General features: G+C 66.4%; 51 protein-coding genes, 1 tRNA gene and 1 pseudogene (1 of these 53 running past the window's edge). 38 read left to right on the top strand and 15 right to left on the bottom strand.

Features of this window, described 5'->3' with window-relative positions:
• Both clpA and Q0316_RS17660 read right to left on the bottom strand, forming a co-directional pair.
• Window positions 1-2,097 carry the 5' portion of an ATP-dependent Clp protease ATP-binding subunit ClpA gene (clpA, locus tag Q0316_RS17665; protein ID WP_298674715.1) on the bottom strand. 228 nt of this gene lie to the left of the window's left edge, so only the first 2,097 of its 2,325 coding nucleotides appear in the window; the start codon lies at window positions 2,095-2,097; its stop codon lies off the left edge, out of view.
• A gap of 127 nt (window positions 2,098-2,224) precedes the next feature.
• Complete coding sequence (locus tag Q0316_RS17660; protein WP_298674712.1) at window positions 2,225-2,422, bottom strand: DUF1192 domain-containing protein; 198 nt, start codon at window positions 2,420-2,422, stop codon at window positions 2,225-2,227.
• 88 nt (window positions 2,423-2,510) lie between these two features.
• On the opposite strand from Q0316_RS17660, the gene Q0316_RS17655 reads away from it, so the two are divergent.
• Entirely contained in the window at window positions 2,511-3,512 is a 1,002-nt protein-coding gene (locus tag Q0316_RS17655) for an NAD(P)H-quinone oxidoreductase (RefSeq protein ID WP_298674709.1), read from the top strand.
• Between the two features lie 9 nt (window positions 3,513-3,521).
• On the opposite strand, the gene Q0316_RS17650 is transcribed toward Q0316_RS17655, so the two are convergent.
• Window positions 3,522-5,138 (bottom strand): DUF6311 domain-containing protein, encoded by a 1,617-nt coding sequence (locus Q0316_RS17650; RefSeq protein ID WP_298674707.1) that lies wholly within the window; start codon window positions 5,136-5,138, stop codon window positions 3,522-3,524.
• Between the two features lie 85 nt (window positions 5,139-5,223).
• On the opposite strand from Q0316_RS17650, the gene Q0316_RS17645 reads away from it, so the two are divergent.
• From Q0316_RS17645 to Q0316_RS17615, 7 genes are all read left to right on the top strand, one after another.
• Window positions 5,224-5,841 carry a glutathione S-transferase family protein gene (locus tag Q0316_RS17645; protein WP_298674704.1) on the top strand — a complete coding sequence of 206 codons (618 nt, stop codon included), beginning with the start codon at window positions 5,224-5,226 and terminating at the stop codon, window positions 5,839-5,841.
• Window positions 5,842-5,988: 147 nt separating this feature from the next.
• Window positions 5,989-6,663, top strand: a complete 675-nt coding sequence (locus tag Q0316_RS17640) for a DUF1013 domain-containing protein (protein WP_298674701.1) — start codon at window positions 5,989-5,991, stop codon at window positions 6,661-6,663.
• Window positions 6,664-6,836: 173 nt separating this feature from the next.
• Window positions 6,837-7,928, top strand: a complete 1,092-nt coding sequence (locus tag Q0316_RS17635) for an MBL fold metallo-hydrolase (RefSeq protein WP_298674699.1) — start codon at window positions 6,837-6,839, stop codon at window positions 7,926-7,928.
• A 69-nt stretch (window positions 7,929-7,997) separates the two neighbouring features.
• Complete coding sequence (locus tag Q0316_RS17630) at window positions 7,998-8,879, top strand: dienelactone hydrolase family protein (protein WP_298674696.1); 882 nt, start codon at window positions 7,998-8,000, stop codon at window positions 8,877-8,879.
• Window positions 8,880-8,929: 50 nt separating this feature from the next.
• Window positions 8,930-9,559, top strand: a complete 630-nt coding sequence (locus Q0316_RS17625; RefSeq protein ID WP_298674693.1) for a glutathione S-transferase family protein — start codon at window positions 8,930-8,932, stop codon at window positions 9,557-9,559.
• Between the two features lie 319 nt (window positions 9,560-9,878).
• Complete coding sequence (locus Q0316_RS17620) at window positions 9,879-11,003, top strand: DUF47 family protein (RefSeq protein WP_298674758.1); 1,125 nt, start codon at window positions 9,879-9,881, stop codon at window positions 11,001-11,003.
• 8 nt (window positions 11,004-11,011) lie between these two features.
• Window positions 11,012-12,025, top strand: coding sequence for an inorganic phosphate transporter (locus Q0316_RS17615; protein WP_298674690.1), 1,014 nt, complete (start codon window positions 11,012-11,014; stop codon window positions 12,023-12,025).
• Between the two features lie 157 nt (window positions 12,026-12,182).
• Here Q0316_RS17615 and Q0316_RS17610 read toward each other — a convergent pair whose 3' ends face one another.
• On the bottom strand, window positions 12,183-14,819 hold the full coding sequence (locus Q0316_RS17610; RefSeq protein ID WP_298674687.1) for a TonB-dependent receptor: 2,637 nt from the start codon (window positions 14,817-14,819) through the stop codon (window positions 12,183-12,185).
• 315 nt (window positions 14,820-15,134) lie between these two features.
• On the opposite strand from Q0316_RS17610, the gene Q0316_RS17605 reads away from it, so the two are divergent.
• Window positions 15,135-16,166 carry a quinone-dependent dihydroorotate dehydrogenase gene (locus Q0316_RS17605; RefSeq protein ID WP_298674684.1) on the top strand — a complete coding sequence of 344 codons (1,032 nt, stop codon included), beginning with the start codon at window positions 15,135-15,137 and terminating at the stop codon, window positions 16,164-16,166.
• Window positions 16,167-16,206: 40 nt separating this feature from the next.
• On the opposite strand, the gene Q0316_RS17600 is transcribed toward Q0316_RS17605, so the two are convergent.
• Both Q0316_RS17600 and Q0316_RS17595 read right to left on the bottom strand, forming a co-directional pair.
• The gene (locus Q0316_RS17600; protein ID WP_298674681.1) at window positions 16,207-16,605 is read right to left on the bottom strand and encodes a hypothetical protein; all 399 of its coding nucleotides are present in this window, start codon (window positions 16,603-16,605) and stop codon (window positions 16,207-16,209) included.
• A 200-nt stretch (window positions 16,606-16,805) separates the two neighbouring features.
• Entirely contained in the window at window positions 16,806-17,915 is a 1,110-nt protein-coding gene (locus Q0316_RS17595) for a CaiB/BaiF CoA-transferase family protein (protein WP_298674678.1), read from the bottom strand.
• 129 nt (window positions 17,916-18,044) lie between these two features.
• Here Q0316_RS17595 and Q0316_RS17590 point away from each other — a divergent pair, with 129 nt between their 5' ends.
• A complete protein-coding gene (locus Q0316_RS17590; RefSeq protein ID WP_298674675.1) occupies window positions 18,045-18,770 on the top strand; it encodes a DUF4163 domain-containing protein in 726 nt (241 codons plus the stop codon).
• Between the two features lie 45 nt (window positions 18,771-18,815).
• Entirely contained in the window at window positions 18,816-20,207 is a 1,392-nt protein-coding gene (locus tag Q0316_RS17585) for a hypothetical protein (protein WP_298674672.1), read from the top strand.
• Window positions 20,208-20,342: 135 nt separating this feature from the next.
• Here Q0316_RS17585 and nusG read toward each other — a convergent pair whose 3' ends face one another.
• On the bottom strand, window positions 20,343-20,879 hold the full coding sequence (gene nusG / locus Q0316_RS17580; protein WP_298674670.1) for a transcription termination/antitermination protein NusG: 537 nt from the start codon (window positions 20,877-20,879) through the stop codon (window positions 20,343-20,345).
• Window positions 20,880-20,898: 19 nt separating this feature from the next.
• The gene (secE, locus tag Q0316_RS17575; protein ID WP_298674755.1) at window positions 20,899-21,096 is read right to left on the bottom strand and encodes a preprotein translocase subunit SecE; all 198 of its coding nucleotides are present in this window, start codon (window positions 21,094-21,096) and stop codon (window positions 20,899-20,901) included.
• Between the two features lie 208 nt (window positions 21,097-21,304).
• On the opposite strand from secE, the gene Q0316_RS17570 reads away from it, so the two are divergent.
• Complete coding sequence (locus Q0316_RS17570) at window positions 21,305-22,894, top strand: tetratricopeptide repeat-containing sulfotransferase family protein (protein ID WP_298674667.1); 1,590 nt, start codon at window positions 21,305-21,307, stop codon at window positions 22,892-22,894.
• Window positions 22,895-23,183: 289 nt separating this feature from the next.
• Window positions 23,184-25,670 carry a TonB-dependent receptor gene (locus Q0316_RS17565; protein WP_298674664.1) on the top strand — a complete coding sequence of 829 codons (2,487 nt, stop codon included), beginning with the start codon at window positions 23,184-23,186 and terminating at the stop codon, window positions 25,668-25,670.
• Between the two features lie 273 nt (window positions 25,671-25,943).
• On the opposite strand, the gene Q0316_RS17560 is transcribed toward Q0316_RS17565, so the two are convergent.
• The 4 genes from Q0316_RS17560 to Q0316_RS17545 form a co-directional block, all read right to left on the bottom strand.
• Window positions 25,944-26,417, bottom strand: a complete 474-nt coding sequence (locus tag Q0316_RS17560) for a PEPxxWA-CTERM sorting domain-containing protein (RefSeq protein WP_298674661.1) — start codon at window positions 26,415-26,417, stop codon at window positions 25,944-25,946.
• Window positions 26,418-26,717: 300 nt separating this feature from the next.
• Window positions 26,718-26,794, bottom strand: a tRNA-Trp gene (locus tag Q0316_RS17555).
• A gap of 105 nt (window positions 26,795-26,899) precedes the next feature.
• The gene (locus Q0316_RS17550) at window positions 26,900-29,266 is read right to left on the bottom strand and encodes an EAL domain-containing protein (protein WP_298674659.1); all 2,367 of its coding nucleotides are present in this window, start codon (window positions 29,264-29,266) and stop codon (window positions 26,900-26,902) included.
• A gap of 87 nt (window positions 29,267-29,353) precedes the next feature.
• A complete protein-coding gene (locus tag Q0316_RS17545) occupies window positions 29,354-31,081 on the bottom strand; it encodes a fatty acyl-AMP ligase (RefSeq protein WP_298674657.1) in 1,728 nt (575 codons plus the stop codon).
• A 105-nt stretch (window positions 31,082-31,186) separates the two neighbouring features.
• Here Q0316_RS17545 and Q0316_RS17540 point away from each other — a divergent pair, with 105 nt between their 5' ends.
• From Q0316_RS17540 to Q0316_RS19765, 5 genes and pseudogenes are all read left to right on the top strand, one after another.
• Window positions 31,187-31,717, top strand: coding sequence for a RecX family transcriptional regulator (locus Q0316_RS17540; RefSeq protein ID WP_298674655.1), 531 nt, complete (start codon window positions 31,187-31,189; stop codon window positions 31,715-31,717).
• A gap of 123 nt (window positions 31,718-31,840) precedes the next feature.
• Window positions 31,841-32,371, top strand: a complete 531-nt coding sequence (locus tag Q0316_RS17535; protein WP_298674653.1) for a cold shock protein — start codon at window positions 31,841-31,843, stop codon at window positions 32,369-32,371.
• Between the two features lies 1 nt (window position 32,372).
• Complete coding sequence (locus Q0316_RS17530; RefSeq protein WP_298674651.1) at window positions 32,373-32,870, top strand: DUF192 domain-containing protein; 498 nt, start codon at window positions 32,373-32,375, stop codon at window positions 32,868-32,870.
• Window positions 32,871-32,912: 42 nt separating this feature from the next.
• Entirely contained in the window at window positions 32,913-33,305 is a 393-nt protein-coding gene (locus tag Q0316_RS17525) for an NADH:ubiquinone oxidoreductase subunit NDUFA12 (RefSeq protein ID WP_298674649.1), read from the top strand.
• 209 nt (window positions 33,306-33,514) lie between these two features.
• Window positions 33,515-33,748, top strand: a pseudogene (locus Q0316_RS19765) (DUF2155 domain-containing protein); the annotation flags it as partial.
• A gap of 35 nt (window positions 33,749-33,783) precedes the next feature.
• Here Q0316_RS19765 and aat read toward each other — a convergent pair.
• The 3 genes from aat to Q0316_RS17505 all read right to left on the bottom strand — a co-directional run bounded on the left by aat (window position 33,784) and on the right by Q0316_RS17505 (window position 35,718).
• Window positions 33,784-34,491 (bottom strand): leucyl/phenylalanyl-tRNA--protein transferase, encoded by a 708-nt coding sequence (gene aat, locus Q0316_RS17515; protein WP_298674647.1) that lies wholly within the window; start codon window positions 34,489-34,491, stop codon window positions 33,784-33,786.
• A 23-nt stretch (window positions 34,492-34,514) separates the two neighbouring features.
• Window positions 34,515-35,225: a ParA family protein gene (locus tag Q0316_RS17510; protein ID WP_298674645.1), complete on the bottom strand. Its 711-nt coding sequence runs from the start codon at window positions 35,223-35,225 to the stop codon at window positions 34,515-34,517.
• 106 nt (window positions 35,226-35,331) lie between these two features.
• On the bottom strand, window positions 35,332-35,718 hold the full coding sequence (locus Q0316_RS17505) for a hypothetical protein (RefSeq protein WP_298674643.1): 387 nt from the start codon (window positions 35,716-35,718) through the stop codon (window positions 35,332-35,334).
• Between the two features lie 202 nt (window positions 35,719-35,920).
• Between Q0316_RS17505 and Q0316_RS17500 the strand changes: the two genes are divergently transcribed.
• The 20 genes from Q0316_RS17500 to Q0316_RS17405 all read left to right on the top strand — a co-directional run.
• The gene (locus tag Q0316_RS17500) at window positions 35,921-36,895 is read left to right on the top strand and encodes a cysteine synthase A (protein WP_298674641.1); all 975 of its coding nucleotides are present in this window, start codon (window positions 35,921-35,923) and stop codon (window positions 36,893-36,895) included.
• A 99-nt stretch (window positions 36,896-36,994) separates the two neighbouring features.
• Entirely contained in the window at window positions 36,995-37,234 is a 240-nt protein-coding gene (locus Q0316_RS17495; protein WP_298674639.1) for a hypothetical protein, read from the top strand.
• 276 nt (window positions 37,235-37,510) lie between these two features.
• Window positions 37,511-38,062 carry a division/cell wall cluster transcriptional repressor MraZ gene (locus Q0316_RS17490; RefSeq protein WP_298674637.1) on the top strand — a complete coding sequence of 184 codons (552 nt, stop codon included), beginning with the start codon at window positions 37,511-37,513 and terminating at the stop codon, window positions 38,060-38,062.
• Window positions 38,059-39,015, top strand: coding sequence for a 16S rRNA (cytosine(1402)-N(4))-methyltransferase RsmH (gene rsmH / locus Q0316_RS17485; RefSeq protein WP_298674636.1), 957 nt, complete (start codon window positions 38,059-38,061; stop codon window positions 39,013-39,015). Before Q0316_RS17490 ends, rsmH begins: the two co-directional genes overlap by 4 nt.
• 1 nt (window position 39,016) lies before the next feature.
• A complete protein-coding gene (locus Q0316_RS17480) occupies window positions 39,017-39,652 on the top strand; it encodes a hypothetical protein (RefSeq protein ID WP_298674634.1) in 636 nt (211 codons plus the stop codon).
• Window positions 39,649-41,370, top strand: a complete 1,722-nt coding sequence (locus Q0316_RS17475; RefSeq protein ID WP_298674632.1) for a penicillin-binding protein 2 — start codon at window positions 39,649-39,651, stop codon at window positions 41,368-41,370. Before Q0316_RS17480 ends, Q0316_RS17475 begins: the two co-directional genes overlap by 4 nt.
• Window positions 41,367-42,779 (top strand): UDP-N-acetylmuramoyl-L-alanyl-D-glutamate--2,6-diaminopimelate ligase, encoded by a 1,413-nt coding sequence (locus Q0316_RS17470; protein ID WP_298674630.1) that lies wholly within the window; start codon window positions 41,367-41,369, stop codon window positions 42,777-42,779. The genes Q0316_RS17475 and Q0316_RS17470 overlap by 4 nt, the downstream gene beginning before the upstream one ends.
• Window positions 42,776-42,907 carry a hypothetical protein gene (locus tag Q0316_RS17465; RefSeq protein ID WP_298674629.1) on the top strand — a complete coding sequence of 44 codons (132 nt, stop codon included), beginning with the start codon at window positions 42,776-42,778 and terminating at the stop codon, window positions 42,905-42,907. Before Q0316_RS17470 ends, Q0316_RS17465 begins: the two co-directional genes overlap by 4 nt.
• A gap of 39 nt (window positions 42,908-42,946) precedes the next feature.
• A complete protein-coding gene (murF, locus tag Q0316_RS17460; protein WP_298674627.1) occupies window positions 42,947-44,314 on the top strand; it encodes a UDP-N-acetylmuramoyl-tripeptide--D-alanyl-D-alanine ligase in 1,368 nt (455 codons plus the stop codon).
• Window positions 44,314-45,384: a phospho-N-acetylmuramoyl-pentapeptide-transferase gene (mraY, locus tag Q0316_RS17455; RefSeq protein ID WP_298674625.1), complete on the top strand. Its 1,071-nt coding sequence runs from the start codon at window positions 44,314-44,316 to the stop codon at window positions 45,382-45,384. Before murF ends, mraY begins: the two co-directional genes overlap by 1 nt.
• Entirely contained in the window at window positions 45,381-46,670 is a 1,290-nt protein-coding gene (gene murD / locus Q0316_RS17450) for a UDP-N-acetylmuramoyl-L-alanine--D-glutamate ligase (RefSeq protein ID WP_298674623.1), read from the top strand. The genes mraY and murD overlap by 4 nt, the downstream gene beginning before the upstream one ends.
• Window positions 46,667-47,899: a putative peptidoglycan glycosyltransferase FtsW gene (locus tag Q0316_RS17445; RefSeq protein ID WP_298674621.1), complete on the top strand. Its 1,233-nt coding sequence runs from the start codon at window positions 46,667-46,669 to the stop codon at window positions 47,897-47,899. Before murD ends, Q0316_RS17445 begins: the two co-directional genes overlap by 4 nt.
• Complete coding sequence (murG, locus tag Q0316_RS17440) at window positions 47,896-49,041, top strand: undecaprenyldiphospho-muramoylpentapeptide beta-N-acetylglucosaminyltransferase (protein ID WP_298674619.1); 1,146 nt, start codon at window positions 47,896-47,898, stop codon at window positions 49,039-49,041. Before Q0316_RS17445 ends, murG begins: the two co-directional genes overlap by 4 nt.
• Complete coding sequence (gene murC, locus Q0316_RS17435; protein WP_298674617.1) at window positions 49,038-50,453, top strand: UDP-N-acetylmuramate--L-alanine ligase; 1,416 nt, start codon at window positions 49,038-49,040, stop codon at window positions 50,451-50,453. The genes murG and murC overlap by 4 nt, the downstream gene beginning before the upstream one ends.
• 298 nt (window positions 50,454-50,751) lie before the next feature.
• Window positions 50,752-51,651, top strand: a complete 900-nt coding sequence (gene murB / locus Q0316_RS17430; RefSeq protein WP_298674616.1) for a UDP-N-acetylmuramate dehydrogenase — start codon at window positions 50,752-50,754, stop codon at window positions 51,649-51,651.
• Between the two features lie 162 nt (window positions 51,652-51,813).
• Complete coding sequence (locus tag Q0316_RS17425; protein ID WP_298674614.1) at window positions 51,814-52,782, top strand: D-alanine--D-alanine ligase; 969 nt, start codon at window positions 51,814-51,816, stop codon at window positions 52,780-52,782.
• Window positions 52,779-53,705, top strand: a complete 927-nt coding sequence (locus tag Q0316_RS17420; RefSeq protein ID WP_298674612.1) for a cell division protein FtsQ/DivIB — start codon at window positions 52,779-52,781, stop codon at window positions 53,703-53,705. Before Q0316_RS17425 ends, Q0316_RS17420 begins: the two co-directional genes overlap by 4 nt.
• An 18-nt stretch (window positions 53,706-53,723) precedes the next feature.
• The gene (gene ftsA / locus Q0316_RS17415; RefSeq protein WP_298674609.1) at window positions 53,724-54,986 is read left to right on the top strand and encodes a cell division protein FtsA; all 1,263 of its coding nucleotides are present in this window, start codon (window positions 53,724-53,726) and stop codon (window positions 54,984-54,986) included.
• Window positions 54,987-55,091: 105 nt separating this feature from the next.
• Window positions 55,092-56,555, top strand: coding sequence for a cell division protein FtsZ (gene ftsZ / locus Q0316_RS17410; RefSeq protein ID WP_298674607.1), 1,464 nt, complete (start codon window positions 55,092-55,094; stop codon window positions 56,553-56,555).
• Between the two features lie 351 nt (window positions 56,556-56,906).
• The coding region (locus Q0316_RS17405; RefSeq protein WP_298674605.1) for a tetratricopeptide repeat protein at window positions 56,907-57,671 on the top strand (765 nt) is incomplete at its 3' end.

The raw sequence follows: 57,671 nt of genomic DNA, 5'->3' as shown, positions 1-57,671 counted from the left end.
CAGCCACTGGCGCGCCGGATCATCAAGCTTGATGTGCACGTCGCGATCGGCAAGCTGGAGTTCGAGCTGGAGGATGAACTTGTCCACCACCCGCGCGACCACCTCCGGCGGGAGATAGCTGAACGGCACGATCGCATCGAGGCGATTGCGGAATTCCGGCGTGAACATCTTCTGCACCGCCTGCTCGTCCTCGCCCTCGCGGGTGAGGTTGCCGAAGCCCAGCGTCTCGCGCGCCATGTCGCTCGCGCCCGCGTTCGTCGTCATGATGAGGATGACGTTGCGGAAATCCACCGTCTTGCCGTGGTGATCGGTCAGCTTCCCGTTATCCATCACCTGCAGCAGGATGTTGAACAGATCGGGGTGCGCCTTTTCGATCTCGTCGAGCAGCAGCACGCTGTGCGGATTTTGATCGACCGCGTCGGTCAGCAGGCCGCCCTGATCGTAGCCGACATAGCCCGGAGGCGCGCCGATCAGCCGGCTGACCGAATGGCGCTCCATATATTCCGACATGTCGAACCGCTGGAGCGGGATGCCCATGATCGAGGCGAGTTGCTTGGCCACCTCGGTCTTGCCCACGCCCGTCGGGCCGGTGAACAGATAGCAGCCGATCGGCTTTTCGGGATCGCGAAGCCCTGCGCGGGAAAGCTTGATCGCCGATGACAGATTCTCGATCGCCCTGTTCTGGCCGAACACGACGCGCTTCAAATCGGTGTCGAGCGTTTCCAGCACCTTCTTGTCGTCGCTGCTCACCGTTTTCGGCGGGATGCGCGCCATCGTCGCGATCACCGCCTCGATCTCCTTGGGGGTGATCGTCTTCTTGCGCTTGGAGGGCGGCACCAGCATCTGCATCGCGCCCACCTCGTCGATCACGTCGATCGCCTTGTCGGGCAGCTTGCGATCATTGATGTATCGCGCCGACAATTCCACCGCCGACTTGATCGCGTCGGGGGTGTATTTCACATTGTGGTGGCTCTCGAATGCCGTGCGAAGGCCCGCGAGGATCTTGATCGTATCCTCCACCGAAGGCTCGTTGACGTCGATCTTCTGGAAGCGGCGCAGCAGCGCGCGATCCTTCTCGAAATGGTTGCGGAATTCCTTGTACGTCGTGGAGCCGATGCAGCGGATCGTGCCGCCCGACAGCGCGGGCTTGAGCAGGTTGGAGGCGTCCATCGCGCCGCCGCTGGTCGCGCCCGCACCGATCACGGTGTGGATCTCGTCGATGAACAGGATCGCGTCGGGCAGTTTCTCCAGTTCGTTGACGACGGCCTTCAGCCGTTCCTCGAAATCGCCGCGATAGCGCGTGCCGGCGAGCAGCGCGCCCATGTCGAGCGAATAGATCACGGCGGGCTTGAGCACGTCGGGCACGTCGCCCTCGACGATCTTGCGCGCCAGCCCTTCCGCGATCGCGGTCTTGCCCACGCCCGGATCGCCGACATAGAGCGGGTTGTTCTTCGAGCGACGGCAGAGAATCTGCACCGTGCGATCCACCTCCGGCCCGCGCCCGATCAGCGGATCGACCTTGCCGGCCTTCGCCTTTTCATTGAGATCGACGGTGAATTGCTTGAGCGCGCTTTCGCCCTTCTGCTTCGTCTCGGGCTTGTCCTTCTTTTCCTCCTCGGCGCCCTTGGGCGTGGCGGCCTCGACAGCGGCGGCGCCCGCGCCCTTGCCCACGCCGTGGCTGATGAAGCTCACCGCGTCGAGCCGGCTCATATCCTGCTGCTGGAGGAAATAGACCGCATAGCTTTCGCGCTCGGAGAACAGCGCGACCAGCACGTTGGCGCCGGTCACCTCGTCGCGCCCCGAGGATTGGACGTGGAGGATCGCGCGCTGGACGACACGCTGGAAGCCGCTGGTGGGGGAAGGATCGGTCGCGGCCTCCACCTTCAGTGCGCCAAGCTCGGTATCGAGATAATGCGCGACGGTGGTTTTCAGCTCGGGTAGGTCGACGCCACACGCCGCCATCACCTGGCTGGCATGTTCGTCGTCGATCAGCGCGAGCAGCAGGTGCTCCAGCGTCGCATATTCGTGGCGGCGGGTGGAGGCTGCCTCTAGCGCCTTGTGCAGCGTGGTTTCGAGTGCGCTGGCAAAGGATGGCATTACGATACTCCTGACAGGCCACGACACATGCGCGGCCCCTTTCCCATTATGTCGGAAGGAAAGGCCCCCGCATCAAGCGCCGGAAATTCCGCACCGGGAGCGACAAACCGGCCCGATGCGCCAGCGATCATCGCTTGAATAGCGCGTCTGCGCTTGCGCGATGGTTAACGGCGCCTTCGATCTTGCGGCGGCAGCGCGTGATTTCGCCTTCCAGCGCCACAACCCGCGCTTCCAGCTCGGCCACCGACAGGCGATCGAGATCCTCGCGCAGCAGCGCGGTCAGCGGATCGTCGGGCCGCGGCCCAAGGATGTCGTCCAGGTCCATCCGCGAAGCGTTGACCCCCGCCGGGGCGAAGTCAATAAGCGAGCTGAAATGCCGCGCTGGTTTCGCGGCGAAAAGGGGGCTGAAGCCGATGACCGATCTTCCGGTGACGATGATGGCGATTGATCCTGAATCGCCCGGCGGTCCGGAGGTGCTGGTTCCTGTCGCGCGCCCTGTTCCACAGCCGGCGGCGGGCGAGGTGCTGATCCGCGTGGCCGCCGCTGGGGTGAACCGGCCCGATATCCTCCAGCGGATGGGGGGCTACCCGCCTCCGCCCGGTGCGCCGTCCATCCTTGGGCTGGAATTGTCCGGCACCGTGGTCGCTGCGGGTGCGGGCGTGGACGCCGCGCTGATCGGGCGACAAGTCTGCGCGCTGGTCGCGGGCGGGGCCTATGCCGAATATGCCGTGGCGCCCGCCGGCCAGTGCCTGCCCGTGCCCGAAGTGGTGACGATGATCGAGGCGGCGGCGATCCCCGAAACCTTGTTCACCGTGTGGACCAATCTGTTCGAGCGCGCCTTCGCGGTGGAGGGCGATCGCGTACTCGTCCATGGCGGCACCAGCGGGATCGGCACTATGGCGATCGCGCTTGCCAATATCTTCGGGCTGGAGATCATCGTCACCGCCGGCTCGGACGACAAGGTCGCGGCGGCGAAGCGGCTCGGCGCGGATCATGCGATCAACTATCGCACCGAGGATTTCGTCGCGCGGGTGAAGGAGATCACCGGCGGCAGGGGCGTCGCGGCGGTGCTCGACATGGTTGGCGGGGATTATGTGCCGCGTAACCTCAAATGTCTTGCCGAGGATGGGCGCCATGTGTCGATCGCGGTGCAGGGCGGGGCGAGCGCGACGATCCCGATCTTCGATATCATGCGCCGCCGCCTGACGCTGACCGGATCGACGCTGCGCCCGCGCGACAATGGCTTCAAGACCTTGGTGGCGGAGGAATTGCAGCGGCTGGTGTGGCCCCATGTCGAGGCCGGGCGGCTGCGCCCGGTGATCGACCGCAGCTATCCGCTGGCCGATGCCGCGGCGGCGCATCGCCGGATGGAGGCGGGCGCGCATGTCGGCAAGATCGTGCTGACGATAGGGTGAGGCGGCTCCTCAGCGCGTCATGCGTTGTGGAACGATCACCGTGATGCCGTCGAGCACCAGTTCGCGCGCCCGTGCCGATTGGGGGATTCGGACGGGGTTGAGCAGCACATAAAGCCTGTCGGGCGCGAGTTTGCCCGCGATGAAGTCGGCGGTTTCGGACGCGAGGCGCGCCTCCGTCGCCGGCGATTTGCGCGCGGCATAAACGAGCCGCATCGGTCGCCCGTGATTGATTGATCGCCACGCCACTTCCTGGAACAGCCCGAGATCGGCTTCGGCGCGCGCCGGAACGAATGTTACGTCGTGTGCCGCAACGATCGCTGTGTCCCAGCGCGGATCGAGCGTGCGGACGTAGGTTTCACGGTGCGCCGCCTCGGCGCTGGTCGCGCGCACCGCGGCTGCGATTCCCGCCGTGTCGGCGGCCTGCACCGCCAGTGCGCCCGCCAGCAACAACGGCGCGCGCCGTTCCGGCAGGCGGAAAACCAGCAGCAGCAATGCGAAGGCCAGCGTATAGGCGACGGGCCAGAACAGCCGGCCCGACGCGCGAACGAGATCGAGATAGGGGGCCAGCGCCTCGGGCAATGTGAAACGCGCGACTTTCGCCCCGGCGAAATCGGGGAACGGGCTGACGGCGATCAGCGCAAGCACGACAAATGCGGGAACGAGCCATGCGAGGCGGCGCAATATACCGCGTTCAGCGGCGTCGCCGCGATATTTCGACGTGGCGTAGATCGCCGCCGGAACCAGCAGCAATATGCCAAGGCCGAGATACTGGAATCCTTCGAGCCCGCGTCCTTCGCGTTGCGGGATCGCGGGCAGCAGCGTGCGGTATCCCGGATTCGCCGGGTTCCACAACGCATCGAGCGGCATCGCGAAATATCCGTAAGTGCCGGTAACCGCGAAGCGCCCTCCCGCCCCGAGGCGGGATTCCACCGCCAATAACATGCCTAAAATCGTCGCGCTGCCCAGCCCGATCCGCAGCCGTTCGCGGCGCGTCGGCGCTTGCCAGAAGATCATCAGCATCGCGCTCGCCCAGATCGCGGCTGTCATCACCAGCAGATAGCTGTGGATCAGCGCCGTCACGACGAGCAGGATCGCCCATCGCGGCAGCGAGCGGGCACGATCCCGGTCGGTGAACAGCCACAATGCCCACAGAATCAGCCAATGGGCGAACAGATTGGCGTGGATATAGCGGTTCATCAACGTGGGGAGCGCGGCGAGGAGCATGACGCCGCACCACAGGCTGATCGCATCGGGCGCGTGCGGCTTCAGCAGCCGCCAGGCGAACCATATCTGCAGAAACAGGCAGGCGAGCAGCCAAGGCCCGACCAGTTGGGCATCGTTCGGGAGCAATGCCGCGAACGGCCTGGCCGCCAGCGTCACGAGCGGATTGGAATCGGTGAACAGGATCGACACCCCGTCCGGCGCGTTGAGCAGGCCGGTGCGCAGGTTCCACCCCGCTTGGTCGTCATGCAGAAAGGCATGGGTGCCAAGCGCGTTTTCACCATTGTCGCTGCCCCGGATCAGCCAGCCGACATTGTCGATCTGGAGCGTCGCCGGGTTGAACAGCGCCAGGAACAGCGCGATCGGCAGCACGATCAATGGCAGTCGGGCGACGAACGCGAGCATCGTCTGTGCTTAAGGGCGGGATGGTTAAGATCGCCCAAAGTCGCTTTTGTTTGCGCGCGGATAGCCAAAGCGGCATGTCTTCGCGATGAGCGCGCTGATCCTCCATGAAGATCCGATATCCGGCAATTGCTACAAAATCCGCCTGACGGCGGCGCATGTCGGCATCCCGATCGAGCGGCGCGGTTATGACATCATGCGCGGCGAGACGCGCACCGCGGCCTTTCTGGCGCAGGTCAGCCCGAACGGGCGCATCCCGGTGCTCCAGATCGGGGACGATTATCTGCCGGAAAGCGGCGCGGCCTGCTTTTACCTCGCGCATGGCTCGCCGCTGATCCCGGTCGATCGCTTCGATCATGCCGATATGCTGCGCTGGATGTTCTGGGAGCAATATAATCACGAGCCGAACATCGCGACGCTGCGCTTCTGGCGCGCGATCGTGGGCGTGGAGCAATTGACGGAGACGCAGCGCGCGCTGCTTCCGGCGAAGGAAGCGGCGGGGCATGATGCGCTGAAGCTGATGGACGCGCATCTCGATCGGGCGGACTGGTTCGCCGCCGGGCGGTTCACGCTCGCCGATATCGCGCTCTATGCCTACACCCATGTCGCGGGCGAGGGCGGGTTCGATCTGGCGCGCTATCCGGCGGTGGAAGCATGGCTCGCGCGCGTCGCCGCCCTGCCGCGCCATATCGTGATGGGCGGCTGAGCTGTCGCACAATCCGGATCAGCGACGTTCCGATCGAACACGCGGCCTGATGGCTTGCCCTCGCGCGCCGGGCGCACTAAGTCGGCAAAAGTGACGTGGCCGCTCCGGTAAGGGGCGGCCCTATTTGTTTGCGATGGAGTTTTCGCCGTGGCCCAGCCGCTCATGCCCCATGCGACCGCTTCATGGCTGGTCGACAATACCGCGCTCAGCTTCGAGCAGATCGCCGATTTCTGCGGCCTGCATATCCTTGAGGTGCAGGCGATCGCGGACGATACCGCCGCGACCAAGCTGACCGGTCGCGATCCGGTGCGAGCGCACGAACTGACGATGGAGCAGATCGAAAAGGGGCAGCGCGACCCTGATTACCGCCTTCAGATGACCAAAGGCCCCGAGCAGGTCCGCCGCACCAAGGGGCCGCGCTACACGCCGGTTTCGAAGCGGCAGGACAAGCCGGACGGCATCGCCTGGATCATCCGCAATCACCCCGAAATCACCGACGGCACGATCTCCACGCTGATCGGCACGACGCGCACCACGATCGCCGCGATCCGCGAGCGTTCGCACTGGAACATCGCCAATATCGTGCCGAAGGATCCGGTGACGCTCGGCCTCACCACGCAGCGCGAGTTGGACGCGGCCGTGTCCAAGGCGGCGAAGGCGTCGGGCGTCGAACAGGCGCCGACCGATCACCGGCTTGAAGGCGATCGCGAGGCGCTGATCGAACAGCTTCGTGCCGAGCGCCTTCAGGCGGCGCGCGATGCCGAATCCGCTGGCGACGAGGCATCGAACGATGGTGGCTTCGAGGATCCGTTTCGCCGCTGATCCGGTCGCTCCGGTTTCATCGTGATGGCTCCCGCGCGACCAGGCTGCGCGGGAGGCGGCGCGGGGCGAACCGATCGGGCCGCCCGGTTGCTCGCCTGTATCCATCATTGTCGCGCGCGAGAATTTAAGCCGATCGCTTGAGTAATGCGCGCGGCGGTGGCACGTCGTTCGCGATGGCAGCAAATATCCAGCGTACCCTGATCGGCGATGAGGGGCTCACCCCCACCAGTCACGCGGGCCTTACCTTTCCCTTTGGCGAGCGCGGGCCGCAGCCGGGTGAGTTGCTCACGCTCGCGGAGGGCATTCGCTGGTGGCGAGTGCCGATGACCGGCCCGCTCAAGCACGTTAACGGCCTGATCCTGGACGATGGCGATCACGAGGCGATGGCGATCGACACCGGCACCGCTTCGCCGCGCTCGACCGAGGCGTGGAACACGATTCTCGACGGCCCGCTTAAGGGTACGAGGATCAGTCGCATCCTCGGCACCCATTTGCATCCGGATCATATCGGCCTCGCGGGCTGGCTTTCGCGCCGGTTCGACGATGCGCCCATCGTGATGACCCGCACCGAATGGCTGATGGCGCGGATGCTGGCGGCGGACGGGCGCCCGGACGTGCCGCGCGAACAGCTCGATTATTGGCGCGGCGCGGGGTGGGACGAGGCGCAGATCACGCGCGGCAAGGAATCCGGCTGGTCGAATTTCGCGAAGATGATCTCACGGCTGCCGCTCACCTATACGCGCATCCGCGATGGCGAGGAGTTGCGCATCGGTGGGGCGGCCTGGCGCGTCGTCACCGGCAACGGGCACAGCCCCGAACACGCCTGCCTCGTCGATTATGATCGCCGCATCCTGATCGCCGGCGATCAGGTGCTGCCCAAGATCAGTTCGAACGTCTCGCTGCATGTCAGCCAGCGCAACGAGGATCCGCTTGGCGACTGGCTCGATTCGATCGCGAAGTTCCGCCAATTGCCCGAGGATCTGCTCGTGCTGCCGGGGCATGGCGATCCCTTTTACGGGCTCCACGCGCGGCTCGATGCGCTGGATCACGAACATCGCGATCGGCTGGATGCGCTGGTGGACCTGATGGCGGCGGGGCCGATCCGCGCGGTCGATTGCTTCACCACCCTGTTCCGCCGCCCGATCGGGCCGGAGGTGATCGGCATGGCGACCGGCGAGGCACTCGCGCATCTGCGCCGGCTGGAGGTAGAGGGGCGGGCGGTGCGCGAGGTGCGCGATGGCGTGTGGTGGTACGCGCGCGCCTGACGCGCGGCTTTCACTTCGCCGCCGCGCGATTATGATCCGCCGTTCGCCGGGGGGCGAATCGGAGGCCGCATGACCGATCCCACGCTACGCGACCGCGCCGTGCGGCTGTACGACGCTTTCACCCACGAGCATCGCGATCGGCGGACGCTGCTGCGCGAGATGACCGCGCTGGCGGGCTCAGCCGTCGTCGCGGAGGCGCTGATCGCCGCGATCGGCGCCTCGCCCGCCGCTGCCTCGATCACCAAGGCCGATGACGCGCGGCTGCTGACGCGCACTGTCAGATCGACGGTCGCGGGCAAGCCGTCGATCGTTTATCTCGCGCGGCCCAGGGCGGGCGGGCGCAAGCTCGGCACGGTGATGGTGATCCACGAGAATCGCGGGCTCAACGATCATATCCGTGATGTCGCGCGCCGCGTGGCGCTCGCGGGTTTTCGCGTGGTCGCGCCCGATTTCCTCGCGCCATGGGGCGGCACGCCGGCTGATGAGGACAAGGCGCGTGAGATGATCGCCAAGGCCGATTACGACGTGATCGTCGCGCAGGGGCTCGCGATCCTCGCCGCCGCGCGCAAGGGGCCGGAGACGAGCGGGAAGGGCGGCGTGGTCGGCTTCTGCTGGGGCGGCGCGCTGGTCGATCGGCTCGCGGTGGCCGGTGGTGACGCGATCGACGCCGCCGTCGCCTATTACGGCCCCGCGCCCGCGCCCGAACTGGCCGCGAAGGTGCAGGCGCCGATGATGCTTCATTACGCCGGCAAGGACACGCGCGTCGCACAGACCGGGGAGCCATGGGTCGCGGCGCTGAAGGCGGCTGGGAAAACGGTGGAGGCGTTCACGTATCCGGGGGTCGATCATGCCTTCAACAACGATACCTCCGCCGAGCGATACGACAAGGCGGCGGCGGATCTCGCCTGGGGGCGGACGATCGCGTTTCTGCACAAATATCTTGACGGCTGAATTGCGGTTCGTTCATATTTTGTTCCAAGCCGAGTCGATAGGAGGCCGTGATGAGCGATCTGATTTTTTATACCAATCCGATGTCGCGCGGTCGTGTCGTCCGCTGGATGCTGGAGGAAGTGGGCGCGCCTTATGAAACGGTGGTGCTCGATTACGGCACGACGATGAAGGCGCCGGAGTTTCTCGCGATCAACCCGATGGGGAAGGTGCCGGCGATCGCCCATAAGGGGCGCGTGGTGACGGAAGGCGCGGCGATCGTCGCCTATCTTGCGGAGGCATTTCCCGAAGCCGGGCTGGCGCCGCGCGATGGGGAACGCGCCGATTATTTCCGCTGGATGTTCTTCGCCGCCGGCCCGCTTGAGGCGGCGACAACCAATAATTCGTTCGGCGTGGTGCTCGACGAACGGCAGCAGACGATGGCCGGTTACGGCTCGCTCGATCGCGTCGTCGACGTGCTGGAACAGGCCGTGGCCGCGCATCCCTATATCACCGGCGATCGCTTCACCGCGGCCGATGTCTATGTCGGCAGCCATGTGAACTGGGGCATGGAGTTCGGATCACTGCCGAAGCGCCCCGCGTTCGAGCGTTACGCGGAACGCATCATGGCGCGCGCGGCGGCGGTGCGCGCGCGGGAGATTGACGACGCGCTGATGCCGCAGCAGGCGCCGGCGGACGCATAAGGGAATATCGGGGCGGATAGGCGGCGCGCGCCGGGTGTGGCGAATCACTTTCGTGTTCGTATCCATGCTTTGGCGCGTGCCCGCTCGGAACTCGGGGTGATATCGCTTCCGGGGACACCGCAATTGCGTCATTCGCCGACCATCGGATTTGACTGCCGATCCGCCCCGGACATTCCGGCAGGGTGACGGCTGGCGCGCCACCGCCCCGGTGCGGATGCATGGCAATCGTTGCCGGTGGCGCTTGCGGACGTGATGCGGCGATGACATTCTGCGCTCGCCCGGATATGGGGCGGCTCGAATCAGTCAGAAGAGACAGGCCATTCGCCAGATCGCCGCGCTTCCCTATCGCATCGACGGATCGGTGCGGGACAGCGAAATCCAGGTTCTGCTCGTAACGTCGCGCGGGACGGGCCGCTGGGTCGTGCCCAAAGGCAATATCGGCCCCGGTTCCATGCCCCATTCCGCTGCGGCGCTGGAGGCGGAGGAGGAGGCGGGTGTGCGCGGTGCGCTCTGCCCGGTGCCGCTTGGCACCTATCGCTATCGCAAGCGGCGCAGCAGCGGCGCGTCGCTGATGGCCGATGTCGAACTGTTCCCGCTGGCGGTGACCAGCGAGTTGCCGACATGGAAGGAACAGGCGGAGCGCGAGCGCCGCTGGTTCTCGCTCGCCGATGCCGCCCATGCGGTGGACGAGCCCGATCTTCGCGAACTGATCCGATCCTTCGCCCCCTCGCAATTCGAGGTGGCGGTGCGCCGGCAATCACTGCTGACCAGCCAACAACCAATTTCCGGAGTCCGCTCAATGTTCGCCTGGTTCCAGCGATTGCTGCCCAAGACCGGCAATTTCTTCGATTTGTTCGAAGCCCATGCCGCCACCGTGCTCGCCGGGGCGGAGGCGACCGCGCGGCTGCTGCAAGGCGGCCCCGCCGCGCGCGAGCATATCCGCGAGATCATCGAGCGCGAGCATGACGCGGATCAGATCACGCGTGACGTGCTGACCACGGTGCGCGTCACCTTCCTCACCCCGTTCGATCGCGGCGCGATCACGGCGTTAATCGGCGCGATGGACGATACGATCGACGAGATGCAGGCGGCGGCGAACGCGATCGACCTGTATCAGGTGACCGAATTCGCGCCGGAAATGCGCGACATGGCGGGCATCGTGCTCGACGCCGCGCGCGTCGCGGCGGAAGCGATGCCGTTGCTGCGCGACGTTTCCCGCAACGGCCCGCGTCTGCACGAACTGACCGAGCGGCTGGTGCGGATCGAAGGCCATGCCGATGAGGTCCACGCCGCCGGGCTCAAGCGTTCGCTGGAAAATTACGGGACGCAGGATACGCTGCGTTTCGTTGTCGAGCGCGAACTCTACAAGCATCTGGAGAGGATCGTCGACGCGTTCGAGGATGTCGCCGACGAGATCGACGGCATCGTGATAGATCACGCCTGATCCGAAAGATGCACTCGCTCGCCTTTCCGTTGCTCGTCGGGCTGATCTTCGTCGCGCTGGCGTTCGATTATCTCAACGGCCTGCACGATGCCGCCAATTCGATCGCCACCGTGGTCGCGACGCGGTTGCTCTCGCCGGTCAAGGCGGTGGCGTTCGCCGCGTTCTTCAACTTCGCCGCCTATTTTCTGACGATCGCCTTCCCCAGCCTGCACGCGGTGGCGGAAACGATCGGCAAGGGGCTGATCGACAAGAATATCGTTACGCCCGCGGTGATCTTCGGCGCGCTCGGCGGGGCGATGTCGTGGAATGTCATCACCTGGCTGCGCGGCATCCCGTCATCGAGCAGCCACGCGCTGGTCGGCGGGCTGGTCGGCGCCGGCGTCGCGCATGGCGGGATGGCGGCGGTGAAATGGGCCGGGCTCAACAAGACGCTGCTGGCGATCGTGCTGTCGCCGCTGCTGGGCATGATGCTGGCGATGCTGGTGATGCTCGCCAGCAGTTGGGCGCTGCGCCGCGCCTCGTCGGGCCAGGCGGAGCGATCGTTCCGCGTGATGCATTTGTTCTCGTCGGCGGCCTATTCGCTCAGCCACGGCCTCAACGATGCGCAGAAGACGATGGGGATCATCACTGTCCTGCTCTATTCCACCGGCTATCTGACCGGCCCGTTCGAGGTGCCGCATTGGGTGGCGGTGAGTTGCTATGTCGCGATCGCGCTCGGCACGGTGACGGGGGGGTGGAAGATCATCGAGACGATGGGTTCGCGGATCACCAAGCTGTCGCAGCATCAGGGCTTCAGCGCGTCGTTTGCCGGGTCGATCGTGCTGTTCGGCGCCTCGGTGCTGGGCATTCCGGTATCCACCACCCACACCATCACCGGCGCGATCGTCGGCGCGGGCACGGCGCGGCGCGCTTCATCCGTTCGCTGGGGCGTGGCGAGCAATGTGGTGGTGGCGTGGATCATCACCATCCCGGCATCCGCGGTAATCGGCGCGCTTTTCTATCTGGTGACGCGGCTGTTCTGATCCGCTGGCGGGAAAGCGGCGACACCCGCCCGCTCCGCCACCCCACGCCCCATTCGCGATACTGGCATGGTAGGCGGGGTGAGCGTTGCCGGCGGGATGTGGGCGCGCGCCGGCGCGATCGCGGGGCTCGACCGGGCCGAGCCCCATATCCGCCAGTTCAGAACATCTTGCGCAGCGACAGGCTGATCGTCCGCCCCATCGGATCGAGATAGCCCGGCTGATAGGCAAGCGGCGTCGCGCCGGTCGCGTCGGTCACGCGCTGGCGGCTGTCGAAGATATTGTTCACCCCCAACGACAGACGCAGCCCGCGTGCCCATGCCTCGTGCGGCAGGCGCTGCTGGATATTGGCGAACAGCCGCAGGTTGAATTTCGCGAGCGACGAGAAATGCAGGTCGCCCACCGCCGGGGTCGCCGACGTGCGGGTCGTCGCCGCGCCGCTCCAGCTTCCGCTCAGCCGCAGGCCGACGCCATTGTCGACCACGCCGGCGTTGAACGAAATCTGATGCCGCGGCTGGGTGATCGCGCCGATCGTGTCTCCGGCAAGCAGATCGAGCGGCTGCGCGCCATCACGCAGCACCAGCGTGTCGCGGATCGCCCAGGTGTGCCAGATCGAAAGCTGTAGCCGCGCCTCGTTGCCGCCGCCGCCACGGCCACCGCCGAAGCCGCCGCGACGGCCACCGCCCGGCGCGCCAAAGCCACCACCGGGGCCGCCAAACCCTTCGCCATGGCCATCCGGCCCCCCGCGCGGGCCGCCGAAGCCTTCGGGTGGTGGCCCCATGTCGCCGGGCGGGGGTGGCGGGCTATCCGCGCCCGCACCGCGCCCACCGTTGACCACCACGTCGCCCGGCGCGCCCTGCACGCCTGTCGCTTCCAGTTGCTGCGGCGGCCGTGTCGCGCCATCCGCGCCGGGCCGACCGGATTGGTCGCCCTCGCGATTGCGGCGCGGCCATCCGCCGGGCGGCGGCGTGGGGCGGGTCGCGGCGCGCAGCACCTTGGAGAAGACGACGCCCCAGCGGAGCTGTTCCTTTTCCTCCCGCGCGAAGTTCAGCGGTCGTGCGTCGATGCTCTCCAGTTCGCCATTTTCATCGCGGATGAAGCGATCGGGGAAGGCATTCTGCGCGAACAGGCTCGCCCCCGTCAGGCTGCCGATCGGATTGTTCACCCGGCTGCTGAGATAATTGGCGTTGATCGTCAGATCCAGCTTCGACACCGGCTTCACCGAGAAGCCGAGCTTGAACACATGCCGATCATCGGCCCTCAGATTGGGATTGCCGCCGATGATCTGCGATATCTGCACGGTTTGCCCGGTCACATAATCGAAGATGCGCACATTGGGCACCACGAGCAGCGGCGCTTCGAGTTGCTGCAAGGTCGGCGCGACGCGATCCTCGTTGACCGAGGCGATCACGCTGATCCCGGTGCGCGGGGTCCAGTTCAGGCCATAGCCGAACGTGCCGAGCGTGCCGTAATCCGAAAGCTGGTTCAGTTCGCCGTTGATGTTGGCGGTCAGCGTGCCGATCGCGCTCAGGAAGCCGGTCTTGGTGCTGGTCAGCGGGATGTCGAAGCTGAGCTGTGCGTTGCCCGTGGATCGCGTGATCGCGTTGGACAGGGTGGCGGCGCCCAGTCGATCGGTGGTGGAGGTGAGTTGGCTGGCATTCCCACCCATCTGGAACGACGTGCGCACCTTGCCGCCGGGCAGCGCGAACAATGGGCCGGACACCAACAACGATGCGCCGGCTGTGTTGCCGATCGCAATCCCATGCTGATCGCGGATGTTGCCGCTCTGGAAGCGATCGGTGTCGCTGCGCGTGTCGCTATGATCGTAGGTGCCGGTGAAGGACAGCTTCCAGTTCGTCGACAGATCATAGTTCAGCGTCACGCCGCCATGCGCGGTGAAGGTGTTGCTATCCTGCCGCAGCGCGGCGATCTCATTCGGATCGAGCGCGGCGGAGAGCGGCGCGCCGCCGACCAGCCCGCGGCTCGTCTGATAGCCTGCGGTGCCGTTCAGCGACGCGGTGAGCTTCGGCGAGAGTTGATAGGCATAGGTGCTGTTGAGCGAATAGTTGCGCGTCGAAGGCTGGAGCGTGCGCAAATCGGTGTCGCTCGCGAACGGATTGGCGGGATCGCTCGCCGCCGGATCGGCGATGATGCCGCGCTGGCTTTCGCGCAGCGCCGCGCTTGTCCTGGCGCGGGCCACCACGTTCAGCCGCTCATTGTCGCGAATTTTGGTGAGCCCGAATTCGCCGCTGGCGTTGCCGCCGCCGCTTTCGGTCGCCGCACCCGCGCCGACGCTGACGACGCGCGCATGAAAACGGCGGCGCAGGATGATGTTCACCACCTTCTGCGTGGCGCTATAGCCGTATTTCAGCGCGACTTCCTCGGGCAGGATATCGAGCCGCGCGATCGCCTCAGTCGGCAGGTCACCCACCTCGTTGATGCCGGAAATGCGCTTGCCGTTGACGAGCACCACCGGGCCGCTGCTGCCGCGCCCCTGGATGCTCGATGTCTGGTCCGAAATCTGATCGAGCAGATCGCTGACCGAATTCACGCCGTATGCGGCGATGTCGGCGGGGGTGAGCTGGTTTTCGGGCGGAATGTTGCCGATCACCGCGCCGGGCAGGGCCTGCCCGGTGACGACGACATCCTCCTGTTCCGTCACATCGGTCTGCACTGCGGCGGGCGGCGTTCCCTTCGTTTCCTGCGCGTGGACGGGAGTGGACAACGCGAGCGCGCCGAGCACGAGCGTGAGCGAGGACTGAAGCGCATAGCGTGAGGTGGAAGATGAGATAGGCATGATTTCCCGGTGATGAGGCAATGAAGATGAACGGATGCTTGGCGCGTGCGTCGCGCAACTCAATCCGGTGATGTTCCGGGGTCGGTGGCGCAGGTGCCCGTTGGCAATGCGATGGCCTGAGCGGAAAAGCGGAACACCTGGCACCCCCGGTTGTGGTTGTCGCCATGCTTTCGCGAACCATCGTCTCGCGAATATTACGTGATTGAAACGATTGTCGGCGTGATGAAATATACATGAACCGGCGCGCCCTTGCGCGGGCGGGGCGTTTGCGGGGATAGCGGCACGCGAAACCCCCCGCTTTTCCCCGGAGCGCCCGTGCCGACCCTCTATGATCTGATCCGCCCCGCCATCTTTCGGCTCGATCCTGAAAACGCGCACCGGCTGACGATCGCGGCGCTGCGCCTGATGCCGCGCCTCGCCGCGCCGGCGGAGGATGCGGCGCTGGCGGTGGAGGTGGCCGGGCTGCGCTTTCCCAACCCCGTCGGCATGGCGGCGGGGTTCGACAAGGATGCCGAGGTTGCAGACGCGCTGCTCGCGCTCGGCTTCGGCTTTGCCGAGGTGGGGACGATCACGCCGCTGCCCCAGCCCGGCAACCCGCGCCCACGCCTGTTCCGGCTGACCGAGGATCGCGCCGTCATCAATCGCTTCGGCTTCAACAGCAGGGGCGGGGCGGCGGCGGCGAAGCGGCTCGCGGCGCGGGCGGGGCGCGGGGGCATCGTTGGCGTCAATCTCGGCGCGAACAAGGATTCCGCCGATCGCATCGCCGATTATGTGACGATGGCGCGGCTGACGGCGCCTTATGCCAGCTATCTGACGCTCAACATCTCCAGCCCCAACACGCCGGGGCTGCGCGCGTTGCAGGATGTCGGCGCGCTGCACGATCTGCTCGATCGCGTGCTGGCTGAGGTGGACGAGGCAGTGCCGGTGTTCCTGAAGGTCGCCCCCGATCTCCAGCCCGCCGATGTCGACGCGATCGCCCGCGCCGCGCTCGATCGGCGGCTGGGCGCGCTGATGGTGAGCAACACCACGATCACCCGCCCGCCGCTGCATTCGCCTCACGCCGGGGAGGGCGGCGGGCTATCGGGCGAGCCGTTGCGGCTGCTCGCGCTGGAGCGGCTGCGCGATTTCCGCAAGGCGACGGGCGGCGCGCTGCCGCTGGTGGCGATCGGCGGCATCGCGACGGCGGACCATGCGTGGGAGAGCATCCGCGCGGGCGCGAGCCTCGTCCAGCTTTATAGCGCGATGGTGTACGAAGGCCCCGGCATCGCGCGGCGCATCACGCACGGCCTGGCGGAACGCGTGCGGCGCGAGGGGATGCGGTCGATAGGGGAAGCGGTGGGGACGTAGGGTGGGGCGCCGCGCAATTGATCGCTCTTGACCGAACGGACTATTCCCCGTCGCGGACCTTTCCGGCTCCGCTCCCCGCAACGGCTATTGCCCAAAACAGAGCGCCGCCAAGTGCGCCGAACAGGGCGATTTCACCTAGTAACTGCGCGGTCATCAGCCATCCGAACGCGGTTTTCGATCCATTAATCACGGTGGTGCGGTTGTCGATGATTGCCTGATCCGGTGTGTTAACAAGCGTCAAAAATGCCCATGGCAGGGACGCCACAACTGCTCCCGCGATCGCGCAGTTTGTAATATGCGGCGCGAAGTGCCTGCGTAGCGCGAAATAGGCTGGAATACCGAATAGCGCTGCGGGCGGGTAAGCGCCGATTACGGCATACACCAGCGCGGATCGCCAAACTCGCTCTGCCATTGTCGGAAGGCCGGCATAGAGCGGCAATGCAACTGCAATCGAGAACGCTGCGAGCGCTGGAACTACGATAAACGCGACAGCTACTCGCCACCGTGGCGATAAGTTCGTTCCGGCAGGCTCCCATGCATGTCGGCGAGATATCATATCGACGCCCGCCTTCCGAGGCGCGACGCAGCAAAGCCGCCACCTAATCCCCACCTGAAAGGGGCTCGCTACCAACGCCGCACCTATCCCGCCCGCGCCGGCGAGGCCTTCCCCGCCACCATCCGCTCGCCGTCGATCACGATCGGCCCTGCGACGCCGGGCAGGCCGTCGAGCGTCACACGCATCCCGCGCGCGATCACTTGGGGGTCAGCGAACACCTCGTCGACATTGTTGATCGGCCCCGCCGGCACGCCCGCCGCCTCCAGCGCGTCGGCTAGCGCGGCCTTGTTCCAGTCCAGGATCGCGCGGGTCAGGATTGGGATCAGCGCATCGCGGTGAGCAAGCCGCGCGGGGTTGGTGGCGAAGCGCGCGTCATCCGCCAGCGGCAGGCCGAGCACTGTGCACAGCTTCGAGAACTGCCCGTCATTGCCCACCGCGACGATCAACTCGCCATCGGCGCAGGCGAACGCCTGATAGGGGGTGAGGTTGGCGTGGCCGTTGCCCATGCGATGCGGCACCTTGCCGCTCGCCATCCAGTTGAGCGCCTGATTGGCGAGCACCGCCACCTGCGTGTCGAGCAGCGCCATGTCGATATGCGCGCCCTCGCCGCTTGCGTCGCGGCGGCGCAGCGCGGCGAGGATCGCCACCGCCGAATAGACGCCGGTGAAGATATCGGCATAGGCGATCCCGGTCTTTTGCGGTGCGCCGGCCGGCTCGCCGGTCAAGGACATGATCCCGCCAATGCCCTGGATGATGAAATCATATCCGGCGCGATGGGCATAGGGGCCGGTCTGCCCGAAGCCGGTGATCGAGCAGACGATCAGCTTGGGGTTGGCGGCGCGCAGCGAGGCCGCGTCGAGGCCGTATTTGACGAGCCCGCCGACCTTGTAATTCTCGATCACCACGTCGGCCCCGGCGATCAGGCGCTTTACCGCCGCCTGCCCCTCGGGCGTGGCGATGTCGATCGCGATCCCGGTCTTCCCGCGATTGGTGGAATGGTAATAAGCCGCGTCGAGCGAGTTGCCGTCGGCGTCGTAAAGAAACGGCGGCCCCCAATGGCGGGTGTCGTCGCCCGCGCCGGGGCGTTCCACCTTTATCACTTCCGCGCCGAGATCGGCGAGCAATTGGCCGCACCACGGCCCGGCAAGAATCCGCGCAAGCTCCACGACGCGAATACCTTCCAGCGGCTTCATGCACGGCTCTCCTGCCTCGTTCCCGGAGGCATGACTAAGCGGGATGGCATGGGCTTACCAGCCCGGCGCGGCGGAACATTCGCTTGCCTCCGCGCGTCTTGCCGCACGGGCAATACCGGGAGGAGCTTTATGAAGATGGTGACGGGGATGGCGCTCGCGGCTGCGCTGGCAACGGGCGCGGCAATGGGCGCGGTGGCGCAATCGCGCGGCGATGCGGCGGATTACAAGTTCACGTACACCTATCCCGCCGAAGCACGGCGCATCCCGGCATTGCGCGCATGGCTGGAGGGCGATGCCGCCAGACTGCGCGCCGCGACCGCGCGGGACGCTGCCGAGGCGCGCCGCCAGGCGCGAAAGGAGGGTTTCCCTTTCCGGCAATATGAAACGCAAAAGAGTTGGAAGCTGGTGGCGAGCACTCCGCGTTTCCTGAGCCTGTCGGGCGATGTCTATAGCTATACCGGCGGCGCGCACGGCAATCCCGGCTCGCTCGGCTTGCTGTGGGACAAGGCGGTCGGGCGGCGGCTGGAGCCCAAGGCGGTGTTCACCTCCGATGCGGCGTTGCAGGCCGCCATCGGCACGCCATTCTGCGCGCGATTGAACGTCGAGCGCACCAGAAAGCGCGGTGCGCCGCCGTCGGGCGACGGCATGTTCGACAAATGCCCGAAAATCGGTGAACTGACGGTGTTGCTCGGCTCCTCGAACAACAGCCGGATCAACCGCATCGGGCTGATCGCCGATCCCTATGTTGCCGGGCCTTATGCGGAGGGCGCCTATGAGGTGACGCTGCCGGTGACGGCGGCGCTGCTGCGCGTGGTGAAGCCGGCCTATCGCGCCGCTTTCGCGATCGGGCGATAAACGCACCCCGTTTTCAATTCCGGCCCGCCGATTTACGCGGGGGGAATGACGCGCGATTCTTTCCCTCGGGCGCGAGTGGCGGCGGCGTTGCTGCCGCTCGCGGTCGGCTGTGCCGGGTCGCTCGCTTATTGGCCGGGCCTCGTCACCTGGGATTCGCTTCGCCAATACGGCCAGGCACTGAGTGGCGATTTCGACGACTGGCACCCGCCGGCAATGGAATGGATATGGCGGCAATTGCTGCCGATCGCGCACGGCCCCGCGCCGATGCTGATGCTGCAACTGGGGCTTTACGCGTTGGGCTTCGCGCTGCTGATCCTCGCGGCGGCGCGGGCGGGCCGGGGGTGGCGCGCGGTGGCGATCGGCTGCGTCGCGTTGCTGCCGCTATCGGTCGCGCTGATGGCGACGATCATCAAGGATAGCCTGATGACCGGCGCCCTGCTCGCGGCGGCGGGATTGTGTGCGTTCGCGGACCGACGAGCCACGGGCAAGGGGGCGATGCGCCTGATCGCCCTTGCGCTGCTGCTGTTTGCGTCCACGTTGCGCTTCAACGCGGTGTTCGCGACGTTGCCGCTCGCCTTGTGGAGCCTGCCTGAAGCATGGCGGGGGCGACCGGGGCGGCTGGTGGGGAGTGCGGCGTTGCTGCTCGCGCTGCTGGCCGCGGCGATGCCGCTCGCGAACCGGCTGACGGCCGCAAAGCCGAGCGGGGTGGAATTGTCACTGATAATCTTCGATCTCGGCGGTATCACGCGTTATTCGGGCGAGGATCAGTTCCCGCCGCTCGGGGTGGAACACGTGGTGGCGGTCAACCGGCATTGCTACACGCCGGTCAAATGGGACAGTTATGCCTGGTGGGTCGATGAGCCGTGCCCGATCGGCTTCGAACAGGTGCGGCGCGCCTTTGCGGCGCAACATATCGAGCCGCATCTGTTCTGGCTGGCGGCGATCCTGCGCCATCCGATCGCTTATGCCGAGCACCGGCTGGCGCACTGGAACATCGAGACGCGTTTCCTGACGCTCGATTCGGTCGACCGCCCGGTACAGGTCGCCGCGCCGCCGAATGAATGGGGTTTCGCGGTGGCGCCCAATGCGATCGTGCGTGCGGTCGATCGGCTGGCGTGCCTGAGCGGGGAGGCGCCGATCGGCTGGCCGTGCGTGTGGATCGCGGCGATGGCCGGGCTGCTGTGGGCGGGGCGCATCGGGTTTTCGACGCGGGTGCTGGCGTGGTCCGCGCTGCTTTACGCGCTGGGCTATGCGCCCCTCGGGGTGGCGGCGGAACTGCGATACTATCTGTGGACGATGATCGCCGGCGCGCTCGCGCTGGTGCTCGCGATGGGGGACTGGCGGGGTGAGGCGTCGCGCGCGATGTGGGCACGGCTGGTCACACCGCCGGTTGTGGTCGCGGTGATCGCGACCGGGTTTCGGGTGGTTTACGGCTAAGCCCGACGCGCAGAGGGGGCGCGGCGAGGTTCGACGCGGGAGTTAATCCCGCGCCGTCGGGCGGGTCGCGCTGCGACCCGCCGGCCGGGCTGCCCGTCTCGCGGATAGCTTCGCTATCCGCGTGCGGCCTGCGCCTTACTTGCTGCGTTCGACCTGCTCGAAATCGAGTTCGACCGGCGTGGCGCGACCGAAGATCGACACCGAAACCTTGACCTTCGATTTGTCGAAATCGAGTTCTTCGACGGTGCCGTTGAAGCTGGCGAACGGGCCGTCGAGCACCTTCACCGAATCGCCGATCTCGTAATCGATCTTCACCGAATGCTTCGGCGCGGCGGCGGCCTGGTCCTTCGAATTGAGCATCCGCGCGGCTTCCGCGTCGCTGATCGCCTGCGGCTTGCCGGACGAGCCGAGGAAGCCCGTCACGCGCGGCGTGTTCTTCACGAGGTGATATACGTCGTCGTTCATGCTGAGCTTCGCCAGCACATAGCCGGGCATGAACTTGCGCTCGACCGACACCTTCTTGCCGCGACGCGCCTCGGTGACCGTTTCGGTCGGCACCTCGATCTGCTCGACGAGTTGGGTGAGGCCGAGCCGCTCCGCCTCGGTCAGGATCGTATCGCGGACCTTGCCCTCGAAACCGGAATAAGCGTGGATGATGTACCAGCGCGCCATGTGCGTGAAACCCTGTCCCTTACTTCGCGAAGCTCAACAGGCCCTTCACGATCTGATCGAAGAGCGTGTCGATGCCGAGGAAGAACAGCGCGAGGAGCGTCGTCATAATCAAGACCATCACCGCCGTCATGACGGTTTCGCGCCGTGTCGGCCAGACGACCTTGCGGGTTTCAGCCTGAACCTGACGGATGAATTCGATCGGGGACGTCTTCGCCACTGTGCGTGCCTTCGCAAACGTGCCGAGCGAGGCATAGGCCCGCCACCGCTTCCCTGTCATCAGGGAAACGGTGAAGCCCGTCCTCGCTGTCGGATGGGTTGCGGAAATAGCGTCGCCTTCGCGCGAAGGCAAGGGGCGCGGCGGAAGCAATGCCGCGATGCTTCAAGTGGCTTGCGCCGGCGATCGCTTCACCGCATCGTCATCGCCCATGGCAACCGTAGCCGCCAGTTCCTATCCGCCGCCGCTCCTCGATGCCGCGATCGCGCTGCACGACGGGCAGCTTCACATCGCGGAGCCACTGCTCAAGCAATATCTGAAGCGCGATCCGTTCGATGCGCGCGCGATCCGGATGCTGGCCGAACTGGCCGGGCGCATCGGGCGCAACCGCGATGCGGAGAATTTGCTGCGCCGCGCGCTGGAGCTTGCCCCGGCATTCACCGCGGCACGCGCCAATCTCGCGCTGGTGCTGTATCGCCAGAATCGCGCGCCCGAGGCTCTGGCGGAACTGGACGAGTTGCTCGCGACCGAGCCGGATCATGTCGGCCACGCCAATCTGAAGGCTGCGGCGCTGGGCCGGCTCGGCGGGTTCGAGGAGGCGATCGGCCTGTACGAACGCGTGCTCGCCGCGGCGCCGCATCAGCCGAAGGTGTGGATGAGCTACGGCCATATGCTCAAGACGGTGGGGCGGCAGGCGGATGGCGTCACCGCCTATCGCCGCGCGATCGCGCTCCAGCCGACGCTGGGGGAGGCGTGGTGGAGCCTTGCCAACCTCAAGACGATGCGGTTCGAGGATGCGGATATCGCGGCGATGACGGCAGCGCGCGGCTCATTGGCCCTGGCGGAAGATGACGCGCTGCACCTCGATTTCGCGCTGGGCAAGGCGCTGGAGGATCGCGGCGCGGTGGATCAGGCGTTCGCGCATTATGCCGCCGGCAATGCTACACGGCGCGCGCAGACGGGCTATGACGCGTCCGTGATCGCGGCAAGGGTCGATGCGTCGATCACGCTGCTGACGCCCGCGTTCTTCGCCGAAAGGGCCGGCTGGGGCTGCCCGGCGGCGGACCCGATCTTCATCCTCGGTATGCCGCGCGCGGGATCGACGCTGATCGAACAGATCCTGTCGAGCCACAGCGCGGTGGAGGGGACGACCGAGCTTCCCGATCTTCCCGCGATGGTGCGCCGCGTGGCGGATTATCCGCACGGGCTTGCCAGCCTCACGCGGGCGCAGGCGGCTGAACTGGGCGAGGAATATCTCCGCCGCGCCGCGGTGCAGCGGCGCAGCGGACGACCGTTCTTCATTGATAAATTGCCGAACAACTGGCTGCATGTGCCGCTGATCCGGCTGATCCTGCCCAATGCGCGGATCATCGACGCGCGGCGCGATCCGCGCGCCTGCTGCTTTTCCAATTTCAAGCAGCATTTCGCGCGCGGGCAGTCGTTCAGCTACGCCCTCGACGATATGGGGCGTTATTATCGCGATTATGTGCGGCTGATGGCGCATCTAGACGCGGTGCAACCGGGGCGGGTTCATCGCGTGATCCACGAGCAGCTGGTCGATGCGCCGGAGGAGGGGATTCGCGGCCTGCTCGATCAACTTGGCCTGCCGTTCGAGGCTACCTGCCTTTCGTTTCACGAGACCGAGCGCGCGGTGCGCACCGCCAGTTCCGAGCAAGTGCGTCAGCCGATCTTTCGTGGAGGGGACACCGCCTGGCGCCCCTTCGCCGCGCATCTCGCGCCGCTTGAGGCGGCGCTGGGCGAGGTGATCGCCTGTTACCCCGAGGCGCCCGCCTTTTCGTAAGCGAAGCGCCGGTTGCGCTGGCCGCGATTATCGTTGGCGCCGAATAACGATCCCCGGCCGGACGTTGCAAATCTGCCACGCCGCATGAACTTCGTTCCGATCGTTCAAAAGTCGTGATTGACCTGCGCGCGCCATAGAAACACTCTCGCAACAAAATGATCGTGGGGGGGAGTGCGTGGCAAGTCTCAAGAGCCGCATCGCGATTTCGTTGCTTGCCTCAGCGGCGCTATCCGGCCCCGCCTTCGCGCAGGACGCCGATTCACCCTCTACTCGTGTATCCAGTGATGCGATGAGCGATATCATCGTCACCGCGCAGAAGCGTGACGAGAATATTCAGACCGTGCCGATTTCGATCCAGGCCTTGTCGACACGCAAGCTCGATCAGCTCAACATCTCGAATTTCAACGAATATACCCAGCTTTTGCCGTCGGTTGCTTTCCAGACATCGCAGCCCGGCGTGACCACCGTTTATATGCGTGGCGTTGCTTCGGGGGGCGATGGCAACCATTCCGGCTCGTTGCCCTCGGTCGGCAGCTATCTCGACGAACAGCCGGTGACGACGATCGGCGGCACGCTGGATATCCATATCTATGATATCGCGCGGATCGAAAGCCTATCGGGGCCGCAGGGCACGCTTTACGGCGCGTCGAGCGAAGCGGGCACGATCCGTATCATCACCAACAAGCCGGATACCGCCGGCTTTTACGGTCGTGTCGATGGTGAATTGAATACCGTCAACAAGGGCGGGGTCGGCGGCAAGCTGGAGGGGATGATTAACACGCCCTTCTCCGAAAACGTCGCGCTGCGCGTGGTCGGTTTCTACCAGAAGGACGCCGGCTATATCGACAATGTGGCGGGCACACGGACTTTCTGCGGCACACCCACCTATGATGACCACGGCCATATCAACGGCTGCATCAAGGACGGGTTCAGCGTCAACAACAACGCCCTGGTGAAGAAGGATTATAACGATACCGAAACCTGGGGCGGGCGCGCCGCGCTGAAGATTGATCTGGACAGCGACTGGACGGTCATGCCGACCGTGCTCTACCAGGAGCAGCGCAGCCATGGCAGCTATGGCTATGATCCGTCGCTGGGCGATCTCAAGGTGCAGCATTTCCTGCCCGAATATCGCCGTGATCGCTTCATTCAGGCCGCGCTGACGATCGAGGGCAAGCTCGGCAATTGGGACATCACCTATGCCGGCGCCTATCTCGATCGGCGGGATACGCAATCCAGCGACTATACCGATTATGCCGAAGCCTATGATTCGCTTTATCAATCGCACGGCGGGCTGGCGAATTACTTCTATTATCAGGATGCGCTCGGCAAGACGATCGTTCCGCTCCAGCAAGTGATCGGAACGGATCATTTCAAGAAGACCAGCCAGGAATTCCGTGTCGCCTCGCCAGCCACTCAATCGTTCCGCGTGGTGGCCGGTCTGTTCTACCAGCGGCAGTCGAACCTCATTCATCAGGATTATCGCATCGCCGGCCTTGGGCCTGATGTGTCGGTCAACGGCCATCCGGGCACCCTGTGGCTCACCCAGCAGGAGCGCATCGACAAGGATTATGCGATGTTCGGGGAGGCGAGCCTCGATCTCACCCCGACGCTGACCGCGACCGCCGGCGCGCGCGCCTATATCTATGACAATTCGCTGGTCGGCTTCTTCGGCTTCGGGCGCAATCCGGGCGTGGACGGGGCCGGCATCCCTTATAACGCGACGCCATATAACGCGGCGGGGAGTTCCCGTACCGGGGTCGCCGGGTGTTTCCTCACCAACGGCAGGACATTGCGGGATACGGTGGGCGACGGGCAGGTTCCGCCGCCGTTCGCGCCCGCCGCCGTTGCCGGTGCGCCGTGTACCAACCTCGCCAGTGTTTCCGGGACGGGGCTGATTCCGAAGCGGACGCAGGGGCAGGGCGCCACGTACAAATTCAATCTGACGTGGAAGCCCAACGATCAGTTCATGCTCTATGGCACGTGGTCGCGCGGGTTCCGGCCTGGCGGCATCAACCGCCGGGGCGACGTGCGGGATTATGCCGCCGATTTCCTGACCAATTATGAGATCGGCTGGAAATCGACGCTGCTTGGCGGGATGCTGCGTTTCAATGGCGCGATCTATCAGCAGAATTGGGATCAGTTCCAATTCGCCTTCCTCGGGCAGAACAGCTTCACGGTGATCGAGAACGGGCCGAGCGCGCGCATCCGTGGCGTCGAGATGGACGTGAATCTGTCAACCGGGCCGCTCACGCTAACCGCCGCCGGCTCGTACAACGATGCCCGGACCCGTCAGAATCTGTGCCTTCAGGCCGATCCTACCTTCACCTGCTCCGGGCTGACCGAAGCGGGCGATCAGAACCTCGTATCGGCGCCCAAGGGCACGCGCCTGCCGATTACGCCTGAATTCAAGATCACGGGCACGGCGCGATATGCCGTTCCGCTGGGCGACACGGTCAAAGGCTATGTTCAGGCGCTGGTGTCGCATCAAAGTTCCGCGGCGTCGGATATCCGGGCGGCGGTTTACCAGACGGGCACCGGCGCGATCATCAATCCCGCGGCGGAACTGGGGCGGCTGCGCGCCTATACCACCGGCAATCTCGCGCTCGGCGCGGAGATCGGCAGCAATTATACGATCGAGGTGTTCGCGCAGAATCTGTGGGATGTGCGCGGCGAAATCTCGCGCTTTCAGGAATGCGGATCGTGCGGGCAGCGGCCCTATATCGTGCCGATCACGCCGAGGACCATCGGCATCCGCGCCGGCGCGAAGTTCTAGGGGAGGAGCCTGGCGCATTTCGGTGCGCCAAGGTTTCGGGGGAGGACGGGGCGGCCACGCCCCGTTCTTTTCCGTTCGGGCGGCATCCGCGTTGTCGGTTACCGCTTACGCACTGACCCGAAATGAGGCGGCTGGGCTGGCGCTCTGATCCGATCGGAGACTTACGCCCCGCCTAACTCCCGCTTTACCCACGAACCTGCAGGATCGCGGCGGGAAAGGAAAAAGGCGCCGGGTCTAATCGGCGCCTTTTCAATTTCCTTGGGCGTCAGTGTATCAGGCGAACCGCACCTTGGCCGCGCGGCGGCGCATTGCAGCGCCGACCAGGCCGAAGCCCGCGATCATCATCGCCCAGGTGGCGGGTTCGGGAACGGCGCCCGCGACGGCGGAAACCGAGCCGGACGTGAGGTAGCGATTGTAGCCCTTTTGCGTTTCGCTGGTGGTCTGGTTCAGCGCGGTGCCGGTCGAGGTGAGCGGGCTGTTGAAGAATAGGTTGAGCTTCGCTTTCGGGAACGTCGCGGACAAGCCCTGGGTGGCGTTCCAGAACAGCGAGGTCGCGTTGCCGAGCGTGTAGGTCGTCCCGGTGAAGTTGCCATAGGGCCAGCCGTTGTTGGTGGACGACGTGATCGAGAAGCCGATAAGCGTGGCGAGATCGTCGCTCGTGGTGAACGAGCCGGACAGCGTTCCGCCGTCGACGAGCGTTACATTGTTGAGATTGAACACCACCGCAGCCGAAGCGGGAGCCGCCATGCCAATCATGGCAACGCTCGAAAGGGCTGCGGCAATTGCCAACTTACGCATTCAAAATCCCCGTATTTTCCATCCAACGCCAAACGACGAATCGCTTCGTCTCGTTGGATCGTGCTGCCGTAGCGGCAAGGTTTGGCGACCAACAGTCCGTTAACTACGCATCTTTCAGCGCGTCCCAGATCGGAACAGTAATTGCCATGCTGACCCGGAAACGAGGATTTGCCGCCCCTCCAGCGGCGGATGTGCGCGGGCGGCCAGAACGGCACACCATGCCACCAACGTCGCAATTTCAAGAGAGACTGGCAGGGGAGCTCGGATTCGAACCGAGGGCCTTCGGTTTTGGAGACCGACGCTCTAACCAGCTGAGCTACACCCCTACGAGCGCTCGCCACTAACGCGGCGCGGCGGTGGCCGCAATAGGGGAGAATGAAACTGCGCGCGCAATATCGCGCGGCGATTGGATCGGCGGACCGCCAGGCCGATCAGGCGGCGGCATAAGCGTCTGGCCGATGGCGACCGGCGAGCGCGCGCGCTTCCTCCACCGGCAGCGGGCGACCGAAGTAGAAGCCCTGAATCTTGGAGCAGCCCAGTTCGCGAATCATATTCAGTTCCGCTTCGGTCTCGACGCCTTCCGCCGTGGTCGCCATGCCGAGGCTTCGGGCGAGCGCCACCACGGCGCAGATGATCGCCAGCGCCTCCGGAACGCCGCGCGACGCGCCCTGGACGAAGCTGCGGTCGATCTTGATCGACGAAAATCGCGTGCGGCTGAGATAGCCGAGCGAGGAATAGCCGGTGCCGAAATCGTCCAGGCTGAGCCGCACGCCCATGTCCAGGATATTCTCCAGCACCTTCACCGCGCCCGTGCCCTCGCGCATGAAGACGCTTTCGGTCACCTCCAGCTCAAGCCTGTTGGGTGAAATACCCGAGGTTGCAAGCGCCTGCGCGACGACGGCGGCGAAATTGGGGTTGTGCAATTGCTCGGGCGATACGTTCACCGCGATCCGGATATCGTCCGGCCAGCGCGCCGCTTCGGCGCAGGCGGTGCGAACCACCCACTCGCCGATCGGGCCGATCAATCGCGCTTCTTCCGCGAGCGGCACGAATTTGGCCGGGCTGACCATGCCGAATTGCGGGCTGTGCCAGCGCAGCAGCGCCTCGAATCCGGTGAGCCGCCCGGTCGTGGTTTCCACCACGGGTTGATATTGCAGGTGCAGTTCGCCGCGTTCGAGCGCGGTGCGCAGCGCGATCTCCAATACGCGGCGCTCCTCCGCCTCGACGTGCAGTTGCGGTTCGTAGCTGTGAAACGCGCCGCCCCCGGCATCCTTGGAGCGATAAAGCGCAAGATCGGCTGAGCGAATGAGATTCTCGGCGGTGCGCCCGTCGCGTGGCGAGGTCGCGACGCCGACCGAGGCGCCGATCCATAGGGTGTGCTGGTCGATCTCATAGGGGCGGGACAATGTCTCGATGATCGTTCGCGCCAATTGTTCGACGCGGCTGGTATCGCCCGCGTCGCGGATCACGACCGCGAATTCGTCACCGCCGAGCCGCCCGACCATCTCGTTCGCGGTGACAAGCTGCGCCAGCCGTTCCGATACGCGCCCGAGCAGCCGGTCTCCGATCGGATGACCGAGCGTATCGTTGACCGCCTTGAACCGATCGAGGTCGATCATCATGAACGCTGAGCGCGATCCCCATTTCTCGGCTTCGGCCAGCGCCTTGCCCAATGCTTCGTTGACGAGCAGGCGATTGGGTAGCCCGGTGAGCGCATCGAAGCGCGCCATGCGATTGATCTTGTCGGCGGTGGTGCGCTGCTCCGTCACATCGGAGCCGACCCCGCGGAAGCCGATGAAATCGCCGCGATCGTCATAGCGCGGGCTGGCGGCGATCTCCCACCAGCGCTGCTCGCCGTTCACCGTCACCGGCAGCGTGAGATCGCGAAAGCTCTCGCGGTTCTTCAGCCTTTCCGCGAGCTGGCGTAGCGCCGGCGAGAAATTGCCCGAATCCCACGAAGGCCCGGCGAGCACCTGAAGCAGCGGCATCCCCTCGATCGAATGGGCGGACGTGCCAAGCGCGGTCGCGAAGCGCGTGGTGCCCCTGACGATGCGGCGCTGCACATCGGTTTCCCACAGCCAGTCCGATCCGGTATCGGTATCCTCGAATTCGCGGAGCAGCAGGCTGACGGTTTCGTCGCGCTCGGTGAGTGTCAGTTCCGATCCGCGCAGCAGGACAAGCGCCCGCGCGCGCGAAACGCAGGCGATAATCAGGATCGCGGCGAACAAGACGGCGCCCGCCGCGCCGACATAGACGTGCATGATGACGAACGCCGTTGCCACCGCCAGCGCCACGCCGCCGATGAAGCCAAGCGCCGCAAGCACCAGTGGCGCCATCGCGATCGCGGCGGCGGACATCAGCACCGACAGCACCATCCACAGCGCGAGCGCGGTCATCGCGTTGCTGAGCGGCCCGAACAGCAGGATCGGAATGCTCCACACCAGCGCCAGTGCCGCGCCTTCGAAGCCGGTGCCGCGCAAATCACCGACGCTGGCGAGGGCGTCGGGCTGCGGGCTGGTCCGCAATCGGCGTACCGCGACTATCGTTGCGACGAGCGCGACGGCGATGCCCCACGCTCCAAGCCACGATTGCTGGACGTGTCGGGCAAAGAGCATGACGACGACCGCTGCGCCGACCAGATTCGTACCGAGCATGAACAGCGCGAGTTGCCGCCCGGCATGAAGGGTGGCGCCACGAATCCGCGCCCAGGCCGCCGCGTCATTGCCTTCGGACAGGCCAAGCAGCGGCCCGAGCGGGACAGCCGGATGACGGACGGTGGGAGGAGGCGCGTTGCTCACGTCCCCCCGATTACGCGATCAGGGGTTGATTAATCGTTTCCGCGGGCGTGCTTCCGGGATGGCGCTTCCGCCTCGTGCTATCCCCGCTCAGGCGGCGATCGCATAGGGCTTGATCTCGCCGGACAGATACAGGTTGCGTGCCTTGGCGCGGCTGAGCTTGCCCGAGCTGGTGCGCGGCAAAGTGCGCGGCGGGATCAGTTCGATGACGCAATTCATGCCGGTCACCGCGCGCACGCGATCGCGAATCTCGTCGCGCAGTCGGCTGCGCTCGGCATCGTCGGAGGTGCGGCATTGCACGAGCACCGCGGGCGTCTCCTCCCCGCCGGGCGTCGTGATCGCGAAGGCGGCGATATCGCCCTGCTTGAAGCCGGGAAGCTGCTCCACCGCCCATTCGATGTCCTGCGGCCAGTGATTGCGGCCGTTGACGATAATCATGTCCTTGGCGCGACCGACGATATAGATGTAGCCATCGGACAGATAGCCCATGTCCCCGGTGTCGAGCCAGCCGTCCTTCATGCACGCGTCGGTCGCTTCCTCGTCGCGGAAATAGCCGACCATCACCGACGGGCCGGCGCACCACACCTTGCCGATCGCGCGCTCGGGAAGGGGCGTGCCGTCCTCCTCCCGGATCTCGATCGCCATATCGCGCACCGGCTTCCCGCAATTGACGATCGCGCGATAGCGTTGCGGGCGATCCTGCCCGGTGGGGACGCCGGAAAGCTGCGTTTCCTCAACCAGTTCGACGCGGATGCCCTCGCCGGGTGGCATGATCGACACCGCCAGCGTCGCTTCGGCGAGGCCATAGCTCGGCAGGAAGGCGCTCGCCTTGAAGCCGGCATCGGCAAAGGCATCGACGAAGCCCTGCATCACGTCCGGCCGGATCATGTCCGCGCCATTGCCGGCGAGCCGCCAGCGCGACAGATCGAAGCGATCCGATGCGCGCGTCTGGCTGGAGATGCGGCGGGCGCAAATGTCATAGCCGAAGGTCGGCGAATAGCTGATCGACGTGCCCTGGTTGCGGCTGATGAGATCGAGCCAGGCGAGCGGGCGGCGGGCGAAATCCTCCGTCTTCAGATAGTCGGTCGAAACCTGGTTCGCGATCGGCGACAGGAAGCAGCCCACCAGCCCCATGTCATGATACCATGGCAGCCAGGAGATGCAGCGGTCGCTGTCGGTCAGCTGCATCCCGTGCGAATGCGCCGCGAGATTGTTGAGCAACGCGTGGTGCGTGATCGCGACTCCGTGGGGAAAACGCGTCGAGCCGCTGGAATATTGCAGATAGGCGATATCATCGCCGCGTGCTTCCGGCAGCGCCACGGGCACGGCTTCGGTCGCGAGCAGGTCGCTCCAGTCCACGCCGCGCACGCCGCAGCCCTCCGCTGCCGCGCCCGCCATGCCGGCAAGCTCGGGCGGGTAGATCAGCATCACGGGATCGCAGCTCGAAAGCTGGACGCTGAGTTGGTCGATATAGGATTCCTTGCCGCCGAACGATGTCGGCAGCGGCAGCGGCACCGGCCAGGCGCCCGCATATACGGTGCCGAAAAACAGCGCGGCGAACTCGGCCCCGGTTTCCGCGACCAGCGCGACACGATCGCCCGGCGCGATTCCCGCGGCCATCAGGCGCCATGCCGCCGCCTTGGCGTCTTGTTGCAACTCGGCGAAGGGATAAGCGCGGGTCAAGGTGCCGCGTGCGTCATGAAAATTCAGCCCGCGCTTGCCCTGCGCCGCATAATCCAGCGCTTCGCCGAGCGTCGCGAAATCCGCGAAGCGGCGGGGCAGCGCATCGTGCGTGGCGGTCGGATCGAGGGTAGTCATTCCAATTCTTAACCTTTCGCGCGCCGCTTGCCAGGCGCAAGCTCGCTCAATGGCAGCTTTTACGCGCCCTGCGCGTTTAAATTCGTGCGTCAGTGTGGCAACAACATGGCCGTGCCTTCCGAACGTCGCCCGCCGCGCCCGCTGAATGCGGCCACGCTCGATCAACTGGCGCTGCGTTATGTCGAACGATTTGCGACAACGCGCGGCAAGCTGGCCGATTATCTGCGCCGTAAGATCCGCGAGCGCGGATGGGAAGGGGATACGGTTGAGCCGGCGGTGGTTGCCGAGCGGATGGCGGCGCTCGGCTATGTCAATGACCGGAGTTTCGCCGAAATGCGCGCGGCGGCGCTCGCCCGGCGCGGTTATGGCGGGCGGCGGGTGGCCGAGGCTTTGCGGGCGGCGCACGTCGGCGAAGGCGATGCGGCGATCGCGCTCGAACCGGCGGCGGAGCGGTCGCTCGATATCGCGCTCGCCTTCGCCCGCCGTCGCCGCTTCGGCCCGTGGGCGAAGGCCGCGCCCGATGATCGGCTGCGTGAGCGGCAGGTGGCCGCGATGGTGCGCGCCGGCCACGCCCCCGCGCTCGCCCGGCGGATCGTCGTCGCCCCTCCCGGCGTGCCATTCGAGGGCGAGGAATGACGCAAAAGTCACGGTTGGGCTGTTGTACGAAACTACATCCATGCTAGCGTAACGACTATCCGGGGGGGATTACATAATGTGCGTAGCGACATGCCTCGCGATGTAGATGACCGCGAACAGGATATGAGTGTGGCCGGCGCCGAACACGGCGTGCGGATTTCGGGCACGCTCAAATGGTTCGACGTAACGCGCGGTTTCGGTTTTCTGGTGCCCGATTCCGGCGACACCGGCGATGTGTTGATCCATTTCAGCGTGCTCCAGTCGCTTGGCCGGCGCAGCCTGCCCGAGCGCGCGCGCCTTGAGGTTGTCGCGCTGAAGCGCGACCGGGGGTTCCAGGCGATCGAAATCCTGTCGCTCGATCTGTCGCAGGCGACGGAGCCTAGCGCGCCGCGCGATCCGGCCCGCGTCGATCCGGCGACATTGATCGAGGATGCCGGCGAATGGGAGCCGGTTCTGGTGAAATGGTTCAACCGGCTGAAGGGCTATGGCTTCCTGGTGCGGCCGGGGGGCGATCAGGATATATTCGTCCATATGGAAACCCTGCGTCGCGCCGCGATCCATGAGGTCGAGCCGGAGCAGAAGCTGCGCGCGCGCGTTATTGACGGGCGCAAGGGGCCATTGGCGGTGATTGTCGGCGCTGCGCTGGAGGATTGAAATGTTGCGTATCCTCGCTGCGGCGATGTTGATGGCGCTCGTTCCGGCATGTTCGTCGGGCGACGCCTTCGGCAGCGGCGGCGCGGCGAATGCTGCCGACGGCGAGGACGCGGCGAACCGCGTGACGGTGACGATCGAGGGGGCGAACGGCAGCCACGTCTTTCACGTCGAAGTGGCGCGGACCGAGGAGGAGCAGGCGCGCGGCCTGATGTTTCGCAAGGATATTCCGAAGGATGGCGGGATGCTGTTCGCGCCTTATCCCGCCGCCGGGGGGGGACCGAAGCCGGCGAGCTTCTGGATGAAGAACACGCCAAGCTCGCTCGATATCCTGTTCATCCGTGCCGATCACAGCATCGCGCGGCTGACCGAGAATACCGTGCCGTTTTCCGAGGCGCCGATTCCCTCGGGCGAGCCGGTTGCGGCGGTGCTGGAAATCAACGCCGGGCGCGCCGCCGAGTTGGGCATAAACGAGGGCGATAAGGTGACGTGGGGCAAGTAACCCCGGTTGAAGCGCGCCGCCTTCGCGGGTAAGCGCGACTGCATGGGCATCAATCTGAACCCGTTCACCTGGTGGAACGGCGCTACCATCGGCACCTGGTTTGGCTTGCGCGGGAAATCGCGCATGGGCGAGGATTCGCTCGGCAATGTCTATTATGAAGGCGGCGCCGACACGAGCGGCCAGCCGCGCCGCTGGGTGATCTATAACGGCGCGAACGACGCCAGCCGCGTGCCGCCAGACTGGTTCAGTTGGCTCCACCACCACGTCGATGACGTGCCCGATCGCGCGCTGCCAGCGCCGCGCCGCTGGGAAAAGCCCGCGCTGCCGAACATGACCGGCACCGCGCTTGCCTATCGTCCGCCGGGTGCGCTGGAAAAGGGCGGTGTCCGCGCCGCCGCGACCGGCGACTATGAAGCGTGGAGCCCGGAGGCGTGAAGCGTGCGCTGGCGGCGGGCGCGCTTGTCGCCGCGCTGGCCGGCATTGGCCTCTGGCAGGGAAGCCGTTGGCTCACCGACGCCGCTGCCTCGCAGAAATCCGCAGCACCCGCCGCAACTCAGGCGGTTCCCCCGCCGCGTGCGGATGCCGCGAATGGTGTCACTTCCGTCGATGGCGGGGATCAGGCGGTCGACGCGGGCACGACGCCGATGGCCGAGCGAGTCGCGGTGATCGGCATCCTCAACAAGCGCAATGGCGTCAGCCGCGAATTGACGATGAAGCCGGGGCAGGCGCTGCGCGTCGGCGATACGATCGTGCGGCTGCGCGCCTGTGAGCGCACCGCGCCGTGGGAGCAGGAACAACTGACCGGCGCCTTCGTCCAACTGGACGTGAAGGGCGTGGACAAGGCGTGGCGGCGGGCCTTTTCGGGCTGGCTGTTCAAGGAGCGTCCGGCGCTCAACGTGGTGCAGCACCCGGTTTACGACGTGTGGGCCAAGAGCTGCACGATGTCCTTCCCGGCGAAGGGGCCGGATACCGATGTGATCGCGGCCTCCACCGCGAAGAAATCCACAGCGTCCGCGCCCGGCGACTCGGCGAGTGCGGATGCCGACGCGCCCGTCACGGAAACCAGCCCGGCCAGCGCCTCGCCAAGCAACACCATGTAATCGGCGCGATCAATTTCCACCGCGCCGAGCGAGGCGAGGTGATCGGTCATGAACTGGCAATCGAGCAGGGTGAAGCCACCGGCGCGCAGCCGCGCGACCAGCGCGGCGATCGCCACCTTGGAGGCATCGGTCGCGCGGCTGACCATGCTTTCGCCGAAAAAGGCGCGGCCAAGTGCGAGGCCGTACAGGCCGCCCGCCAGTTCGTCGCCATCCCAGCATTCGATCGAATGGGCGTGGCCACTTTCGTGCAATTTGAGGAAGGCCTGTTCGATCGAGCGATTGATCCAGGTTTCCGGTCGATCGCTCGCCGCTTCCGCGCATAGCCGGATGATCGCCGGGAAATCGCGGTCGACCGTGACGCGAAAGCGATCGGCGAGCACGGTCTTGCGCAGCGATCGCGAGAGGTGAAAACCGTCGAGCGGCAGAATCGCGCGGCGGCGCGGCTCGACCCAATAGACGCCGGGCGCGTCACGGCCATCGGCCATCGGGAAAACCCCGACCGAATAGGCGCCAAGCACCATCGCCGGATCGAGCCGTTCGTAATTCAGAAAGCGAGTCGTCGCTCGATCCTCTGCCAGATGTCGAGAAAGGCGGCGGCGGCAGCCGAGCGCGGCGCCGCCTCGCCAACCGCGCGATGCGCGGCGGAAGCGGTCTCCACCACGCTTGCCATCGGGATCACCGGCCATTCGGATCGCGCCGCGATCATGTCCAGATGCATCCGCCGGCGGCGATCGACCATCGCATGGACCGGCAGGGTAGCCGTGCGACCGCCGAGATGCCGCTCGACCTCGTGATAAGCCCGCTGCGCGAGGGGGGAGGGGAGGACGGGGATCACGATCAGATCGGCGGCACGCGCGACCTGTTCCGCCGTTTCGGTCAGCCCCGGCGGGCAATCGAGGATCACGCAATCATAATCGCCCAGCCCGGCGATCAATTTGCTCAGCCGCTTCTTCTTGTCCATCTCCCGCAATTGATGATCGAGATCGCGCAACGAGGCGTCGGCGGGCAGCAGATCGAGTCGCGCGGTGCCGGTCGGCCGGATCAGGCGGTGGGCATCCACTTCGCGCGAGAAGGCCGCCTGCGCGCGATCGCGTTTCCCTTCACGACCGAGGATCCAGCTTGCCGCCGCCTGCGGATCGAGATCCCATAGCAGGGTGCGGCGCGACGATCGCGTCGCCGCGCACCAGGCGAGATTGGCGGCCAGCGTTGTTTTCCCGACGCCGCCTTTCAGGCTGTAAACCGCGATCGTCGTCATGTGCCGAACGTGCCGCGCGACGCGGCGCGTGGCAAGTCGCGCCGCTAATTAAAAGGGCCGGCGCAACGCGTGCGCCGGCCCGGAAAAATGGGTGATTCGCGGAGAATCAGGATTTGCAGGTCTGCGAGCCCTTGCCCGGCTGATCCAGCGTGATGTGCGCGGTGTCGCCGGTCAGCTTCCAGCCGCCCTCCGCGACCAGCGGCTCGCCGTCCTTCGCCGCCTTCAGCACGGTCGGCGTGGCATCCTTCTTGGCCTTCACGAACACCTGCTTGTTACCCTGGAAGAAGGTGACATAAACGAGGCTGTTGTCCTTGCAGCGGAAGGTCTTTTCCGCCTTGATCGACGGCGGCAACTCGATCGTGCCCTTGTTGGCGAGTTCGGCCGCCATCGGATCGGGATTGATGTCGATCACTTCGGGCTTTTCCGGCTTCGAATTGCAGGCGGAAAGTACGAGCAGCGCGGTGGCGGCAGGGAGGAGGATGAGGCTCTTCATAACATCGTGACGCCATACGCCCGATGCCGCCTCCGTCAAGGCGGCAAACGGTTTCATATGCAATTTTATATCCTTCGCGCCGCCGCGACGGCGAGAGCCAATTCGGATGCGCGTGGCGATTGCCCCGGCATCAGCCGGGCTATGCACGCTTAAAGCGCAAGCGTGGTTGCCGTGCTCGCCCGGCGGGCGCATCTAGTGCGACATGCTTACCGCTCCCGACACCCTCGCGCTCATCGGCAACACCCCGCTCGTCCGGCTGAAAGGGCCGAGCGACGCAACCGGATGCGATATCTTCGGCAAGTGCGAATTCGCCAATCCCGGCGCCAGCGTGAAGGATCGTGCCGCGCTGTTCATCGTCGAGGATGCGGAGGCGCGCGGCCAGTTGCAGCCCGGCGGCACCATCGTGGAGGGCACGGCGGGCAACACCGGGATCGGGCTGGCGCTGGTCGCCAATGCGAAGGGCTATCGCACGATCATCGTGATGCCGGATACGCAATCCAAGGAGAAGATGGATACGCTGCGCGCGCTCGGCGCCGAACTGGTGACCGTTCCGGCGGCGCCTTATTCGAATCCCTGCCATTTCGTGCACACCTCGCGCAGGATCGCGGAGGAAACGCCGGGCGCGGTCTGGGCCAATCAGTTCGACAATATCGCCAATCGCAAGGCGCATATCGTGGGCACGGCGGAGGAAATCTGGGCGCAGATGGATGGCCGGGTCGATGGATTCACCTGCGCGGTCGGCACCGGGGGGACGCTCGCCGGGGTCGGCATGGGGTTGAAGGCCAAGGACGAGAAAGTGGTGGTCGCGCTCAGCGATCCCCATGGCGCCGCGCTCTATGAATATTATGCGCATGGCGAATTGAAGGCGGAGGGCAATTCGGTCGCCGAGGGGATCGGGCAGGGGCGGATCACCGCCAATCTGGAGGGCGCGCCGATCGACGCGCAATATCGCATCCCCGATCAGGAAGGGCTCGATTGGGTCGAGCGGCTGCTGCGCGATGAAGGGCTGTGCCTTGGCCTGTCCTCAGGCATCAATGTCGCGGGCGCGGTGCGGCTGGCGCGTGATCTGGGGCCGGGAAAACGGATCGCAACGATATTGTGTGATACGGGTTTTCGTTATCTTTCCACGCTTTATAACCCGGAATGGCTGGCGGCGAAGGGGCTGGAGCGCCGCTGACCGGCGCCACATTCGACATTCGCTCGACAAAGCGTTAGTCTGTCGGGACGGATGAAGACCGAAATATCAACAGCCAGCCATACGATGCAGCGCGTGCGCGTGGGACTGATTGGTCTCGCAGCGGTGGTGTTGCTGATCGGCCTCGCCAGCGCGATTTTCAGCGCGGCCAGCCAGGAGCGCCCGGTCGCGGCGATCGACTCGCCCAAGGCGGATGCGATCGCCAACATGACGCTCGCGAACAATAATCTGCCCGCGACCGCGCCCAATGAGCCGCTCGCGGAACTCGGCGTGGCGCCCGCCACCGCCAATGGCGCCGCCCCAGCCGCGCCACACCAGTGATATTGACCATGTCTATCGCAAAATCGCCGGGGAAATCCGGGGAGCGAGCGGGGATTCGCCGCTTCTCCCCGGATTCGGTGGGTCAGATCGTGCGAACGAACGTGGAACGTGCGTGGTGCGCGGCGGGTGATTCAGGAGGAAAGCCACCCGGCTGACCCCTATTTCCCCGAATTTCCCCAGATTTCCCTTCCCATCCCCGAGTGGCCCTGATATCAATCAGAGCTGCAGAGGGGCGGACTCGCTGTTTCTTATCTTCGCGACTGCCGGGATGGCCGGATGGGCCGTTTCGCGGACCGGAGAGGCGCGTCCGTTGCGGGCGAGGTGGGCGTGTCGGACAGGGTCGACTATCAGGGAAAGGGGATCGCACTCGTTGACGATAAGTCGCGGGTCGCCATTCCCAACACCTTGCGCACCATGCTCGCGAAAAACTCCCCGCGTGATGACGGCAAGGATGGCGGCACCGTTGTCATCGCGCCGCATCCCGAGCATCGCTGCCTGATCGCTTATGATCCGCGTTTCGTGCCGCTCTGGAAGGAGCGGCTCGCGCGGCTCGATGCCGCCCAGTTCGAGAAGACCGGGCGCACCGATTACAATATCCTCGATCGCGCCGGTGGCGCGGAGCCGTTGCCGTTCGATGGCAGCGGGCGTTTCATCATGCCCGCGTTCGAGCGCAAATATGCGCGGATCGACAATCTGGCCGTTTTCTTTGGATCGTTCGACTGGATCACGATCTGGAGCCCGAAGGTTCTGATCGAAACGCCGACGATCGAGCCGTTCCTCAAGGAATATGTCGAGTTCGCGTGTGAGGAAAAGGGGTATGCGCTGTGACCGCCCGCGCAGAGCCCCATGTCCCCGTGCTGCTCGACGAAGTGCTCGCCGCGCTTACCCCCAGGCGCGGCGAGACCGTGGTTGATGCGACGTTCGGCGCGGGCGGCTATACCCGTGCGCTGCTTGCGACGGGCGCGCGTGTCTTCGCGTTCGACCGCGATCCCGATGCGATCGAGCGGGGCAGGGCGCTGGAAGCATCAGAAGCCGGCCTGATCCTCGTGCCGGCCGAATTTTCCGCCCTGGCCGGCGAGCTTCAGGCGCGTGATGTGCCGCCGGTCGATGGCGTGGTAATGGATATCGGCGTCTCGTCGATGCAACTCGACCAGCCCGAACGCGGCTTCTCCTTCCAGGGGGATGGCCCGCTCGACATGCGCATGTCGCAATCGGGGCCGTCGGCGGCTGATTTCCTCAACACCGCCGATGAAGCGGCGATCGCCGACGTGCTGTGGCGTTATGGCGAGGAGCCGCGCTCGCGCCGGGTTGCCAAGGCGATCGTGGCGGCGCGTCCGCTCGCCACGACCGGCGAGTTGGCGCAGGTCGTGCGCCGCGCGCTGGGGCATCGCCCGCATGACAAGAAGGATCCCGCGACGCGCGCGTTCCAGGCGATCCGCATCCATGTGAACCGCGAGCTTGAGGAACTGGCACGCGGCCTCGCCGCCGCCGAGCGCGTGCTGGCGCCGGGCGGGCGGCTTGCGGTCGTTACCTTTCACAGCCTCGAGGATCGGCTGGTGAAACGATTTCTGCGCGAGCGGAGCGGGGCGATGCCAGCCGGGTCGCGGCATCGCCCCGAAGCGCGCGACGCGCGGGCACCGAGTTTTGAGCCGGCGGCGAAGGCGGTGCGCCCGACCGCGGCTGAAGTGGCGCGTAACCCTCGGGCGCGTTCGGCGACGTTGCGCATGGCGCGGCGCACCGCCGCGGCACCGTGGGATGGCGTCGGGTTTGTGGAGGCGTAACATGGCAGCGACTTATCGGTTGAAGGGTCTGGGTTGGTTCGGCGGCGTGGTGATCGTGTCGCTGGGCTTCTATCTCGTCTCGCTTCAGGTCGCCGCCGAGCGCAAGCGGCTGGAGCAGCTCAACGGCCGGATCGGCGTCGCGCAGCGTGATATCCGCGCGCTGGAGACCGAGTTTGACGTTCGCTCGAACCTGACCCAGCTTGAGCGCTGGAACGGCGATACGCTGGCGCTGGCTTCGCCCACCGCCGGGCAGTTCGTGCGCGACGAGGGGCAACTCGCGTCGATCAGCTTCGATCACGCCGCGCCGATGCCGGGTCAGCAGCAGGGCGCGATCCGCACCGCCGCGCTGGTCGTTCCGTCGCTGCCGTCGCCGGTCGCGCCGGCGCAGGCGATAGATGAGGCGCCCGCCGTCGCGCGCCCGGCTGCGCTGGTGAAGGTCGCGGCCCGCCCGGTTGAGGCGAGCGCGCCGAAGCTCACCGCCGCGGTGGTGATGCGCACCGCCGCCGCCGATCCCGCGCCGGTGGCGGAATCGCGCAAGGGCAAGGCGGTGGCGATGCTCGACAGGTCGCTGCTGAGCGATACGACGCTCGGCGATCTGGCAAGCGGCGCGCGAGCCGAGGCACGGCGGCTACGTTGACAACGCTGGTCGCGCGCCCTGCCCGATCGGTAAAAGCCAGCGAGCAGCGGCACGCGCTGCTTGCAACGCAGCACATGCGCCTGATGATGCTGATGCTGCTGTTCGTCGCGGCGGTCACCGTGGTCGCCGGGCGGCTCGTATGGCTCGCGATCGAGGGTAGGCCGGCGCGCGCCGCGATTCTGGGGCCGGCGCCGCGCGGCGATATCGTCGATCGCAACGGCGAGCCGCTGGCGCGCACGATCGAGGCATGGGCGATCGGCGTTCATCCCGATCGGCTGCTCGGCGATCGCAGCATGATCGCGCAGCGGCTGGCGGATCTGATGCCTGATATCGGCAACCAGCCGTGGTTTTATGCGCAGATCACCAAGAAGGTGCCCTTCACCTATCTCAACCGCCGCGCCAGCCCCGCGCTGGTCGAGGCGGTGAACGCGATCGGCGAACCGGGCGTCGTTTTCGAACGACAGACGCAGCGGCTCTATCCGCAATCGACGATGGCCGCCCATGCGCTGGGCTTCCTCTCCACCGAGGGGAAGGCGATGAGCGGGATGGAGCGCGCGCTCGACGCGCGGCTGACCGATCCCGTGCAAGGCGCGACCCCGGTGGCGCTGTCGATCGACAGCCGCGTCCAGGCGGCGATGGAAAGCGAACTCGGCCGCGCGATGGGGGAAATGCAGGCCAAGGGCGCCGCCGGCATCGTGATGGACGCGCATACCGGCGAAGTGATCGCGATGGTATCGCTGCCGCTGTTCAATCCCAACCGCGTCGGCATGGCGGGCACCGAGGAACTGCGTAATAACGTCACCCAGTCGGTTTACGAACTCGGCTCCACCTTCAAGCCGATCGCGATGGCGGCCGCGATTGATTATGGCGTCGTCACCGACATGAGCCGGCGCTTCGATGCGACGGTGCCGTTGAAGGTCGGCGGGTTCACGATCCACGATGATCGCGGGCACGAGCAGAAACGCTGGCTCAACATACCGGAAACATTGATCTATTCATCGAATATCGCCACCGCCCGGATCGCCGACATGGTGGGCGCGGCGCGGATGCAGGATATGTTCCGCAAGCTCGCTTTCGATCACCGGCCCGATATCGAACTGGTCGAGAAGGCGCGGCCCTTGTGGCCCAGCTTCTGGGCGCGAACCACGGTGATGACCACCGCCTATGGCCACGGCATCGCGGTGACGCCGCTGCATCTTGCCAGCGCCTATGCCGCGATGGTCAACGGCGGGGTCTGGCATCCGCCCACATTGCTCCGGATCGCGCCGGGCCAGCAGCCCAGGGGGCGCCGCGTGCTGAAGCAATCGACGAGCGATCGTATGCGCCAGCTTCTTCGCCTGATCGTGCTCGATGGCACCGGGCGGCGCGGCGAGGCGCCCGGCTATCGCGTCGGCGGCAAGACTGGCACCGCCGAGGTGGCGCAGCGCGGCGGCTATGCCCGCAACGTCAACGTCTCCACCTTCGCGGCGGCTTTCCCGATGGATGCGCCGCGCTATGTGGTGATCGCCATGATGGATTCCCCCAAGCGCGTGCAGGCCAATTCGTTTCAAACCACCGCGGCCTTTACCGTCGCGCCCGTGGTGAGCCGCGTCATCAGCCGTACCGGCGCGTTGCTCGGCGTGATCCCCGACGATCACCGCGATATCGACGAAAGCGATTTGAACCCATTGCTGTGGAAGGCGCCGGGCAAGAAGGAAGAAAAGGGGAGCGCCGAATGAGGCTGGGTCAACTCATCGGCGGAGACGAGGCCGCGCAGGTGACCGGCTTCGCGATAGATCATCGCAAGGTCGCGCCGGGCACGATCTTCGGCGCGTTCGAGGGGCAGCGCGTGAACGGGGAGGATTTCATCCCCGCCGCGGTGGCTGCCGGCGCGATCGCCGTCGTCGCGCGGCCGGAGGCGCGGGTCGAGGGCGCGCGGCATATCGCGTCCGCCAATCCACGTGCCGCTTTCGCCGCGCTGGCGGCGCGATTCTTCGCCCCCTTCCCCGAAACGGCGGTGGCGGTCACCGGCACCAACGGCAAGACCTCCACCGTGGAGATGACGCGTCAGTTGTGGCGCATGGCCGGGCACAACGCCGCGTCGATCGGCACGCTCGGTGTAGCCACCGCGGATGATCGGGTGACGACCGGGCTCACCACGCCCGATGTGGTGACGTTCCTGTCCAATGTCGGCGGGTTGGCGCGCGAGGGCGTCACCCATCTGGCGTTCGAGGCATCGAGCCACGGGCTCAGCCAGTATCGCACCGAGGGCGTGCCGGTGACGGCGGCGGCCTTCACCAATCTGAGCCGCGATCACCTCGACTATCATGGAGACATGGCGGCCTATTTCACCGCCAAGCTGCGCCTGTTCGCCGAAGTGCTGGCGGATGAGGGAACCGCGGTGGTGTGGGTGGACGATCCGCAATCCGAGCGGGTGATCGACCTCGCCCGTGCGCGGCGCAACGGGCTGATTACCGTGGGCGAGCATGGCGACACGCTGCGGCTGGTGTCACGCGATCCCACCTTGCTCGGGCAGGGGCTGGTGATCGCCGCCGATGGTCGCGAGCATAAGGTGACGCTGCCGCTGATCGGCGCCTATCAGGCCGCCAATGCGCTGGTGGCGGCGGGGCTGGTGATCGCGACCGGCGGGGATGTCGCGACGACGATCGCCAATCTCGGGCGGCTTCAGCCGGTGCGCGGGCGGCTGGAACGTGCCGCGATCGCGGCATCGGGCGCGCCGATCTATGTAGATTACGCGCATACGCCGGACGCGCTGGCCGCCGCGATCGCGGCGCTGCGCCCGCACGTCTCCGGGCGGCTGATCCTGGTATTCGGCGCGGGCGGGGATCGCGATCATGGCAAGCGCGAGCCGATGGGGCAGATCGCCGCCGCGCAGGCCGATGTGGTGATCGTGACTGACGATAATCCGCGTACCGAAAATCCCGCCGTGATCCGCGCCGAGGTGTTGGCCGGGGCGCCCGGCGCGATCGAGATCGGCGATCGTCGCGCGGCGATCGCGCGGGCGGTGGGCATGGCCGCCGCCGCCGATATCGTGCTGATCGCCGGCAAGGGGCATGAACAGGGGCAGATCGTTGGCGATCTCGTCCTGCCGTTCGATGATGTGACTGTCGCAAGGGAGGTAGCGTGAAAAGGAAGATCAACATTCCCGTCCGTCCGTTCGCCCAGGCCGATGGCGAAAAACGACCGCGCGAACGCCGCAAGCTCGGGCTGCGGTATGAACTGGTCAGCGGCGAAACGGTGAGCGGGCTGCGTTGACGCGGCGGACTTGCCTTTTCGGGGTGCTATAGGGCGGTGATGACTCTTTGGACCTCCGCCGAGATCGCGGCCGCCACCAGCGGCGACGCGTCCGCCGATTTTTCGATCTCCGGTGTCGCGTTCGACAGCCGGGAGATCGGCGCGGGCGATTTGTTCGTCGCGATGAAGGGCGCGGAAACCGACGGCCACCGCTTTCTCGATAACGCCTTCGCGCGGGGCGCGGCGGGTGCGCTGGTATCGGAAGATACCGCGCACCCTTGTGTTCGCGTCGCGGACACGTTCGCCGCGCTTGAGGACATGGCGCGCGCCAGCCGTGCGCGGATGGCGGGCGTCGTGATCGGCGTTACCGGATCGGTCGGCAAGACCTCCACCAAGGAGGCGCTGTTCGCGGCGCTCGACCGTGGCGCCCGTGGCGCGGCGCATCGCTCGGTCAAAAGCTATAACAATCATACAGGCGTGCCGCTGAGCCTCGCGCGGATGCCGCGGGAAACGCGCTTCGGCGTGTTCGAGATGGGGATGAACCATCCGGGCGAGCTGGCGCATCTTACCACCCTCGTCCGCCCGCATATCGCGATGGTCACCGCGATCGCGCCGGCTCATACGGAATTCTTCGCGGACGAAAGCGCGATCGCGGACGCCAAGGGCGAGATTTTTCGCGGGCTGGAGCCGGGGGGCACCGCGATCGTGCCATATGATAGCCCGCATCGCGATCGGCTGATCGCCGCCGCCCGCCCATATGCCGCGCGGATCGTCACCTTCGGGCTGGATAGGGGCGCGGACGTGCATCCGATCGAGACGATGCGGCTTTCGACCGGCACGTTCGTCACCGCGAAGGTGGGGGAGCGGGAACTGAGCTTCACTATCGCGCAGCCGGGGCAGCATTGGGTGTCGAACGCGCTGGCGGTGATCGCCGCGGTCGATGTGGCTGGGGGTGATCTGGGGCTTGCCGGCCTCGCGCTGGGTGAACTGGGCGGCCTCGCGGGGCGCGGGGAGCGCTTCACCGCGACGATCCGAGGCGGCGAGGCGCTGGTGATCGACGAAAGCTATAACGCCAATCCGGCGTCGATGGCGGCGACGCTCGAAGTGCTCGGGCATGAGCCGGGGCGCCATGTCGCGGTGCTCGGTGAAATGCGCGAGCTGGGCGAGGCGAGCGACGCCTATCACGCCGGGCTGGCGGAGCCGTTGCTCGCCGCGCGCGTCGAGACGGCGCTGCTGGTCGGCGAAAGGATGGCGCCGCTCGCTCGGGCTCTTGAGGGGCGCGTCGATTTCGTTCATGTGCCTGATGCCGCAACCGCGCTTGATCGCCTGATGCAAGTGATCGCGCCGGGTGACGCGGTGCTCGTGAAGGGATCGAACGGAGTCGGGTTGTCGCGGGTTGTCGCGGCGCTGGCCGGGGGCGTTGCATAGTGTTGTATCTGATCGCAGAGAGCCTCGGCTTCCCGAGTGTCCTCAATCTCATCCGCTATCTCTCCTTCCGCACCGGCGGCGCGATCGCGACCGCGCTGTTCATCGGTCTCATCATCGGGCCGAAGTTCATCGGCTGGCTGCGTGTGCGCCAGGGCAAGGGCCAGCCGATCCGTGCGGATGGGCCGCAGACCCATCTCGCCAAGCGCGGCACGCCCACGATGGGCGGGCTGATGATCCTGACGAGCCTCAGTCTCGCGATCCTGATCTGGATGGATCTCAGGAATCCGTTCGTCTGGGCCAGCCTGTTCGTCACGCTCGGCTTCGGCGCGATCGGCTTCATGGACGATTACGACAAGGTGACCAAGGCGACGACGGCGGGCATCCCCGGTCGCGTCCGCCTGCTGCTGGAGTTCATTATCGCCGGGGTCGCGGCATGGATCATCAGTCAGGAGAATGGCACCGCGCTGTATCTGCCGTTCACCAACCGCTATTATCTCGATCTCGGCTATCTCTACCCGTTGTTCGCCGCGTTCACGATCGTGTCGTTCGGCAATGCGGTGAACCTCACCGACGGGCTGGACGGGTTGGCCACCATGCCGGTGATTATCGCGGCGGTTGCGTTCATGATTATCGTCTATCTCGTCGGGAACGTGAAGTTCGCGGACTATCTCGGGCTGCCGCATGTGCCGCGCGCGGGCGATCTGGCGATCTTCTGCGGGGCGATGATCGGGGCGGGGCTGGCGTTCCTGTGGTATAACGCGCCCCCGGCGGCGGTGTTCATGGGCGATACCGGCAGCCTCGCGCTCGGCGGGGCGCTCGGCACGATCGCGGTGATCGCGCATCACGAGATCGTGCTGGGGATCATCGGCGGCCTGTTCGTGGTCGAGGCCCTCTCCGTCATCATCCAGGTCGCGGTGTACAAGCGCACCGGCAAGCGCGTGTTCCGCATGGCGCCGATCCACCACCATTTCGAACAGCTCGGCTGGAGCGAGCCGACCGTGGTGATCCGTTTCTGGATCATCGCGCTGGTGCTGGCGCTCGCTGGCCTCTCGACGCTGAAGCTAAGGTGATCGTCTCCTCCCTCTGGCGCGGCAAGCGTTATGCGGTGCTGGGGCTGGCGCGGACCGGCGCGGCGACCGTGCGCGCGCTTGTCGCCGGCGGCGCGCAGGTGGTGGCCTGGGACACCGATCCGGCGCGACGCGAGGCGCTGGCCGGCGAGGCGGTTGAATTCGCCGATCTCGACGCGATCGACCTCGCCGGGTTCGATGCGCTCGTCGTGTCGCCGGGGGTGCCGATCAACACGCATCCGCTGGCCGCCAGGGCGCGGGCCGCGCGGGTGCCGATCACCGGGGATATCGAGCTGTTCGCCGATGCGCGCGCCGAACTGCCGCCGCATCGCGTGGTCGGCATCACCGGCACCAACGGCAAGTCGACCACCACCGCGCTGGTCACCCATATCCTTCAGGCGGCTGGGGTGCCGGCGCTGATGGGTGGCAATATCGGCCTGCCGATCCTCGGACAGGAGCCGCTACCGGCCGGAGGCGTCTATGTGCTGGAATTGTCGAGCTATCAGATTGACCTGACGCAGACGCTCGATTGCGATGTCGCGGTGCTGCTCAACATCACGCCGGATCACCTTGATCGCTATGACGGGTTCGACGGCTATGTCGCCGCCAAGGCGCGGCTTTTCGCGATGCAGTCCCCACGCCACGAGGCGGTGATCGGGATCGGGGACGGTGCCTCCGCGGGGATCGCGCGCTCCTTGTCCGCGCGCGGCGAACACGTCACCAGGATCGCGCCCGGCGCGTGCCTCGATCAGGCCGGTTGGCCAAGCCTGCAAGGGCCGCATAACGCGCATAACGCGCTTGCGGCGATCGCCGTCGCCAAGGCGCTGGGGGTGAAGGAAAAGAATATCGATCGCGGGTTGCAGAGCTTTGCCGGCCTGCCGCACCGCATGGAAAAGGTGCGCGACCTCGATGGCGTCGCTTATGTCGATGACAGCAAGGCGACCAATCCCGAAAGCACCGCGCCCGCGCTGGGCGCTTTCCCGCGGGTTCACTGGATCGTCGGCGGGCGCGCCAAGGGCGATGATCTCGATGCGTGCCGACCGTATTTCGATCATGTCGTGCGTGCTTATACGATTGGGGAGGCTGGCCCGCGCTTCGCCACGATCCTGCGCGATCTGATGCCGGTGGAGGAAGCGGGAACGCTCGCCGCCGCCGTCGCGAACGCAGCGCGCGAGGCCCGGCCCGGAGACACGGTGTTGCTTTCGCCGGCTGCTGCATCCTTCGATCAGTTTCGCGATTACGAGCATCGGGCGCAGGCGTTTCGCGACGCGGTGGAGGCGTTGGCATGAGCGAGGAGCAGGTGGAGATCGTCACCGATGCGAGCCTTCGCGCGCGGCTGAAGGGCCGGGGCGGGCGCGGTGATCGCTCGCCGCTTGGCACATGGTTCTGGGATACCGATCGCGTGCTGCTGTTGCTCACGCTCGCGCTGATCGCGATCGGCCTGCTCGCGGTCGCCGCCGCCAGTCCGGCGAGCGCGGTGCGTTATTCGGGCGAGCATGTGAAATTCCCGCCGCTCTATTATTTCTGGCGGCAGGTGATGTGGGTGGCGGTGTCGCTGCCGGTGTTGTTCATCACCTCGATGCTGCCGGTGAACACCGCGCGGCGGCTCGCGGTGGTGGGATGCTGCGTCTTCGCGGCGCTGCTGGCGATCACTCCGCTGGTCGGTGTTTCGGTGAATGGCGCGCGGCGCTGGATCGGCTTTGGCCTGGCGCAATTCCAGCCGTCCGAATTCCTCAAGCCCTGCTTCATCGTCACCGTCGCGTGGCTGCTTTCGCTGCGCGCGCGCGACGAATCGTTGCCGGTCACCGCCATCACCTTCGTCATGACCGGGATGGTCGCGGCGATGCTGATGCTCCAGCCGGATCTTGGGCAGACGATCATCTTTTGCGCGGTCTGGCTCGCGTTGCTGATGATCGCGGGCACGCCGATGCGCACCATCGCCGCCTTCGTCGCGATGGCGCCGGCGGCGCTCGTCGCCGCTTATATGTTTTACGGGACGGCGCGGACCCGCATTGACGCTTTCCTGTTTCCCGATGCCGAAGGGGCGGGGGCGAGCGACCATTTCCAGACCAACGCCGCGCATGCCACGCTGACGGCGGGCGGCTGGACCGGCACCGGCCCCGGCGGCGGTCGGGTGAAATTCGGGCTTCCCGAAGCGCACACCGACTATATCTTCTCCGTCATCGGCGAGGAGTTCGGCCTGATCGCGTGCATGGTGATCGCGGTGATGTTTCTCGCGATCGTCGTGCGCGTTTTCGTCAAGCTGCTCGACGAACAGGATAATTTCAAACTGCTCGCGGCCGGCGGGCTTGCCACCCAGTTCGGCGCGCAGGCGCTGGTCTCGATGGCGGTCAATACCGGCCTCGCACCTTCCAAAGGCATGACCTTGCCGTTTATCAGCTATGGTGGCTCGTCGATGATCGCGCTGTCGATCGGGATGGGCCTGTTGCTCACCTTCACGCGCCGCAATCCGTTCCTGTTGCGCAGCCCCTATGTCACGCGCTGGGGCGCGCTATGACGCGGGCGCGGCATTTCGTTCTCGCCGCGGGTGGGACGGGCGGGCATATGGTCCCCGCCGCCGCGCTGGCGGAGGAACTGATCCGGCGCGGGCATCGTGTCGCATTGGTGTCGGACGAGCGCGGCGTGCGCTTTCCCGGCCTGTTCGAGGGCGTGCAGACGCATGTGCTGCCCGCCGGGCGGCTCAGCGGTGGCCCGGTCGGCTGGGTCAGGGCGGCGCGCGAGATGTGGCGCGGCCGGGCAATGGCGCGTGAACTCTATCGAACCTTCACCCCGGCGGCGGTGATCGGTTTCGGTGGCTATCCCGCTTTTCCGGCGCTGGCGGCGGCCTTCGCGGAGAAAATCCCCACCGCGATCCATGAGCAGAACGCCGTGCTGGGGCGCGTCAACCGGCTGGTCGCGCGGCGCGTCGATGCGATCGCCACTTCCTACGCCGAGACGGAGCGGCTTAAGCCCGCCTATCAGATGAAGGCGCATTGCGTCGGCAATCCGGTGCGCGATAGCGTGCTGGCGCTGCGGGCCAGGCCCTATCCGCTGCTGGAGGAGGACGGCATCTTCCGCGTGCTCGTCACCGGCGGATCGCAGGGCGCCAGCGTGCTGAGCAAGGTGGTGCCCGATGGTCTCGCCATGCTGCCGGTCGCGTTTCGTCGGCGGTTGCAGGTGACGCATCAGGCGCGGGTCGAGGATATCGACGCGGCGCGTGCCAAATATGCCGAACTCGATATCGCGGCCGACCTTGCAACCTATCTGCCCGATCTGCCCGAGCATCTCGGCTGGGCGCATGTCGTGATCGCGCGCGCCGGCGCCTCGACGCTGGCGGAACTGACGGTGGCGGGGCGCCCGGCGATCCTCGTGCCGCTGCCGATCGCGACCGACGACCATCAGACCGTGAACGCGCGCGAAATCACCCGCGCGGGCGGCGCGCGGACGATCCCGCAGAGCCAGTTCACCCCTTCGGAACTCGCCAAACAGATGCAGAAGCTCGGCCTCGATCCCGAGGCGCTGGAAAATGCCGCCGGTCGCGCGCGCGGCTGCGGCAAGCCCAATGCGGCGCGCGATCTCGCCGATCTCGTCGAAAGTCTCGATGCGCCGCTCGCCGCGCTGCCGGTCGGCCCGGTTGTCCACAAGGAGTCGTTCGCATGAAGGGCGTGCCCACCAATATCGGCACGATCCATTTCGTCGGCATCGGCGGTATCGGCATGTCGGGCATCGCGGAGGTGATGAACAACCTCGGCTATAAGGTGCAGGGGTCGGACGTCGCCGAGGGCTATGTGATCGAAGGGTTGCGCGCGCGCGGCATTTCCGTGGCGATTGGGCACAAGGCGGAAAATCTTGGCGAGGCGGCGGTGGTTGTGACCTCCACCGCGATCAAGCGCGGCAACCCGGAGGTGGAAGCCGCGCTGGAGCGCCGTATCCCTGTGGTTCGGCGGGCGGAAATGCTGGCGGAACTGATGCGCCTGAAATCCACCGTCGCGGTGGCGGGGACGCATGGCAAGACCACCACCACCTCGATGGTCGCCGCGCTGCTCGATGCCGGTGGGGTGGATCCGACCGTGATTAACGGTGGGATTATCAATAGTTACGGCAGCAACGCCCGGCTCGGCGGCAGCGACTGGATGGTGGTTGAGGCCGATGAGAGCGACGGGAGTTTCCTGCGGCTCGACGGCACGATCGCGGTGGTCACGAATATCGATCCCGAACATCTCGATCATTACGGTGACTTTGAACGCGCCAAAGAAGCCTATGTCGAGTTCGTGGAGAATGTTCCCTTCTACGGAGCGGCACTGTTGTGCCTCGACCACCCGGAGGTGCAGGCGCTGATCCCGCGCGTGCGGGACCGGCGCATCGTGACCTACGGCTTCGCGGCTTCCGCCGACGTGCGCGGGGTGAACGTCTCCCCCTATCCCGGCGGCAACCGTTTCGAGGCGATCATCCGCGAACGCGACGGCACGACGCGCTCGATCGAGCAGATCGACCTGCCGATGCCGGGCCGCCACAATGTGCAAAACGCGCTCGCCGCGATCGGCGTCGCGCTGGAACTGGGCATCGACGACGCGACGATCCAGAAAGGTTTCGAGAAGTTCGGCGGGGTGAAGCGGCGCTTCACCAAGGTGGGCGAGGTCGCGGCGGAAGGCGGCGTCGCCACGATCATCGACGATTACGGCCATCACCCGGTGGAGATACGCGCGGTGCTGTCCGCCGCGCGGGAAAGCGCTGAAGGGCGGGTGATCGCGGTCGTCCAGCCGCACCGTTATTCGCGGCTCGGCAATCTGATGGATGATTTCCAGAGCGCGTTCAACGATGCCGACATGGTTTATGTCGCCCCGGTCTATGCCGCGGGCGAAGCGCCGATCGAGGGCGTGGATGCGGATGCGCTGGTCGAAGGGCTGAAGCGGCGCGGGCATCGCGCGGCGGCGGTGATCGCGGATGCGGACGCGCTGGCGCAGACGCTCGCGGGCGTCGTGCGCGGGGGCGATCAGGTCGTCTGCCTCGGCGCGGGTGACATCACCAAATGGGCCGCCGGGCTGGCTTCGGCGATCGAGGCGCGGCGGTGAGCCGGACGTTCTTTCCGTTCGCCTTGAGCCTGTTGAAGGGCTGCGCTTTTCTTCAGGAAGAAGGGCAGGGCTTCGACAAGCTCAGCCCGAACGGTTGTGGAGGACGACTCAGCCTGAACGGGCTTGGCGGGCGACTCGGCGCGAACGGGTTTGGGGAGCGACCCGGCCCGAACGGGCTTGGGGATCGACCCGGCCTGAACGGGTTTGAGGGGCGACGCGGCGCGAACGGTTTTTGGGGGCGGCTCAGTCCGAACGGAAGTGAGGCAAGGCCCAGCCCGAACGGATGCGGGGCGCGACGATGAGCGCCACGCGCACCATGCCCGAGGTCGCCGGTCGCCTGACGCCGGATGCACCGCTCGCGCCGCTCGTCTGGTTCAAGGCGGGCGGTGCGGCGCAATGGCTGTTCGAGCCGAAGGATGCGGACGATCTGGCGCAATTCATGGCGCGGCTCGATCCCGCCGTGCCGGTGATGGCGCTGGGGCTGGGATCGAACCTGATCGTGCGCGATGGTGGGGTGGCGGGCGTGGTGGTGCGGCTGGGCAAGCCGTTCGCCAGCGTTCGTGCGCTCGACGCGACGACGCTGAAATGCGGCGGCGGGGCGAGCGGCATCCTGGTTTCCTCCACCGCGCGCGACGCGGGCATCGCGGGAGTGGAATTCCTGCGCTCGATCCCCGGCACGGTCGGCGGGTTCGTGCGGATGAACGGCGGCGCTTATGGCCGCGAGACGGCGGACGTGCTGGTGGAATGCGAGGTGGTGTCGCGTTCAGGCGAGCGCCGCGTGCTGGCGGCGGCGGAGCTTGGCTATAGCTATCGCCACTCGGCGCTTCCCGAAGGCGCGGTGGTGGTGAGCGCGACGTTTCGCGGCGAGCCCGGTGAGCCGATCGAGATTCAGGCGGAAATGGATCGCATCGCCGCATCGCGCGAGGCATCGCAGCCGCTGCGCTCCAGAACCGGCGGCTCGACGTTCAAGAACCCGCCGGGCGAGAAAGCGTGGGCGCTGGTGGATGCCGCCGGGTGTCGCGGGCTTCGCAATGGCGACGCGCAGGTGAGCGAGAAGCACACCAATTTCCTGCTCAACCTCGGCCACGCCACCAGCGCGCAGATCGAGGGGCTGGGCGAGGAGGTGCGCGCGCGGGTGAAGGCGCATAGCGGCGTGACGCTCGAATGGGAAATCCAGCGCGTGGGGGTGGCGTCATGAGCCTTCGCGTCGGCTCCGCCTGTGACAAGGGAGGGCAGGGCTTCGACAAGCTCGGCCCGAACGGGATTTGTATTGGCGTTGGTGGCCCCACTACCGTTCGCCCTGAGATTGTAGAAGGGCAGCCCTTCTTCTCCTTCGCATCCGTATCACCAGGAGTATCGCGTGTCTGATCGTCGTCCCCTTCACATCGTCGTGCTGATGGGCGGCTGGTCTGCGGAGCGCGAGGTGTCGCTGTCGTCGGGCGCGGGGATCGCCGATGCGCTGGAGTCGCTCGGGCACCGCGTGACGCGGATCGACATGGGGCGTGATGTCGCCGCGCGACTGAGCGAGGCGAAGCCCGATGTGGTGTTCAACGCGCTGCACGGCACGCCGGGGGAAGACGGATCGGTGCAGGGGCTGATGGACCTGCTCGGGCTGACCTATACCCATTCCGGGCTCGCCACCTCCGTGATCGCGATCGACAAGGTGCTGACCAAGAACCAGCTCGTGCCGCATGGCATCCCGATGCCGGGCGGGCGGATCGTGAAATCGGTGGAATTGTTCGCGGGCGATCCGCTGGCGCGGCCCTATGTGCTGAAGCCCGTCAACGAGGGATCGTCGGTCGGCATCGCGATCGTCACCGAAAACGGCAATTACGGTTCGCCGATCGGGCGCGACGTGAAGGGGCCGTGGCAGGAATTCGCCGAGTTACTCGCCGAACCCTATGTGCGCGGTCGCGAACTGACCACCGCGGTGCTGGGCGGTGTCGATGGCCCGCGCGCGCTGGGCGTGACGGAGCTTCGCCCCAAGAGCGGCTTTTACGATTACGACGCCAAATATACCGACGGGATGACCGAGCATCTCTTTCCCGCGCCGGTGCCGGATGAGATCGCGCAGGCGTGCATGTCGATCGCGGTGGAGGCGCATCGCCTGCTTGGCTGCAAGGGATGCAGCCGCGCCGATTTCCGCTGGGACGATGAGCGCGGCGTGGACGGGCTGTTCCTGCTCGAAGTGAATACCCAGCCCGGCATGACGCCGCTCAGCCTCGTGCCCGAACAGGCGCGGCACACCGGGATGAGCTACGCGCAACTCGTGCAGGCGATCGTCGACGAGGCGCTGCGGGAGAAATCGTTGCGGGAGGGCGGCGCATGAGCCGCCAGCCGGTCCGTCGCTCCCCGCCGCGCCGTCCGGGTGCGCCGAAGCGCCGCCGGGCCTCGTTCGGCGATCGTCTGATCGCGAAGCTGCCGGTCAGCCACGATACGCTGCGTCGCGCGGTGACGTGGATCTTCCTTGGCGTCGGCGGCGCGGTGGCGGTGGCGGGGGCGACATGGTTCGGCGTGCCGGGGATGATCGGTGACGCGGTGGCCGAGGGCGCCGGGCGCGCCGGCCTGCGCGTCGAACAGGTCGATATCACCGGGCTGAAGCGGATGGATCGCGAAACGGTCTATGCCATCGCGCTGGAAAACCAGCCGGCGGCGCGACCGATGCTGGCGGTGGACCTTCAGGCGGTGCGCAAGCGGCTGCTCGCTTACGGCTGGATCGCGGATGCCTATGTCTCCCGGCGATTCCCCGATCGGCTGCTGATCCATATCGTCGAGCGCGAGCCGGCGGCGATCTGGCAGAATGAAGGGCAGCTCACGCTGATCGACGCCGACGGCACGTTGCTCGATCCGGTCGATCCCGCGCATATGCCGCCGGGCCTGCCGCTGGTGATCGGGCCGGGCGCCGCGCAGCAGGAGGCGGGCTATCAGAAGCTGCTTGCCGCCGCGCCGGCGCTGCGCCCGCGCGTCAGGGCGGCGACATGGGTGGGCAACCGGCGCTGGGACTTGACGTTCGACAGCGGCGAGACTCTGCTGCTGCCGCAGGATGGCGCGGCGCAGGCGCTGGTGAAGTTCGCCGAGATGGAGGGCGCCCGCCCGCTGCTCGGCAAGGGATGGATTCGCTTCGACATGCGCGATCCGACCAAATTGGTCGCGCGCAAGCCGGGGCCGGAAAGCGATCGCGGCGGCGCCGGCCAGGGGGAGAATGGCGGCACCACCAGCGAGATGCGCGTCGCGCACGTCGGCGAGGTCTGATGAAGGGGGAAGGGTGGCATGGCTAAGGCAGCACCGGAAGGCCTGATTACCGCGCTGGATATCGGCACCTCCAAGGTGTCGGCGATGATCGCGCAAAAGGGCGATGGCGGCGAACTGATCGTGCTCGGCACCGGCCAGCGCGAATCGAAGGGCGTGAAGCGCGGCTATATCGCCGACATGGCCGCGACCGAGGTGGCGGTGCGCGAGGCGGTGGAGCAGGCGGAGCGGATCGCGGGGATCAATATCGAGAACGTCTGGGCGGGCTTTTCCGCCGGGGGCCTCGTGTCCGATGAGGCGTTCATCGAATCCGAGCTGAACGGGCACCGCATCGAGCAGGCCGATATCGACGCCTTGTTGCAGGAAGGACGCCAGTCGATCGACCCGCAGGGGCGGATGGTGCTCCATGCGCAGCCGGCGCTCTACACGATCGACGGGCTGGAAGGCGTGAAGAAGCCGCTCGGGCTCCATGCCGATCGGCTGGGCGTGCACATCCATGTCATCGCGGCGGATGGCTCGCCGGTGCGCAACCTCGATCTGTGCGTGCGATCCGCGCATCTGGAGGTGAAGTCGATCATCGCCTCGCCGGTCGCGACCGGCTTTGCCTGTCTGTCGGGCGAGGAGCGCGATCTGGGCGTCGCGCTGGTGGAGATCGGGGCGGGGATCACCAACGTCTCGCTGTTCGCGGGCGAGATGCTGGTCGGGCTGAAGTCGATCCCGATCGGCTCCGCCGACATCACCGACGACATCGCATCCGCCTTCGGCACGACGCGCGGGCAGGCGGAGCGGATGAAATGCTTCCACGGCTCCGCCAACGCCTCCCCGCGCGACAATCACGAGATGATTACGATCCGCACCCCCGCGCGCGAGGAGGATGGCGACGCGCTGCAGATCACCAAGGCGGCGCTGATCGCGGTGATCCGCACGCGGCTGGAGCAACTGGTGGGCGAGGTGCAGGCCGCGCTCAAGGAGCTGAAGTTCGAAGGGCCGATCAACCGCCAGGTGGTGTTGACCGGCGGCGGCGCGGAGCTGAAGGGCATCGCCGATTACGCGCAGCAGGTGCTGGGCCGCTCCGTGCGAGTCGGGCGGCCGCGCGGGCTGACCGGATTGCCCGAGGCGCATTCCGGGCCGGGCTTCGCCACGCTCGCGGGCCTGGCCTTTTTCGCGGCGAACGATCCGATCGATCTGCGCGGGCTGGCGCCCCAGCAACAGCAGCAGGTTTACCGGCCGAAGGGGATCAGGGCGCTCAAGCGCCTCCTCCAGACGGTGAAGGCCAATTATTGAGGCTGCACGATGGTTTTCGGCTGGCACGGCCGGGCGCTATGTTGCAGGAAGGTTAATTGATACGTCCGGCGAGGGGAACACCCGGACAGGCGGAGTAAGTACGCGATGGGAATCGAATTCATCACCCCGGAATCGGATGAGCTGACCCCGCGCATCGCGGTGATCGGCGTTGGTGGGGCGGGCGGCAACGCGATCGCCAACATGATGCGCGCCGAGGTGCAGGGGGTCGATTTCCTCGTCGCCAACACCGACGCGCAGGCGCTGAAGCAATCCAACGCGCCGGAAAAGATCCAGCTTGGCGCGAAGATCACGCAGGGCCTGGGCGCGGGCAGCCGGCCCGAGATCGGCCGCGCCGCCGCCGAGGAAACGATCGAGGACATGTCGAAGCGACTCGAGGGGGCGCACATGTGCTTCATCGCCGCCGGCATGGGCGGGGGCACCGGCACCGGCGCGGCCCCGGTGATCGCCAAGGCGGCGCGCGACATGGGCATCCTGACGGTGGGCGTGGTTACCAAGCCGTTCGCGTTCGAGGGCAACCGCCGCTCCAAATCCGCCGAAAGCGGGATCGAGGAACTCCAGAAGTACGTCGATACGCTGATCGTCATCCCCAACCAGAATCTGTTCCTGATCGCCAACGCCAACACCACCTTCAAACAGGCCTTTGAAATGGCCGACGAGGTGCTGCAGCAGGGCGTGCGCGGGATCACCGATCTGATGGTGATGCCCGGCCTCATCAACCTCGATTTCGCCGATGTCCGCTCGGTGATGCAGGAAATGGGCAAGGCGATGATGGGCACGGGCGAAGCCGAGGGCGACGACCGCGCGCTCGTCGCCGCGCAAAAGGCGATCGCCAACCCGCTGCTCGACGGCGTGTCGATGCAGGGCGCCAAGGGCGTCATCATCTCGATCACCGGCGGCGAGGATATGCGCCTGCTTGAGGTGGACGAGGCGGCGAACCACATTCGCGAACTGGTCGATCCCGATGCCAACATCATCTGGGGATCGGCGTTCAACCCGGAACTGGAAGGCAAGATTCGCGTCTCGGTCGTCGCCACCGGCATCGAAGCCGAAGCCCGCACCGAGGCGCCCGCGCCGGAGCCGGCACGCGCGTTCAGCTTCTCCGCGCCGCGCCGCGCGGAGCCGGCGGCGCCCGCGCCCGAGCCAGTTGCCGAGCAGCCCGCCGTTGCCCCGGCGACCGCGCACGAACAGCCGGAAATCGAGCTGACCGAGGTTGTGGCGCAGCCCGAAAGCGCCGCGCAGCCCGCCGACGAGGAACTGCTGCTGGGCAGCGAGACGATCGTGCCCGAGGCCGCGCCGGCGCCCGCCGCCGAACAGCCCGCGCCGAAGGTGTTCGAGGATGATGCGCCGCCCGCCGCGCCGCGCCGCCGCTGGCTCTCGTCCGGCACCGATGCCGGCGAGGAAACGGCCCCGGCGCCGCGCGTCAAGCTTGGAGGCACATTGTTCGAGCGGATGCAGAACGCCTCGCGCGGGGCGGCGCGCCCTGACGACGGCGAGGACAAGGATTCGCTGGATATCCCGCGTTTCCTGCACCGCCAGAACAATCAGTAAGCGCGCGCGTGCCGGTGCGGCATTCCCGTGCCGGCCACGCGATGACCGCCGGGCCGGTGGGCGGATCGCCGCAGGCCCGGCGCGGCATCGGGCGATATTGATGGCATTCGCCGCTTCCCGCCCCCGGATCGGCGCGCGCGGGTTTCTGTGCCGTAGGGGCGATGCCATAGCGACACTCGACGATTGCGCGCGGCGCGGCCATCGCTGGCGGCGCTTTGGCGCGCGCGCCAGGCAAACCGGCATTCCGCCGTATCAGATGAGACATTTTTCGACGCGATGATGCGCACGATTTCCCCCGCTTTCCTGTTGCTGGCCTCAGTCGCCGCAATTTCAGCGCCGTCCGCGGCGCAAATGGTGCAACCGCTGCCGCAGCCGGGTTCGGATGCCGATCAGCTTGCCGCCGCGATGCGCACGCTGGGGGCCAGCCCGCGCGATCTCAACGCGCTGATCGGCGCGGGCGAATTGTCGCTGAAGCTCGGCGATCCGAGCGCGGCGGCGGCGCTGTTCAAGCGTGCCGAGGATGTCGATCCGATGAACGGCCGCGTGAAGGCGGGCATGGCGCGCATCCTGGTGCAGCAGGAGCGGCCCGGCGAGGCGCTGCGCTATTTCGATCAGGCAGCGGGTTATGGCCTCGATCCGCGCAGCTTCGCGGGCGATCGCGGGCTGGCTTACGATCTGATCGGCGAACAGGAGCGGGCACAGCGCGATTATCGCCTCGCGCTCAAGGCCGGGCAGCAGGATGAGGTGCAGCGGCGCTATGCGCTGTCGCTCGCCATTTCCGGGCAGCAGGATGAGGCGCTGAAGCAGATCGAGCCGCTGTTGCGCAACGGCGATCGCGGCGCATGGCGCGCGCGCGCCTTCATTCTGGCGCTGGGCGGCGACGTGTCGGGCGCGGAGAAGATCGCGACGAAGATGATGCCGTCCGGGCTGGCCGGTGGGCTGGCGGGCTTCTTCCAGCGATTGCCGACGCTGGCGCCGGTGGACAAGGCGTTCGCGGTGCATTTCGGCGAAGTGCGGGCGAGCGCGGCGCGGCTCGCGGATGCGCGGCTGACCCCCTCTCTGCCGCCGCTGGGGCCGGAGACGAGCGCGCCGGTGCGCGTCGCCGTCGCCGCGACG

The organism is uncultured Sphingomonas sp., from assembly GCF_937871615.1.
Taxonomy (GTDB): Bacteria; Pseudomonadota; Alphaproteobacteria; order Sphingomonadales; family Sphingomonadaceae; genus Sphingomonas.
Note: the sequence above shows the minus strand (reverse complement) of the source record. Positions and strands in the feature narration are given on the sequence as shown.

Bases quoted from the DNA above. Each gene is read 5' to 3' on its own strand.
- Q0316_RS17660 (WP_298674712.1), bottom strand. From the start codon at position 2,422: ATGGACCTGGACGACATCCTTGGGCCGCGGCCCGACGATCCGCTGACC.
- Q0316_RS17655 (WP_298674709.1), top strand. From the start codon at position 2,511: ATGACCGATCTTCCGGTGACGATGATGGCGATTGATCCTGAATCGCCC.
- Q0316_RS17650 (WP_298674707.1), bottom strand. From the start codon at position 5,138: ATGCTCGCGTTCGTCGCCCGACTGCCATTGATCGTGCTGCCGATCGCG.
- Q0316_RS17645 (WP_298674704.1), top strand. From the start codon at position 5,224: ATGAGCGCGCTGATCCTCCATGAAGATCCGATATCCGGCAATTGCTAC.
- Q0316_RS17635 (WP_298674699.1), top strand. From the start codon at position 6,837: ATGGCAGCAAATATCCAGCGTACCCTGATCGGCGATGAGGGGCTCACC.
- Q0316_RS17630 (WP_298674696.1), top strand. From the start codon at position 7,998: ATGACCGATCCCACGCTACGCGACCGCGCCGTGCGGCTGTACGACGCT.
- Q0316_RS17625 (WP_298674693.1), top strand. From the start codon at position 8,930: ATGAGCGATCTGATTTTTTATACCAATCCGATGTCGCGCGGTCGTGTC.
- Q0316_RS17615 (WP_298674690.1), top strand. From the start codon at position 11,012: ATGCACTCGCTCGCCTTTCCGTTGCTCGTCGGGCTGATCTTCGTCGCG.
- Q0316_RS17610 (WP_298674687.1), bottom strand. From the start codon at position 14,819: ATGCCTATCTCATCTTCCACCTCACGCTATGCGCTTCAGTCCTCGCTC.
- Q0316_RS17595 (WP_298674678.1), bottom strand. From the start codon at position 17,915: ATGAAGCCGCTGGAAGGTATTCGCGTCGTGGAGCTTGCGCGGATTCTT.
- Q0316_RS17590 (WP_298674675.1), top strand. From the start codon at position 18,045: ATGAAGATGGTGACGGGGATGGCGCTCGCGGCTGCGCTGGCAACGGGC.
- Q0316_RS17585 (WP_298674672.1), top strand. From the start codon at position 18,816: ATGACGCGCGATTCTTTCCCTCGGGCGCGAGTGGCGGCGGCGTTGCTG.
- nusG (WP_298674670.1), bottom strand. From the start codon at position 20,879: ATGGCGCGCTGGTACATCATCCACGCTTATTCCGGTTTCGAGGGCAAG.
- Q0316_RS17570 (WP_298674667.1), top strand. From the start codon at position 21,305: ATGGCAACCGTAGCCGCCAGTTCCTATCCGCCGCCGCTCCTCGATGCC.
- Q0316_RS17565 (WP_298674664.1), top strand. From the start codon at position 23,184: ATGAGCGATATCATCGTCACCGCGCAGAAGCGTGACGAGAATATTCAG.
- Q0316_RS17560 (WP_298674661.1), bottom strand. From the start codon at position 26,417: ATGGCGGCTCCCGCTTCGGCTGCGGTGGTGTTCAATCTCAACAATGTA.
- Q0316_RS17545 (WP_298674657.1), bottom strand. From the start codon at position 31,081: ATGACTACCCTCGATCCGACCGCCACGCACGATGCGCTGCCCCGCCGC.
- Q0316_RS17540 (WP_298674655.1), top strand. From the start codon at position 31,187: ATGGCCGTGCCTTCCGAACGTCGCCCGCCGCGCCCGCTGAATGCGGCC.
- Q0316_RS17535 (WP_298674653.1), top strand. From the start codon at position 31,841: ATGAGTGTGGCCGGCGCCGAACACGGCGTGCGGATTTCGGGCACGCTC.
- Q0316_RS17530 (WP_298674651.1), top strand. From the start codon at position 32,373: ATGTTGCGTATCCTCGCTGCGGCGATGTTGATGGCGCTCGTTCCGGCA.
- Q0316_RS17525 (WP_298674649.1), top strand. From the start codon at position 32,913: ATGGGCATCAATCTGAACCCGTTCACCTGGTGGAACGGCGCTACCATC.
- aat (WP_298674647.1), bottom strand. From the start codon at position 34,491: ATGGTGCTTGGCGCCTATTCGGTCGGGGTTTTCCCGATGGCCGATGGC.
- Q0316_RS17510 (WP_298674645.1), bottom strand. From the start codon at position 35,225: ATGACGACGATCGCGGTTTACAGCCTGAAAGGCGGCGTCGGGAAAACA.
- Q0316_RS17505 (WP_298674643.1), bottom strand. From the start codon at position 35,718: ATGAAGAGCCTCATCCTCCTCCCTGCCGCCACCGCGCTGCTCGTACTT.
- Q0316_RS17500 (WP_298674641.1), top strand. From the start codon at position 35,921: ATGCTTACCGCTCCCGACACCCTCGCGCTCATCGGCAACACCCCGCTC.
- Q0316_RS17490 (WP_298674637.1), top strand. From the start codon at position 37,511: ATGGGCCGTTTCGCGGACCGGAGAGGCGCGTCCGTTGCGGGCGAGGTG.
- Q0316_RS17480 (WP_298674634.1), top strand. From the start codon at position 39,017: ATGGCAGCGACTTATCGGTTGAAGGGTCTGGGTTGGTTCGGCGGCGTG.
- Q0316_RS17470 (WP_298674630.1), top strand. From the start codon at position 41,367: ATGAGGCTGGGTCAACTCATCGGCGGAGACGAGGCCGCGCAGGTGACC.
- murF (WP_298674627.1), top strand. From the start codon at position 42,947: ATGACTCTTTGGACCTCCGCCGAGATCGCGGCCGCCACCAGCGGCGAC.
- Q0316_RS17445 (WP_298674621.1), top strand. From the start codon at position 46,667: ATGAGCGAGGAGCAGGTGGAGATCGTCACCGATGCGAGCCTTCGCGCG.
- murG (WP_298674619.1), top strand. From the start codon at position 47,896: ATGACGCGGGCGCGGCATTTCGTTCTCGCCGCGGGTGGGACGGGCGGG.
- murC (WP_298674617.1), top strand. From the start codon at position 49,038: ATGAAGGGCGTGCCCACCAATATCGGCACGATCCATTTCGTCGGCATC.
- murB (WP_298674616.1), top strand. From the start codon at position 50,752: ATGAGCGCCACGCGCACCATGCCCGAGGTCGCCGGTCGCCTGACGCCG.
- Q0316_RS17420 (WP_298674612.1), top strand. From the start codon at position 52,779: ATGAGCCGCCAGCCGGTCCGTCGCTCCCCGCCGCGCCGTCCGGGTGCG.
- ftsA (WP_298674609.1), top strand. From the start codon at position 53,724: ATGGCTAAGGCAGCACCGGAAGGCCTGATTACCGCGCTGGATATCGGC.
- ftsZ (WP_298674607.1), top strand. From the start codon at position 55,092: ATGGGAATCGAATTCATCACCCCGGAATCGGATGAGCTGACCCCGCGC.